Below are 55,145 nucleotides of genomic sequence, written 5' to 3'. Positions count from 1 at the left end.
GCGGCTTCGATCAGTGCCGACACGACGAGCGCGTCGGGGTTCTGCTGCTTCGCGGCCGTGAGCAGGCTGCGGAAGTCGGTGTCCTTCACCGAGAAGGTGATCGTGTCGGCGATCTCGACGCCGTTGTCCTCGAGAGACTGCGCCATGACGTCGTAACCCGACTCGGTGAAGGCGTCGTCGTTCGAATACATGACGACGACCTTCTTCAGATCCTGCTTCTCGGTCGCGGCCTTGATCGTCTGCGGGATCACCTGTGCCTCGGTGAGGGAGTCGCGGAAGATGAAATCGCCCTGCTCCGTGATGCCGGCGGCGGTGTTGGAGATGGCGAGCACCGGCAGTCCCGCGTCCTGCGCGACCGGCTGCGCCTGGAACGCGGTGTTCGACAGGGTCGGGCCGATGACCAGGCTGGTGCCGTCGGAGACGAACTGCTCGAACAGGCCGATCGCCTGCCGGGGGTCGGTGCCGTCGTCCTCGACGGTGAGCTCGTACTTCACGCCGTCCTGCTCGCTCAGCTCTTCGGCGGCCAGCTCGAGGCCCTTCTGCTGCGACTCGCCGTAGCTCGCCGCGGCGCCGGTCAGGCTGAGCGCCGCCGCGACGGGCACCGTGCCCTCGATCGTGCAGGTGTCGCCCGAGCCGCTGCCCTTCAGACCGCCGTCCGCGCCGCTCCCGGAGTCGTCACCGGTGGAGCTGCAGCCGGCGAGAAGGAGAACGGATGCCGAGAGCAGAGCTGCTGTACGGAACGTCTTGCGCATGTGAACCTCCGTGATGTCGAGGCTCGGAATGGGGACCGTCGTGCTGGGGAGACGGATCCGGGGGAGTTCCGGATGCCCGCGTCCGCGTCGGAATCAGCCTCGATGATGAACGGCGCAGCGCGCAGGTGTGTCGATCATACTGATGTGCGGCGACACGGTCGCGTGTCTCCGCGGCTCAGTGCCAGAAGAAGCCGAGCGCCGCGTTCAGCAGCGCGAGCACGCCGACCGCCCAGAACGCGCCGGAGGGAACCGTGCCGCCGCGCTTCTGCCTTGCCATGCCCATGCCGATCAGGCCGCCGATGATGATCAGCACGACGAGCTTCACCGTGATCTTCAGGTAGAAGCTCATGCCGGGCGTCCACTCGATGCCCCACGGGGCGGCGAGCGCGAGTCCGGCGACACCGGCGATCGCCAGGCCGACGTTCATCAGCTGGGTGAACTGCTTCTTGCCGCCGAACGCCTGCGCCGCCCAGGCGCCGAAGAGCACGGCGAACCCCAGAAGGTGGACGAACACGACGACAGCGCGGAGGGTTTCCATGGCTTCAGGCTAGCCGAGCCGGTACCGGTACATCCACGGGTCGTCGAGCGTCCTTCGTCTCGTCGCTGCGCTCCTCGCTCAGGATCCGGGGTCCCCGGGTCCTGAGCGAGCGGAGCGAGACGAAGGATCTCAGCCGCGCAGTTCCGCGATCACCCTCGCGGTGCGGATCGCAGCATCGGCGGCCTCCGCGCCCTTGTCCTCCTTCGATCCCGGCAGGCCCGCGCGGTCGATGCCCTGCTGCTCGTCGTCGAGGGTCAGTACGCCGAAGCCGACCGGCTTGCCGGCATCCAGCGCCACCCGGTTCAGGCCGTCGGTGGTCGCCGCCGAGACGTACTCGAAGTGCGGGGTGCCGCCGCGGATGATCACGCCGAGGGCGACCACGGCGTCGGCGCCGCCGGCGAAGGCGGCCTGGGCGGCGAGCGCCAGCTCGAACGAGCCGGGCACGCGCACCAGCGAGTGCGTCGCACCGGCGGCGTCGAGGGTGCGCTGGGCGCCCGCGATCAGGCCGTCCGTGATGACGTCGTGCCAGGTGCCGGCGACGACGACGACGCGGAGGCCGGTGCCGTCGACGGGGGACTGCGGGGTGGGTGCTCCTGCGCCGCTCATGCGTCGTCCTTTCCCTGCGCGAGGGCGTCGGCCAGTTCGGACTCGCCGATGATGTGGCCCATGCGATCGCGCTTGGTCTCGAGGTACTGGTGGTTGTTGGGGCCGACGCCGACGATCAGCGGGACCTGCTCGATGACGTCGAGGCCGAGCTCGCGCAGCTGCTTCACCTTGTCGGTGTTGTTGGTCAGCAGTCGCACGCGGGAGACGCCGAGGTCGGCGAGGATGCCGCCGGCAGCCGCGTAGTCACGGGCGTCGGCGGGCAGTCCGAGGGCGAGGTTGGCGTCGACGGTGTCGAGCCCCTCCTCCTGCAGGCTGTACGCACGGAGCTTGTTGATCAGGCCGATGCCACGGCCCTCGTGACCGCGCATGTAGATGACCACGCCACCCTCCTGCTCGATCGCGTCGAGCGCCGCCTGCAGCTGCGGCCCGCACTCGCACTTCTGCGAGCCGAACGCCTCACCGGTCAGGCACTCGGAGTGCACCCGCACCAGGGCCGTCTCGCCGAGCTCGCCCGAGACGACCGCGATGTGGTCGGTGCCCGTGATGCGGTCCTTGTAGGCGAGGAAGCGGAAGGTGCCGTGGTCGGTGGGCACGGTCGCGTCGGCGCGGAGGCTCACCCGGCGCTGACGGTTCGTAGCCACGCAGTCGGCCTCGTCGCGCGGGTCGATCTCGTTCAGGTGGCCGATCAGCTGCTCGATGGTGATCACCGGCACGCCGTCGCGTGCGCCCAGCTCGAGCAGGGCGGGGAGGCGCATCATGCTGCCGTCCTCGGCGACGACCTCGGCGATCGCGGCGACCGGCTGCAGCCCGGCGAGACGCATCAGCTCCACGCCGGCCTCGGTGTGCCCGCCGCGCTCGCGCACACCGCCGTCGACGGCGCGCAACGGCAGGATGTGCCCGGGGCGGATGATGCTCTTCGCCGTCGATCCGGGGTCCGCCAGCACGTTCAGCGTGTGCGAGCGGTCGTGTGCGCTGATGCCGGTGGTCACGCCCTCGGCGGCGTCCACGCTCACCGTGTAGGCCGTGGAACGGGCATCCTCGTTCGACTCGACCATCGGCGGCAGGTTCAGCCGATCGGCGAGATCGGCCGGCATCGGCGCGCAGATGAGACCGGAGGTCCAGCGCACCATCCATGCCATGGTCTCGGGGGTCGCGAGTTCGGCCGAGATGATGATGTCGCCCTCGTTCTCGCGGTTCTCGTCGTCCGCGACGATGATCGGCTTTCCAGCGCGCAGGGCGTCGAGGGCTTCGGTGATGGGGGACAGGCTCATCGCGAGCCTCCTTCCGATCGGAACGCGAGCAGCCGCTCGACGTGACGGGCCAGGATGTCGGTCTCGAGGTTGACGCGGTCGCCGACGGCGAGAGCGCCCAGGATCGTGGCGGTCAGGGTCTCGGGGATGAGGGAGACCTCGAACCAGTGCCCCTCGTCGGTCCCTGAGCCTGTCGAAGGGCTCACGGCACTGACGGTCAGCGAGGTGCCGGCGACGGCGATCGACCCCTTGTCGACCACGAGCGGGGCGAGGTCGGCGGGCAGCGAGATGCGCAGCACGCTCCACTGGTCACCGGGGCGCACCTCGAGCACCTCACCGGTGCCGTCGACGTGCCCCTGCACGATGTGTCCGCCCAGCCGGGCGCCCACCGGCATCGCCTTCTCGATGTTGACGCGGGTGCCGACCTCGACGGATGCCAGGGCTGAGACATCCAGCGTCTGCTTCATCACGTCGGTGTCGAAGGTGTCTGCCGTCGAGCCCACCACGGTGAGGCACACACCGCTGACGGCGATCGACTCGCCGTGCACGGCGTCGGAGACGGCCTTCGGCGCGCGGACGGTGAGGCGCCAGCCGTCGCCGGAGGGCGTGATGGCGGTGACCTCGCCGATCTCCTCGATGATTCCTGTGAACATCAGTCGCTCTCCTCCTGGGTCGGGTGGGCGATCGCGAGCAGGTCCGTACCGAGCGGCAGCCATTCGTCGATCGTGAGTCTGCGGGCGTCGGCGATCGTGCCGACGCCGATGTCTGTCAGTGCGAGCCGGTCGCCGCCGAGCAGCACCGGCGCGAGGTAGGCGAGGATCTCGTCGGCGAATCCCTGGGCCAGGAACGCGCTCGCCAGCGTCGGGCCGCCTTCGACGAACACGCGCTGCACCCCGCGCTCGCGCAGGTCCTCGAGCACTCCGGCGAGGTCGCCGTCGTAGAACAGCGGAGCATGCGGATGGCGCCGCACCGCGGCATCCGCCGGGGTCTCGCGCGATCCGATCACGACGGGTACGGGCTGCGACGGGTACAGCGCGTCGCCGTCGCGCGCGGTGAGCGAGGGGTCGTCCGCGAGCACCGTTCCGGTGCCGACGACGATCGCGTCGGATGCTGCGCGGCGCGCGTGCACATCGGCTCGTGCGGCCGGTCCAGTGATCCACTGGCTGGTGCCGTCGGATGCTGCGGCACGGCCGTCCAGGCTCTGCGCCCACTTGACGGTGACGTGCGGGCGGCCGAGGCGCTGCACGGCCAGCCAGTCGCCGATGAGGGCGCGGGCGGCGTCCTGCTGCTCGCCGGACTGCACGTCCACGCCCGCCGCGCGCATCCGCTCGGCGCCGCCGCCGGATTTCTCGCCGGGGTCGTCGAGAGCGTAGACGACGCGGCCGACGCCTGCGTCGATCAGCGCCTGAGCGCAGGGGCCCGTGCGACCCGTGTGGTTGCAGGGCTCGAGCGTGACGATCGCAGTCGCGCCCTGCGCCGCGCCCGGTGCGAGCTTCGAGAGCGCGTCGACTTCGGCGTGCGGAGTGCCGGCGCCGTGGTGCCACCCTTCGGAGAGGATCTCGCCCGACGGAGAGAGGATGACGGCGCCGACCTGCGGGTTCAGTCCGCGGGGACCGTTCGCGGCCAGTGCGAGCGCACGCGACATCGCGTCGCGCTCCGCCTCGGTCACTGTCATCCGCTGTCCTTTCCGGACTCCGGGGGCGCCGAGGCACGCGTGCGCGTGCCGTGCTTCCTCTCATCCGGACTAGCGGGAGTCTCCTCCCGCATCACCGTCGGTTCCGGAATTCCACCGGATCGGCACCCTGACGGGCGTTCGCGGACTGTCACCGCCGGTTCGGATTCTCACCGACCCCGGAGCACGTTGATGCTCTGAGTCTACTCAACGCGGGTGTCGGCGATTCATTCCCCGTGACGCCCTATTTCAGCAGCCGGGACAGCCGGCGGTCGGCGAGCACCTTGCCGTCGGTCTGGCAGGTGGGGCAGTACTCCAGGCTGCGATCGGCGAAGAACACGCTGCGGATGGTGTCGCCGCACACCGGACACGCCTCGCCGCGGCGGGCGTGCACTCGGAAGCCCGACCTCTTCGCATCCTTCAGATCGGCGGGCGGCTTGCCGGACGCCTCGGCCGTGGCATCCCGCAGCGTCGTCTGCATCGCCTCGTAGAGCCGGTCGATCTCGGCCCCGTCGAGATTTGCCGCGGGTGCGTACGGTGACATCTTCGCGGCATGCAGGATCTCGTCGGAGTACGCGTTGCCGATGCCGGCGATCAGCCCCTGATCGCGCAGTAGACCCTTGATCTGCGTGCGCCGCCCCGCCAGCAGCGCGGCGAAGGAGTCCCGGGTGAACGCCGGATCGAACGGATCGGTGCCTAGCCGGGCGATACCGGGGACGTCCCGCGGGTCGCGCACCACGTACACCGCGAGCGACTTCTTCGTGCCCGCCTCTGTGAGGTCGAAGCCGCTGCCGTCATCGAGCGCGACGCGCAGAGCTATCGGACTCCTGCCGGGCTTGATCAGTGTGGTCGGCAGGGCGTCGTACCAGCGCAGCCACCCGGCCTTGGCGAGGTGGAAGACCAGGTGCAGATCGTCGCCGCACGCGATGTCGACGAACTTGCCGTACCGCGCGGTCGAGGTGATCGTCGCACCGTGCAGCGCGGTGTTCGGCGGATCGTAGGTCTTCAGCGCGGCGATCTCGCCCACGCCCGTCCGTGCGATCGCATGACCGACCGCGCGCTCGCCGAGGAACTCGACGAGCCCCTGCACCTCCGGCATCTCGGGCATGGCTTCATCCTGTCACCGGCATGGGACATCGGGCCAGGGGTGCCCTGCGATCGCCTTCAGCCGGCGAGCACGGGCCATTCCACCGGCGTCCGGTCGTCGGATGCCAGCAGGCCCGCGATCCACCCGTCGTCCCGGTGCTCGCCGTGCCGGAACGCCTCACGCATCGTGCCCTCGTAGCGGAAGCCGGCGGAGCGGGCCGTGCGGGCGGAGGCCTCATTGCCCGCGACGGCGCGCCAGCCGATGCGGTGCAGATGCAGCGGCCCCTCGAAGCCCCATTCGACGACGGCGCGCACCGCTTCGGAGACGATCCCCTGGCCGCGGGCGCCCGGCGCCATCCAGTAGCCGATGTCCGCAGCGCCGTCGTCGATCTGTGCCAGTCCGACGGCGCCGGCGAGCATCTCCCCGGACCGGATCACCCAGGTCGCAGCGGAACCGGCCGCCCACCACTCCGGGATCAGCCGCACGAAGTCCTCGGCGTCCTTGCGGGCGTACGGTTTGGGAACCGTCGTGAAGCGCTGGACCGCCGGATCCTGGCATGCCGCGGTGATCGCGTCGATGTCGGCCTCGGCGGGCAGCTCGAGGACGAGACGGGCGGTGCGCAGGGTTACGGGTTCCATCAGCAACACCGTAGCGGCGCGCGGGCGGCCGGGCCGAATCCCGCGGGTCAGTCGGCGAGCACGGGCCAGGCCACCGGCGTGCGGTCGTCGGATACCAGCAGCGCGGCCAACCAGCCGTCATCGCGCCCGCGCGGGCCGGTGAGCCCCTGCCGCAGCATCCCCTCGTAGCGGAAGCCGAGCGTGCGCGCTGTGCGGGCGGACGGGATGTTGCCCACGGTCGCACGCCAGCCGATACGCACGAGGCCGAGCTCTTCGAAGCCCCAGTCGACGACCGCCCGCGCGGCCTCGGTCATGATTCCCCGACCGCGGAAGCGCGCGACGCTCCAGTACCCGAGCTCGGCATAGCCGCCGGTGGCGTGGCCGACGATCTGATGCAGGCCGACCATGCCCGCGAGCACACCGTCGAGTCGCACGGCCCATACGGTCTCCGCGCCCTCGTCCCACCAGCGCGCGACCCTCTCCACGAAGGTCTCGGCGTCGGCGCGCGAGTAGGGACTGGGAATCGGCGTCCAGCGCGGCACCTCGGGGTCCTGGCAGGCCGAGGTGATCGCGTCGACGTCGGCCTCCGTCGGAATGCTGAGGACGAGACGGTCGGTGCGCAGGGCGACGGGCTCCATCCGGCCAGCCTAGTGAGCGTCCGGCCGTCGGATCTGTCCCGGATATCCTGAGAGGGCGGCACGACGTCGCGAAGGACGGAGACGGGCGTGGCGGTGCAGCATTCGTCCGCGCGCGGGGTCCTCGCGTCGATCGCCGCATCGGTGCTGTTCGGCGGCATGTTCCTTCTCGCAGGACTGGTCTCGGTATCCGCAGAGGTGGTCTTCGCCTGGCGGGTGGTGATCGCGTTCGCCTGTTACGGGCTCGCGCTCGCGCATCCCGGTGCGCGCCGGGCACTGCGGATGCTCTGGCGCCGGCTGTGCTCGCGCTGGTGGATGCCGCTGCTGTCGCTGCTGCTGACCGCGATCGTCGGTGTGCAGCTGTGGCTGTTCATGTGGGCCCCGCAGAACGGGCATGCCCTCGACACCTCGCTCGGCTATCTCCTGCTTCCGATCTGCCTGGTGCTCTGCGGCCGGTTCCTGATGAAGCACCCGGTGAGTCCACTGCAATGGGTCGTGGTCGGCCTGGCAGCGGTCGCTGTGACGGTGAAGCTCGTGGCCACGCCGGAGTTGTCCTGGGTGACGCTGGTGATCTGCATCCCGTACGCGGTGTACTTCGTGGTGCGACAGCGGTTCGGACTCGACGGTCCGATCGTGTTCGGCTGGGAGATCGCGCTGATGCTGCCGGTCGCCGCCGCGTTCCTGCTGACCGGCGCAGGGCCCTCGTCAGGGTCCGAGACGGTCGCGATGCTGGCGATCGGGCTCGCGAGCGCCGCCGCGATGACGCTCTACCTCGCGGCGTCGTCGTTGCTCACGATGCCGGTGTTCGGTCTGCTCGGGTATGTCGAACCGGTGCTGCTCGTGGTGGTGGCGATGCTGTTGGGGGAGCGGATGCAGGGCGCTGACGTGTTCGTGTACGGCATTCTCGCCGTCGCACTGACGATGCTCGCCGTCGACGGCTTCCGCGTCGCGCGACGCACGCGCTGACGTCCCCGATGTCGGCGGGCCGGAATACACTTGTGCGGTGACTGTTCCGGGGATTCTGCGCGCCTTGGAAGAGGCGAACCTGTACCGCGATGCTCTCAGCTGGGCATCCACCGACGCCGACATCTCGCTGGTCGACGGGCTCGACGCTCCCGTCGTCGCCGGCCTGCTGCAGAAGCGGGCGGATGCCGGGCATCCGGCCGCTCTGCTCGTCGTGACGCCCACAGGCCGGCGCGCCGAGTCGGTCGCCGCCGCCCTGGGCACCTACCTCGCGGATGCCGAGATCCTCACTTTCCCGGCATGGGAGACCCTGCCGCACGAGCGCCTGAGCCCGAGCCCCGACACCGTCGGGCGCCGGTTGGAGACCCTGCGCAGCATCACCACCTGGGATGGCGCGAAGCCGCTGGTCGTCGTCGCCTCGGTGCGTGCCGCGCTGCAGCCGCTCGCCGCGAACCTCGGCGATGCCGCCCCGCTCGAACTGCGCGTCGGCGCCCGCGGGCTCGAACTCGAGGACGCCGTCGAGCAGCTCGTCGAACGCGCCTACTCGCGCGTCGACATGGTCTCGCGTCGCGGCGAGTTCGCCGTGCGCGGTGGCATCCTCGATGTGTTCCCGCCCACCGCCGAGCATCCGTCCCGCGTGGAGTTCTTCGGAGACGAGGTCGACCAGATCCGGGCGTTCTCCGTCGCAGACCAGCGGTCGCTGCCGGGTGAGGTCACCGCGGTCGAACTGCCGGCCAGCCGCGAACTGCTGCTCACCGCCGAGGTCCGCGAGCGCGCCGGCGAGCTCGTCGGGCGGTATCCGGCGATCGCCGGGATGCTCGAGAAGATGAGTGAGGGCATCCCCGTCGAGGGCATGGAATCGCTGCTGCCGGCCGTCGCCGGCCCGCTCGTCACCCTCGCCGAGTACCTGCCGAAGGGTTCCGCTGCCGCGGTGGTCGACCCCGAGCGCGCCACCGCCCGTGCCCAGAACCTCGGCGAGACGAACCGCGAGTTCCTCGACGCGGCATGGAGTGCCGCGACCTCCGGAGCATCCGCTCCGATCGATCTGGGGGCCGGCGACTTCCGCACCATCGCGCAGCTGCGCGATGTGGTGCGCGACCGCGACGGTGTGTGGTGGCGGCTGAGCGCGTTCGCCACCGACGATGCGGATGCGGCGAACCTCGACTCCTCCGTCATCCCGTCGTTCCACGGCAACGTCGACGGCGCGATCTCCTTCGTCGAGGCCCGGTTGCAGGACGGCTGGCGCGTGGTCGTCATCGCCTCCGGGCAGGGCCTCACCGAGCGCGCCCTCGACGTGCTCGGAGACCGAGGCATCGCCGCCCGCATCATGGAGGACGTCACCGCGGGGCCGGATGCCGGTGTCGCCACGCTCACCACCGGATCGGTCGAGTCCGGATTCCAGGTGCCGGAGGCACGGCTGGCGGTGCTCACCGACAGCGAGTTCTACGGGCGCACCATCGGCGGTGACCAGCGCGTGGTCAAGAAGCTCGCCTCCCGGCGGAAGAACGTCGTCGACCCGCTGCAGCTCAAGCAGGGCGACTACGTCGTGCACAACACGCACGGCATCGCCAAGTTCGTGGAGATGACCAAGCGCGAGGTGTCCAGCGGCGGGCGGAATGCGGTCAAGACCACCCGCGAGTACCTGGTGCTGGAGTACGCGCCGTCCAAGCGCGGCTACCCGGGCGACAAGCTCTTCGTGCCCACCGACCAGCTCGATCTGCTCTCGAAGTACGTCGGCGGCGAGGCGCCGGTGCTGTCGAAGATGGGCGGCAGCGACTGGGCGGCGGCGAAGGGCAAGGCGCGCAGGGCCGTGCGCGACATCGCCGTCGAGCTGGTCAAGCTGTACTCGGCACGGATGAGCGCCAAGGGTCATGCCTTCGGCCCGGACACGCCCTGGCAGCGTGAGCTCGAGGAGGCGTTCCCGTTCGCGGAGACGCACGACCAGCTGCAGACCATCGACGAGATCAAGGCCGACATGGAGCGGCCCATCCCGATGGACCGCCTGCTGTCGGGCGACGTCGGCTTCGGCAAGACCGAGGTGGCCGTGCGCGCCGCGTTCAAGGCGATCCAGGACGGCAAGCAGGTCGCGATGCTCGTGCCGACCACTCTGCTGGTCAAGCAGCACCTCGAGACGTTCACCGAGAGGTTCGCCGGGTTCCCGGTCAAGGTGCGCCCGCTGTCGCGCTTCCAGACCGACAAAGAGGCGCGCCTCACGCTGGCGGGTCTGGTCGACGGCACGGTCGACATGGTCATCGGCACGCACCGCATCCTCACCGATCAGGTGATCTTCAAGGATCTCGGGCTGCTGATCATCGACGAGGAGCAGCGCTTCGGCGTCGAGCACAAGGACGCCCTGAAGAAGCTCAAGACCAACGTCGACATCCTCGCGATGAGCGCGACGCCCATCCCGAGAACGCTCGAGATGGCGGTCACCGGTATCCGCGAGATGTCCACGCTGCAGACGCCGCCCGAGGACCGGCATCCGATCCTCTCGTTCGTCGGCGCGCGCAGCGACAAGCAGATCGCTGCGGCGATCCGCCGCGAGATCCTGCGCGAGGGTCAGGTGTTCTTCGTTCACAACCGGGTGCAGTCCATCCAGCGCGTGGCATCCGAACTCGCCGAGCTCGTGCCCGAGGCGCGGATCGCCGTCGCGCACGGCAAGATGGGCGAGCACCAGCTGGAGCAGGTGGTCGACGACTTCTGGGAGCGCAAGTACGACGTGCTCGTCTCGACGACGATCATCGAGACCGGCCTCGACATCTCGAACGCGAACACGATCATCATCGACCGCGCCGACAAGTACGGTCTCTCGCAGCTGCACCAGCTCCGCGGGCGCGTGGGTCGTGGACGGGAACGCGCGTACGCGTACTTCCTCTACGACGACCTGAAGCCGCTCAGCGAGACCGCCGCCGACCGGCTGCAGACCATCGCCGTCAACAACGACCTCGGCTCGGGCATGCAGGTCGCGCTGAAGGACCTCGAGCTGCGCGGAGCGGGCAACATGCTCGGCGCGGAGCAGGCCGGGCACATCGCCGGCGTCGGCTTCGACCTGTACCTGCGGATGGTGGGCGAGGCCGTGGCGACGTTCCGCGGGGAGGACACGTCCTCCGAGGTCGAGCTGCGTCTGGAACTGCCGGTGGACGCGCGGATCCCGGAGCACTACATCGACAGCGAGCGGCTGCGCCTCGAGGCGTACCAGAAGCTCTCCGCGGCGGCGGGGCCGACCGCCGCCGACGACGCGATCGACCTCGTGGTCGAGGAGCTCACCGACCGGTACGGCGCTCTGCCCGATGAGGTCGGCGGTCTGGTGGCGGTCGCGCGGCTGCGCCGTCGCGCGGCACGGGCCGGTCTGTCGGATGTCGTGGCGATGGGCTCGAACCTGCGGATCGCGCCCGCGAACCTGCCCGACTCGATGAAGGTGCGACTGCAGCGGCTCTACCCGAAGGCGAAGTTCGTCGCCGGGGGAGAGGCGCTGCTGGTGCCGATCCCCGAGGACATCGACCTGATCGAGTGGGTCGGCAACCTGTTCACCGCGCTGTTCCCGGAGCCCGTCAAGACCGAGGCGTCCTGATCCGGCGGGTCTCCTAGGCTCGAGGCATGACGGGCATCCTCCAGCGCGGCACGGCGACCATCCACTACGTCGACGGCGGAGGCTCCGGCCGGCCGGTCGTGTTCACGCACGGGGCGGGGATGGACAGCGAGTCGTTCGCGGCGCAGGCGCGGGCCGTGCAGGATGCCGGGTACCGCGGCATCCGATGGGATCTGCGCGGGCACGGCGCCTCGACGCTCGCCGCAGGCACGCGCTTCTCCGCGGAGGATGCGCTGGCCGACCTCGGCGCGCTCGTCGATGAGCTGCGGCTGCAGCATCCGATCCTGGTGGGGCACTCGCTGGGCGGCAACCTCTCTCAGGCCTACGTGCGCGCGCACCCCGATCGGGCAGGTGGGCTGGTCGCTGTCGGCAGCACCTGGAACGCGGGTCCGCTCAGCGCCGGCGAGCGGCTCGGGCTGCGGCTTGCCGCGCCGATGCTGCGGCTCATCCCGGCATCCCGCCTGCCCGGTCTGATGGCGGATGCCTCGGCGGTGACGCCCGAGGCGATCGATTCGATCCGCGCGACGTTCGCCCGTATGCCGAAAAGGGTGTTCCTCGACGTGTGGCGCGCGACCGCTTCCTTCGTCGCACCCGAAGCGGGGTATCGCACCCCGATTCCGCTGGGACTTGTCGTCGGCGACCGCGACCGTACCGGCAACATCCGCACCGCGATGCCGGCGTGGGCCGACGCCGACGGCGTGCAGCTGCGCGTGATCCCCGGCGCCGGTCACGTCGTGATGGCGGATGCCGCCGATGCGACCTCCGCAGCGATCGTGCACATCATCCGGGGGTGGGACGCCGAAGGCGACGGCTGAGCGTCAGCCCGACTCCGTCCGGAGCATCCTGATCTCGCGCACGCCGTCATCGACCTGGACCGCGCCGTCCGCGCGGAAGCCGTGCCGCCGGTAGAACGCCTGCGCCCGCGGGTTGGGGTCCGCGACCCACAGACCCGCGGCGATCCCGGGCGGAAGGACCGCATCGAGGAGCGCGGCACCGGCCCCGCTGCCCTGCACGGCTGCGAGCAGGTACAGCACGTAGAGCTGCCGCGGCCACGTCGCATCCTCGTCCAGGGGAGGCCCGGACATGGCGACGCCGACGATGGCTCCGTCGAGCTCGGCGACCGCGACGAGGTTGCTCCCGTACCTCGGGTCGGTGAGCGCGGCCGTCCAGAACCGCTCCCGCCAGGCCACCAGTCCGGGATCGTCGAGCACCTCGTCGCGCATCAGTCCGCGATAGGTCTCCCGCCAGGAGGCGACATGCATCTCCGCCATCCCCGCAGCGTCGGCGGGCCGGGCCGGACGGACCTGCGGCATGGACATGGGGCGATCGTAGCGCTGCGGCGCCGTGCTCGGCGCGGAGCTCAGCGCAGTGCGAATCCGCCGTCGGTCGTGAGCACCTGGCCGACCACCCAGGAACCCGCCTCCGTGCACAGCCAGCCGATCAGCCGGGCCGGATCCTCTGGGCGCCCGAAGCGCCCGAACGGCGTGTTCGCGAGGAACTCCGGCAGCCAGCTCAGGTCGCGATCGGTGGTCTCGGGGTCGAGGTAGCCGGTGTCGACCGGGCCCGGATTGACGGTGTTGAGCACGATCCCGAGGTCGAGCAGCTCGGCGGCGACCGTCTTCGTCACGCCGGCAAGCGCGGCCTTGCTCGTCGCGTAGGCGACCTCGCCGCGCATCGGCCCGTCGGCCTGCCCGGACGTCATCCAGATGACGTGCCCCGTCGGCTTCTCGAACGGGCCCGAGTCCACGCGCTCCCCGGGGCGCTGCGCCGCAGCATCCATTCCCGCCTTCCGCCGGGCGAAGCCGGCGGTCAGCAGCATCGTGGCGCGGGCGTTCGTCTGCCAGTGCGCGTCGAGCCGGTCGGCGGTCATATCGAGGATGCCGCCGTCGCCGCCGCTCATCGCCTGGTTGCACACCAGGATGTCGAGCGACCCGGTCAGCCCGGAGGCCGCGTCGAGCAGCGGTTCGATCGATGCGGGGTCGCGCAGATCGGCATGCCGGTCGCCGGAGAGCGCGCCGGGGACCAGCCGTTCGGCGACGCCGGTACGGACGGCCTCGAGGTCGTCACCGCCCCACGGCTGATCGAGGTCGTGCGGGCGGAAGTGGTGCAGGAACACGTTCGCGCCGAGTGCGGCGAGGGTCGTGGCGGTTGCGTAGCCGATGCCGGCGCGGCGGGAGACGCCGGTGACGAGGGCGGTGCGGCCGGAGAGGGGGTGCTGCATGGTGAGTCTTTCCTGTCGAAGGATGCCCGGGCGCGCAGAACGGCGCCCGAAGGCAGGGGATCGGAGGCGACTCACCGGCATTGCATGCCCACGACCCTAGCAGCGGTCAGGCGTCCCTGAGCACCTGCTCGACGTAGGGCTGAAGGTCCAGCGCAGCGACCTCGTCGCGCGTGAACCAGGCGACCTCGAGGATCTCGTCGAGGTCGGGGCGGGGCGCACCGGTCAACTCGCAGGAGTATGCCGTGGTCACGTACGCGACGCGGTCGCCGTTCGGATACTCCACGACGAGTTCCTCGCCGCCGTAGACGCCGACGATCCCAAGGATGCGGATGCCCGCACCGATCTCCTCGCGCACCTCGCGGGCCATCGCGCCGGCGGGGTGCTCGCCGGGTTCGATACTGCCGCCTATCAGGCCCCACATTCCCGAGTCCGAATGCCGGGCAAGCAGGAACCGGTCGCCGTCCCGGATCACCGCGGTCACCGCGGGGATCAGCAGCAGGTCGTGACCGACATGGGCGCGGAGCGAGGCGATGTAGGGCGAGACCGGCATCCGCTCAGTCAATCACGGCCGCGCCCAGCTGCGGATGCCAGCGCGCGCCGCACCGCGGCGTCCGCGGTCCGCACGGCGTGTCTCCCGCGGCGTCCGAAGTTCGGCGCAGCGGGGTGGGCGCGCTCAGCGCCAGAGCCAGCGCAGCGCGTCGGGCAGCAGCACGCCGCCATGGTTCGGGCTGTGCCCGCCGTCGCCGACGACCAGACGCAGATCGTGCCCCGAGCGGGCCAGCGCCGCGGCGGTCTCGAGCGATTCGGCGAACCAGTTTTCCTCGCGGTCGTTCCAGCCGATGTCATGGTGCGCGGCGTGCAGGAGGGTGCGGATGCGGCGCGTCTCGCCGTCGGCGAGCAGCGCGGGATAGGGGTTTCCGCCGGGCATCTGCGCGAAGCTCGGGTTGAACGCGATCACGCGGGCGATCGCGTCGGGGCGGTGCCAGGCGGCCGTGAAGGCGGCGTTGCCGCCGGAACTGCCGCCGCAGATCCCCATCCCTCCGCCGAAGGTGAGTCCCTCGATCGCCCGCGGGAGCACCTCGTCGAGCAGGAACTGCACGTAGCGGGTGTCACCCGGGTCGTACTCGTTGTTGCGGTTCTTGGGCATCACCGAGCCGGGGAACTCGCCGGGGTCGACGAAGATCCCGATCATCGGCGGAATCGCGCGCTGCGCGGCGAGATTGTCCAGCACGATGCCGGCGCGGACGTCGCCCGCGGGATCGAGGTACCACCAGCCGTCGTTGAAGAGGGTCACGGCCGCCGGCGACGACGGGTCGTGTCCGGCCGCGGTGTGCACCCAGACGCGACGGATCGTCCCGGGATAGGCACGGCTGTCATCGATGACGAACTCGCGGACCGTGCCGGCGCGGACGCCAGGCTGTGCCAGCGAGTCGGGACCGTGCTCGTAGGTCACGGCCTCCTGATCGGAGGCGAGGGGAGAGAAGGGCACGACGGGCATGCCTCCATCCTCTCTCCAAACGCGACCACCACTGGTCAGCGGGGGCTCGCCCGGCCTATTGTTTCGCCATGGCCTCTGGGGTGGGCCCGAAGTTCGCCGAGGCGGCCGCCGCCTTCGCGAGCAACTGGGGCAATGCGAGTCTGCGTCGCGCGCAGCTGAGTTTCCTCAGCTGGTGGGCGGCCGAGTGCGCCTTCGCCGTCGCGCTCAGCATCGTCGCGTACGGCGCGGGCGGGACGCTGGCCGTGGGGCTGGTCGGGCTCGTGACCATGCTGCCGGCTGCGCTGCTCACCCCTCTGCTCGCGCCACTGGCCGATCGGGTCCGACGAGAACGGGTGCTGGTCGCGGTGACGCTGCTGCGTGCGGCGTCGATGGCCGCTGCCGCAGCGATCGTCGTGCTCGCGGGCCCGATCGCGCTCGTGTACGCGATCGCGGCGCTGTCGTCCGTCACAGCGTCGCTCTACCGCCCCGCCCACTCTGCGCTGCTGCCCACGCTGTGCCGCACCGGCCGTGAGCTGGCGGGCGCCAACGTCGTGCGCGGGCTGCTCGACTCCTCGGCGAGCCTGATCGGGCCGCTGCTCGCCGCCGTCCTGCTCGCGCTCGCAGGCCCGGCGGCGGTGCTGCTGACCGCCTCGGCAGGGGCGACCGTCGCCGCGCTGCTCGTGCTCCGACTGCACTACGAGGGAGCCCCGACTCCGCCGACGCGGCGTTCTGCGCTGGTCACCGAGGCGGCCGAGGGCCTGCGGGCGGTCGGCCGCAGCCGGCCGCTGCGGCTGATGCTCGCGCTCATCGCCGCGCAGACCTTCACCCGCGGGGCGCTCACAGTGTTCTCGGTCGTCGTTGCGATCGAACTGCTCCGGATGGGAGAGGCCGGGGCAGGCGCCTTGATGGCGGCCCTTGGCGTGGGCGCGGTGCTCGGCTCGCTGGCATCCTCGGTGCTGATCGGCACCTGGCGACTCGGTGCCTGGTTCGCGATCGGCGTCGGCATGTGGGGCCTGCCCATCGCGCTCATCGGCGCCTTCCCGCAGCAGGCGACGGCGCTCGCGCTGCTCGCCGTCGTGGGCATCGCGAACGCGCTCATCGACGCCGCCGGATTCACCCTGATCGGCAGGCTGGCGCCGGATGCGGTGATGGCGAGAGTGTTCGGCGTGCTCGAGGCGATCGTCGCCATCACGATGGGGATCGGCTCACTGGTGGCATCCGCTCTTGCCGAGGCCTTCGGCGTCGAGACCGCGCTCCTCGCGATCGGCGTGCTGTGCCCGGCGCTGGCGATCGCGTCCTGGTGGCGGCTGCGACGCATCGACCGGACGGTCCGCGAGCAGGACGCCGAGATCGCCCTGCTGCGCCAGGTCCCGCTGTTCGGCCCGCTGCCACTGTCGGCGATCGAGTATCTCGCCCGTGGTCTGGAGCCCGTCGAGGTGCCGCAGGGGACCACTGTGTTCGCGCAGGGAGACGTCGGCGACCTGTACTACCTGATCGAGTCCGGCGAGGCGGACGTGCTTGGTGACGGTCGGGTGGTCGCGACCCTCGGACCCGCTGAGGGGTTCGGCGAGATCGCCCTGCTGCGCCGCACGGTGCGCACCGCGACAGTGCGCGCCCGCACCGATCTGCGGCTTCGGGCGCTCACGGCCGAGCGGTTCACGACCGCGGTGCTCGGGTTCTCCGGCGCGGCGTCCGCCGCGGATGAGGGCATGGACGACGAGCTCGCACGGTTCCGTCCTGCGGGGTAGGGGCGTTGCCGCCTCTGATGCATCGACGCTGCGGCGCGCACACCGTCCGAAGTCCGATCGGACCACCCGCGCACGACTAGTCTGACGGCATGATCTACGAGCACCTCGGGGGTCGACCCCGCATCCACGAGACCGCCGTCGTCGCACCCTCGGCCGTGATCTCGGGAGACGTCACGATCGGCGAGAACTGCCAGGTGCTGCACGGCGCCGTGATCACCGCCGAGGGCGGCCCGATCACACTCGGCGAGCACGTGATCGTGATGGAGAACGCGCTGATCCGCGCCACCGCGGCGAACCCCGTGCACATCGCCGATCACGTGCTCGTGGGCCCGATGGCGAGCATCTCGGGTGCGACGATCGCCGAGGAGGTGTTCCTCGCCACTGGTGTGCGCGTCTTCAACGGCGCGGTGATCCGGGAGCGCAGCGAGGTGCGCATCAACGGCGTGGTGCACCTGCGCACCACGCTGCCGCCGGAGACAGTGGTGCCGATCGGGTGGGTCGCGGTCGGAGACCCCGTGCGGATCCTCTCGCCGGATCGGCACGAGGAGATCTGGGATGCTCAGCACGAGCTCGACTTCCCCGGATACGTCTTCGGAGTGGACCGCTCCACGCCCGATCTGATGGTGCAGCTCACAGAGCGCTACGCCCGCTCGCTCGCCCGGCACGTCGACGACCGCGCGGTCTGACCCGGGCATCCGCGCTCACCGATCGCCACTCTTCTGCTCGCGCGGCATCTCTCTGCTCGCGCGGCACCTTTCTGCTTGCGCGGCACGTCCTCCTCGCGCGGCTTTTGTCTGCTCGCGCGGCGCGTATTCGCGTCGCGTGAGCGGAGGACTGTAGCGCGCGCGTGGCGGGATGCCGGGATGTGCAGCGCGGGCAGAGATATGCAGCGCGACCGGCAGGGGTGTTCGGCCGGTGTAGCTCCCGCCTGTTCGCGCGGCATCCTTCGTATCGCGCGGCATGTTCTTGCTCGCGCGGCATCCTTCGTCTCGCGCGGAGCGTATTCGCGTCGCGCGAGCGGAGGACTGTAGCGCGACCGTGGCCGGATGCAGGGACGTGCAGCGCGGGCACGAAATCGTAGCGCGAGCGCGAGCGCGAGCGCGGCCGCGACCGCGAGGCGGCGACTGCTCGCCCGAATCGCCGAGACCCCGCCCGGTGATTCAGACGGGGTCTCGGCGAAGGGCTGCGACGGATGCGTCAGATGACGCCCTGCTCCAGCATCGCGTCGGCGACGCGTTCGAAGCCGGCGATGTTGGCGCCCGCGACGTAGTCGCCGGGGACGCCGTAGCGCTCGGCGGCCTGGAACGAGGCTTCGTGGATGTCGGCCATGATGTCGCGCAGCCGATGCTCGCTGTCGGCGAAGCTCCAGCGCTGACGGGCGGCGTTCTGGCTCATCTCCAGCGCCGAGGTCGCGACGCCGCCGGCGTTCGCGGCCTTGCCGGGGGCGAACAGCACGCCGGCCTGCTGGAACACGCCGACGGCCTCGGGGGTCGAGGGCATGTTCGCGCCCTCGGCGACGGCGCGGATGCCGTTCGCGACGAGCATCCGCGCGGAGTCCTCGTCGAGCTCGTTCTGCGTCGCCGACGGGACGGCGATCTCGACCGGAACCTCCCAGACGTTGCCGCCCTCGACGAAGACGGCGCCCGGACGACGGTTGGCGTACTCGACGATGCGGCCGCGCTCGACCTCCTTGATCTGACGCAGCAGGGCCAGGTCGATGCCGGCCTCGTCGAGCACGTAGCCGGTGGAGTCGGATGCGGTGATCGCCTTCGCGCCGAGCTGCTGGGCCTTCTCGATCGCGTAGATCGCGACGTTGCCCGAGCCCGACACGGCGACCCGCTTGCCCTCGAGGTTCTCGCCGTGCACGGCGAGCATCTCCTGCACGAAGAACACCGCGCCGTAGCCGGTGGCCTCGGTGCGCACCTGCGCACCGCCCCAGCCCAGCCCCTTGCCGGTCAGGATGCCCGACTCGAAGCGGTTCGTGATCTTGCGGTACATCCCGAACATGTAGCCGATCTCACGACCGCCGACGCCGATGTCACCGGCCGGAACGTCGGTGTGCTCGCCGATGTGGCGGAACAGCTCGTTCATGAACGACTGGCAGAAGCGCATGACCTCGGCCTCGCTCTTGCCGTGCGGGTCGAAGTTCGACCCGCCCTTGCCGCCGCCGATGCCCTGGCCGGTGAGCGCGTTCTTGAAGATCTGCTCGAAGCCGAGGAACTTGATGATCGAGATGTTCACCGAGGGGTGGAAGCGCAGACCGCCCTTGTACGGACCGAGCGCGGAGTTGTACTGCACCCGGTAACCGCGGTTGACCTGCAGCTTGCCTGCGTCGTCGATCCACGGCACCCGGAAGATGATCTGACGCTCCGGCTCGACCAGGCGCTCGAGCACGCCCTTGTCGAGGTACTCCGAGCGGCGCTCCAGCACCGGGCCGATCGAGTGCAGGACCTCGTGCACAGCCTGGTGGAACTCCGGCTCGTTGGGGTTGAGCGTGCGCACGGCGTCGAAGACGGGCTGTGCTGCGGTGGAGAGCGGGTGGAATTCGGCTGTGGTCTCGATGGTCACGCGGGTGCTTTCTGAAAGGGGGATGAGGCCATGCGGGCGATCGTGTCGCGTGAGGCTTCGCCGGATCGGGCGGAGTTTTCACTGTACAACGATCACTAGGGTGCCCTCGTTTCTGCGTCAGTGGTGCAGTTCGGCAGGACGAGGGCGCCGGATCACCCGGTGTTCTGCAGGCCGGCGGCCACTCCGCTGACCGACAGCAGCAGCAGCCGCTGCAGGTCGGGCGAGGCCACGGGCTCGGTGGTCGCGGCGGTGCGCAGGGCGCGCAGCGCCCGCAGCTGCAGCAGCGACAGGGCGTCGACGTACGGGCTGCGCAGCTGCACGGCACGCTGCAGCACGGGCTTGTTCGCGAGCAGGCGGTCGCCGCCGGTGAGGCGGATCACCCACTCCCGCGTGAGTTCGAGCTCATCGAGCACCAGCTTCGCCAGGTCGTCGCGGTCGCCGAGGGCGAGGTACTCGCGGGCGATGCGCTCGTCGGTCTTCGCCAGGCTCATCGCCACGTTGTCGACCATCGTGTGCAGCAGCGGCCATTCACGGTACGCCTCTCTCAGCGCGTCCTCGTCGCCGACCGCCTCCAGCGCCGTGCCGAGGCCGAACCAGCCGGCGAGGTTGATGCGCGCCTGCGTCCAGGCGAACACCCACGGGATGGCTCGGAGGTCCTCGAGGGACTCCACGGACAGGCCGCGTCGCGCCGGTCGCGAGCCCAGCGCGAGCAGGCCGATCTCCTCCATCGGGGTGACGGTCGCGAACCAGGGTGCGAAGCCGTCGGCCGCGACCAGCGAGAAGAAGCGCTCGCGTGACGCGGTGTCCATCACCTCCGCGATCCGCGCGAAGCGGGATGCCGCGCTGCTGGTGCGCTCTTCGACGGTGGGCGAGGAGGCCAGCAGCGTCGCCGCGGCCACCTGGTCGATGTGCCGCATCGCGATCGCGGGCTCGCCGTAGCGGGCGAAGATGACCTCGCCCTGCTCGGTGAGCTTGAACCGGCCGTCCACGGAGTGCGGCGGCTGCGCGAGGATCGCGGAGTTCGCCGGGCCGCCGCCGCGGCCGAGCGCGCCGCCGCGGCCGTGGAACAGGGTCAGCTCGATCCCGGCATCCTTCGCCCACAGCGCGATCTCGCGCTGCGCCTCGTAGAGCGCGAGGTTCGCAGCCACCGGGCCGACGTCCTTCGACGAGTCCGAGTAGCCGAGCATGACTTCGAGGCGGTTCCCGGTCTCGGCCAGGCGGGCCTGGAACTCGGGGGTCGTGACGGCCTCGCTCATGATCCCCGGCGCCGCCTTCAGGTCGGCGAAGGTCTCGAACAGCGGGACGACGTCGAGCACCGGAGCATCCGCGCCGAGCGCGTACTTCGCGAGCCGGTGCACGTTGGCGAGGTCCTGCGCCGACTGGGTGAACGACACCACGTAGCGGCCTGCGGCACGCAGGCCGTAGCGCTTCTGGATCTCGGCGACCGCACGGAAGACCTCGAGCACCTCCTCGGTCTGCGTGCCGATCGGGCCACCGGCATCGAGCTCGGCGAGCGCCTGACGGTGCACCTTGGAGTGCTGGCGCACCTCGAGCTCGGTGAGGTGGAAGCCGTAGGTCTCGACCTGCCAGATCAGGTGCTGCACGCCGCCGAACGCGTGGCGTCTGGCCCCGGCATCCACCAGCGAGCGCTGAACAGCGCGCAGATCGGCGAGCAGCTCCTCGGGCGCGCCGTACGCGCCGTCGCTCTCGTGCCTGGTCTCGCGCACGCGGTGCGCGAGCACGAGCAGCACGCGGCGGTGCGGTTCGGCGGGGGAGCGGGTGGCGACCTCTTCTGCCAGCTCGGGGTCGGCCTGGACGAAGGCGTCCCAGATGGCCTGCACCTCAGCGCTGGGCGGGGTGCCCTCGGCATCCAGCGTGAGCGTGCGGCCGATGCGCTCGATGGCGCGCTCCAGTCCGCGCAGCACGTGCTCGGAGGCGATCGCAGACGCCTCGCGGGTGACCTGTGAGGTCACGAAGGGGTTGCCGTCGCGGTCGCCGCCGACCCACGATCCGATCCGCACGAACGGCGGAACGACGGGCGCGGAATCGCCCGACTCGTCGCCGCGCAGGTCGTCGTCGATGCGGCGGTAGATGTGCGGCACGGTCGTGAACAGCGTCTCATCGAAGACGCCCATGACCGTGCGCACCTCGTCTGTGGGTGTCGGCTTCTGCGCGCGCAGCGGCGCGGTGCGCCACAGCGTGTCGATCTCCTCCAGCATCCGGCGCAGTGCACGGCGCTGCTCGGCACCGCCGTCGCTGGTCGCGTCGTGCTGGGTGAGCAGCTCGGACAGGCGGCGGATGCTGCCGGACACGGCCCGCCGGCGCGCCTCGGTCGGATGCGCGGTGAAGACCGGGTGGAAGCGGAGTCCTGCGAGGCGGCGACGCGCCTCTTCCTCGCCCACCTCGGAGCGCAGCTGCGCGAAGGCGGTGGCGACCGTGTCGGCGGCCGCCTCACGGCCAGGCTTGCCGGCGCGCTCGCGCAGGATGCGCACGCGCTGGTGCTCCTCGGCGAGGTTCACCAGGTGGAAGTAGCAGGTGAACGCGCGCGCGACCTCGTCTGCGCGCTCGATCGTGAACTCGTCGGCGATCTCGGCAGCGCGGCGGAACGCGGCATCCGATTCCTCGTCGTATGCCTGGATGGTGGCCAGGCGCAGCCGCTCGACGTCCTCGAACAGTCCGGGCGTACCGGACTCGCGCAGGACCTGGCCGAGCAGGCCGCCCAGCATGCGCACGTCGGCGCGCATCTCGTCCGGAATGCCGCTGGATGCCTCGAATCGGGTGATGACGCGGATGGCCTCGGTGGGAGTGGGCTCAGGGGTCATTCTTCGAGAGTATCCCGGCGCGAACGGAGCTTCCGACCGCGTGACGACCGCTCGGGATGAGAGCATGGACGGGATGCGCATCTCGGTGAAGGCCCTTCGCGGACAGCAGTTCCCCGCCGTGCTCCTGCTGGTCGCGGCGGCACTCGGACTCCTGCTGGCCAACCTGCCCACGCACGATTCGATCGCGGAGGTGCTCGGCTTCCACATCGCGATCCCCGGCACCGACATCGATCATTCGATCTCGGACTGGATCGCCGACGGTCTGCTCGCGATCTTCTTCCTCATGGTCGCCATCGAGCTGCGCCATGAGCTCACGCACGGCGAGCTGGACAGCCTGCACAAGGCCGCCCAGCCCGCGGTCGCCGCTGCCGGTGGCGTGCTGGTGCCGATCGCCGTGTACCTGCTCATCGCGGGCGGCCCCGACACGGCGTCCGGCTGGCCCATCCCGACGGCGACCGACATCGCCTTCGCGCTCGGCGTGCTCGCGATGTTCGGGCGCGGCCTTCCGTCGGGAGTGCGCGTGTTCCTGCTCGCGCTCGCGATCCTCGACGACATCATCGGCATCATCTTCATCGCCGTGCTCTTCGCGCATGACGTGCAATGGGGGCTGTTCCTGCTCGCCGTCGTCGCGGTGGGCGCGTTCGCGATCCTCAGCCGGATGCTGGGACGCAGCGGACACTGGCTGATCGCGGTCCTCATGATCATCGTGGGTGTGGCCACCTGGGTGCTGGTCTCGGAGTCGGGTGTGCACGCCACGATCGCCGGCGTGATGCTGGGCCTCGTGATGTCGCCGGTGCCCGCGGAGCGCACGAGGCATGCGCTCGAGCCCTGGGTGAACGGCATCATCCTGCCGGTGTTCGCCTTCGCCGCGGCGTTCGTCGTGATCCCGCAGCTCGGCGGCGAGGGGCTGTCGCCGGCGTTCTGGGCGATCCTCATCGCACTTCCGGTCGGCAAGGTGATCGGCATCACGCTCTTCGGCTGGATCGCGATGCGGTTCCGCCCGCGCGGCCAGGCGCCGGCGCTGGTGCTGCCCGACCTGGTCGCGGCCGGCGTCCTCGGCGGCATCGGATTCACGGTGTCGCTGCTGCTTGCGAACCTCGCTTTCGCCGGCGAGGCGGACATCCGCGATCAGGCGATCCTCGGAGTGCTGGGCGGATCGCTCATCGCGCTCGTCCTGTCCGCGGTCATCGTCTCGCTGCGCGCGAAGCACTACCGATCGCTCGAGTCATGACCGTCGCAGGCATCCGCGTGTGCTCTCGTCGCGTGGTCGGAAACGTCGCTGCGGACCGCCCGCGGCGCGCATCTTCGACCACGCGGCATGGCGTGCGGCGGGTGCGGGGCGACGAGGGGATGCCCCGATGAGCGACCCGCTGCGGGATGCCGCGGAGGTCATGCGGCGCGTGCGGGCGGAGTGCCCGTGGTCGCAGCGGATCACGCACCGCGACCTGGTGCCGTACCTGATCGAGGAGGCGCACGAGGTCATCGACGCCGTCGAGAGCGGCACTGCGGATGAGCTGCGCGAGGAGCTCGGCGATCTGCTCTGGCAGGTGCTGTTCCACGCCGCGATCGCCGCGGAGGTGTCGGAGTACGACATCGACGACGTCGCGCGGGGTCTCGCCGAGAAGATGGTGCGCCGGCATCCGCACGTGTTCGGTGACGCGGTGGCGACGACGCCCGAAGAGGTGCTCGTGCACTGGAACGCCGCGAAGGCGGCGGAGAAGCGCGAGCGGCGCAGCGTGCTCGACGGCGTGCCGCGCGGCATGCCCGCGCTCGCGCTCGCGCAGAAGTTGCTCGGGCGGGCGATCTCGGTCCTCCCGGATCCTGAGCGCCCTTCAGCCGGCGTTCCGGTCCCTGAGCGAGCGGAGCGAGACGAAGGGCGCTCAGGAACCGCGACGGCTCTGCGCGACGAAGGTCCGGCAACCGAGGCCGAGCTCGGCGACGCCCTGCTCGCGCTCGTCGCGCACGCCCGCGCAAACGGCTGGGATGCCGAGCGCGCGCTGCGCGAGCGGCTCCGCCTGCTCGAGGACGAGGTGCGCGCCGCAGAGTCCGGGGTGTGAGCGGAGGTCAGGGAGCAGTCGGCACCCAGTAGCGGCGTTTGACGCCGCGGGTGTCCTCGTAGACGCCGCCGTGGCGCTCGATCGTCCGCGCCGAGCCGATGTTGTCCTCGTCGCAGGTGATCAGCACGCGATCGAGTCCGAGACCGGCGGCCTCGACGAGCGCGTCGTGCAGCGCTCTGGCGGCGTGCCCCTCGCGGCGGCGGGACGGGCGGATCGAGTAGCCGATGTGCCCGCCGTACTCGAGCAGGAAGGCGTTCAGGGTGCGTCGCAGAGCGAGGAAGCCGACCCAGGCACCCGCGGCGTCGACGACCCAGAAGTACGTGCTGTGCACCCGGTCCGGCAGGAGCGGCACCGTCTCGTCGGCCTCGTCCTCGAGCATCGTCAGCCATTCGGCGTAGCCGGCCTCGGTGAGCACCGGAGTGCTCGGCTCGCGATTGCCGTGGAATCCGGAACCCGCGAGCTCGCGAGAATCCGGACCGCCGTACTCCTGGATGAGCTCCACCCACTCGTCGAAGCGGTCGCGGGACGGCGGGATCAGCGGCATCCGACCACTATCGCAGGATGCGCTCGCCGGCGCGGTCGAACGCGGCGGGGGAGTCCTCCGGCCGCACGGCGAGGAAGTGCCGGCCGATCGCGAAGGTGAAGGCGAGGATGCTGCGCGCCTCGACCTCGTCGGGGTCGTCGACGAACGTGCTGAACTGCTCGCGCAGATAGTCCATGCGGGCTCCGTCGACGCGCAGCAGCCGCTCCCGCACGGCGGCATCCGACCGTGCCCAGTTGCGGACGGCGAGATCGACCGGGAGGAGGTCCTCGGCGAAGGTGAGCCCGCCCGCGACGCGGATGTTCCTCGCGGCATCCGCGTCGAGTGCCTGCACGCGCTCGCGCACATCGTCGACGCTGCGGCGCTCCCAGTCATCGAGCACCGCGTCGAGCAGCTCGTCGCGACCGCTGAAGTGGGTGTAGAACCCGCCCTTCGTCACGCCGAGGGAGGCGGCGACCGACTCGACACGCACGGCGTCGACGCCGCTCTCGCCGAGCATGCGCGCGGCCTCGGCGATCCAGCGCGCGCGGGGGGTTCGCAGTGCGGCCGGCATCCGATCCTCCTCGCCATCGACAGACGGTGATCAATACGGTACCGTATGGATTGATAAATACGGTTGCGTATGAATCGAGGAGGATGCATGAGCACGGCGCTGGCACTGGTGCAGGGTCTGTGGGTGCGTCGCCGGATCGAGGTGCTGCCGCCGGCAGGCGGCCCGAACTCCGGCCGCACCGGCGACGCCGAAGCGGCGCTGCGCATCGGCATCATCGGCGAGTCGACGGCGGCGGGATGCGGTGTCGACGGCCACGAGGACGGCTTCGCGGGCGCCCTCGCACGGCAGCTCGCCGGCCCTGACCGCGTGGCCGAGTGGAGCGTCGTCGGCGAGCACGGCGCGACCGCCCGCCGCATCCGCCACCGCCTGCTCCCGCAGCTGACCGGCGAGTTCGACGTCGTGGTCGTGCTGGCCGGTGCGAACGACGTCATGGCCCGGCGCTCGCCGGAGGAGTGGAGCGAAGACCTGCGCGCGATCGTCGCGGAGCTCAGCGCCAGGACCGGACTCGTGGTCGTCGCGGGCACCCCGCCGTTCATCGCCTTCCCGTCGCTGCCGCGCACGCTCGCACGGTACCTCGCCCATCGGGGTGCGGCACAGGATGCCGCGAGCCGGGCCGTGTGCGCGGAGACCGGGAACGTCAGGTTCGTGCCGTCGCCGCCCGCACTCGTCGATGACTCGTTCTTCTCGCGCGACGGGTTCCACCCGGGTGCGGAGGGCTACCGCCGCTGGGCCGAGCTGATCTCCGACGCGATCGGCGAGGTCTCGCCGCGGTGAGAGTGGACCGATCAGGACGGCCGCACTCGCGAGACCTGGAAAGATGGACACGTGGCAACCGTGAACCCGCCGCGCGGAATGCGCGACTTCCTCCCCGCTGACAAGGCCCGTCGCGAGCGCGTGCTCGCCGTCATCCGCGAGCGCTACCGTGCGCACGGCTTCGACGAGATCGAGACGCCCGTGGTCGAGGAGTACGACCGGCTGCACGCCGGCATCGGCGGGGACAACGAGAAGCTCTCGTACAACATCCTGCGTCGCGGGCTCGACGCCGACGCGATCCGGCAGGGTGCAGACGATCCGGCATCCCTCAGCGACCTCGGCCTGCGCTACGACCTGACCGTGCCGCTGGCCCGTTTCTACGCGACCAACCGCGGCCAGCTGCCGACCGTGTTCCGCTCGATCCAGATCGGTCCGGTGTGGCGCGCGGAGCGCCCGCAGAAGGGTCGCTACCGCCAGTTCGTGCAGTGCGACATCGACATCATGGGCGACGACTCGGCCCGTGCCGAGGCCGAGCTGATGACCGCATCGCTCGACACCATCGACGCGCTCGGTCTCGAGGGCGGCATGGTGCGCGTGAATGACCGGCGCGTACTCGACTGGATGCTCGACTCCTTCGGCTTCACGGTCGAGGAGCGCCCCGGTGTGCTGATCACGATCGACAAGCTCGACAAGGTCGGCACAGACGGCGTGGTGAAGGAGCTGTCCGAGCGGGGCGCGACCGCGGCAGCCGTCGAGGCGTTCCGTGCGTTCATGACCCGTCCGCAGACCATGGAGTACAACCCCTACGGCGAGCGGCAGATCCGCAAGGCGCTGCCGCAGGACGCCCCCGACGGCCTGGTCGCCGAACTCGTCGCCCTCGGCGAGGCCGTGGCCGCGGCGCGACCCGGCGCGGGGGAGATCCCGCTGGTCTTCGACCCGTTCCTCGTGCGTGGAATGGGCTATTACACCGGCACGATCTTCGAGCTGGCGCACCCGTCGGTGGACTACTCGCTGGGCGGCGGCGGCCGTTACGACGGCATGATCGGCCGCTTCCTCGGCCAGCAGGTCCCCGCGGTCGGATTCTCGATCGGCTTCGAGCGGATCGTCGACCTGGTGGCCTCGCTGGAGGCGGATGAGTCGGAGGCGGTCGTTCTCGTGCACGATGCCGACGTTCCGCTTCCCGAACTGCTCGCGCACAAGGCTGCGCTGGTCGCGGACGGCGGCAGGGTGCGCCTGGAACGCCGCACGAAGAACCTCAAGGCGCTGCTCGAGCGGGCATCGGCCGACGGCTACACCGCCTTCGCGACCGTGCGCGCTGGCGACGAGCCCGGCGCGCTCGAGGTCAAGTCGCTGGCCTGATCAGACCCTTTCTTCGCTCCGGTCCCAACGGTTGCGGGTGTTCCTGGGCGAAAACCCGCAACCGCTGAGACCGGAACTGCAGGGAGCGCGTCACTGCGCGCTGTACGACGCCGCCCACTCGGCGACGCGGCGGGCGCTTTCCTCCTCGCTGATGTCCTCGACGCGGGTCATGATCGACCAGCGCACCCCGAACGGGTCGCGGATGCTGGCGAAGCGGTCTCCTGACACGAAGTCGGATGCCGGTTCGCGGACGGTCGCGCCCGCGGCGACGGCCCGCGCGACGACCGCGTCCACTTCGGGAACGTACAGCCCCATCGAGTAGCAGTCGACGTCTCCGTCCGGAGGTGCGACCAGGCTGTACTCGGGGTTCGGCTCGCCGAGCTGCAGCAGTCCTGCGCCGAAGTCGAGCCCTGCGTGGGCGACGACGCCGTCGAACTCGGTCACGTCGGTGATGCGCGCTCCGAACACGTCGCGGTAGAACTCCATCGCGGCGCGGGCGTTCGGGATGGCGAGGAACGGCGTGAGCGAGGTCGCGGTGTTCGGTCGGCCGTTCGTGGTGTGTTCTCCGGTCGCGCCGGTTCTGATGTCGGTATCCATGACGATCACGGTACGGATGCCCGGATGCCGGGCGCTTGAAGATCCGCGACAACCTCGCCGCTACGCTGGGCCGATGGTCGACCCCACCCGCGGTGTGCTCTACCCGGCACGGCTTCCGGAGTTCCACCGGCTTCCCGCCCCGCCGGAGATCGCGGACCTCGCGGAGTGGTTCTGGATCCCGGAGTGGGACATCCAGCCCGGCCGCACGTCGCGACAGGACGTAGTCGCCTACCCGGCGCTGAACCTCGTCGTCGAGCAGGGCGGCGTCTCGCTCGTCGGAGCGACCACGAGGGCGACGCACCGCGATCTCGCAGGCCGGGGCTGGGCCGTCGGGGCCCTGCTGAGGCCGGCAGCCGTCGCGGCGCTCACCCCGTCCCCGGTGTCCGTCGTCGATCAGGACGCCCCGCTCGCGGAGCCCGCGCTGCACGACGCCGTCGCCGCGGCGATGACGACCGGCGACCGCCACCGTGAGCGTGCCGTCGCCGTGTTCTCGCGGTGGCTGCACTCCCGAGTCGGCGCACTGCCGGGTGCCGCACGGCAGGCGAACGCCGCCGCAGACCTGCTCATGGCGAGCGACGTGGGAACCCCGGAGGAGGCGGCGGCGCGCCTGTCGGTGTCGGTGCGGACGCTGCAGCGCCTGATGCACCGGCATGTCGGCCTGCCGCCTGCGGCGATGATCCGCCGTCGGCGCCTGCAGGAGGCGGCGGAACGGGTGCGCACGGATCCTTCGGTCGATCTCGCCACCGTCGCCGCCGAGTTCGGCTATGCCGACCACGCGCACCTGACGACCGACTTCCGGACGGTGCTCGGCTTCACCCCGTCGGCCTATCGCGCGGCCTCCTCACCCGGTCGTTGAGCCGGAACCTGCGCGCAGCCGCAGTGCGACGAACCGGCCGGCGAGACCGACCAGCAGCACGCCGACGCCGATCAGCGACGCGAGCGGCGGCAGCGTGCTGACCAGCGCCACGCATCCGATCACGCCGATCACCTGCAGCACGCGCGGGTACCGCCGTGCGTCGCCGCGCTGCCGCAGGGCCGAGGCGTTCGCGAGCAGGTAGTACAGCAGCACTCCGAAGGACGAGAACCCGATCGCGCCGCGCAGGTCGGCCACGAGCACCACCGCGATCACGACGACGCCGATCGTGATCTCGGCGCGGCGAGGGACGTGCCGGCGCGGATCGACGACGGCGAGGAAGCGCGGCAGATCACCCTCGCGCGCCATCGCCAGCGACGTGCGGCCGATGCCGGTGATCAGCGCCAGCAGTGCACCGAGCGCGGCGGCGGCCGCGGTCACCCGTACCACCGGTGCCAGTGCCGGATGCCCTGTCGCGCGCACCACCTCGGCGAGCGGGGCGGAGGTCGCGGCGGCATCGCCGCCGAGCACGAGCAGCACGACGACGCCGATGAGCGCGTACACGACGACCACGCCGATCAGTGCGATCGTGATCGCACGAGGGATGGTGCGGGCGGGGTCGCGCACCTCCTCGCCCATGGTCGCGATCCGGGCGTAGCCCGCGAAGGCGAAGAACAGCAGGCCGGCCGCCTGCAGCACCCCGTATGCGCTGACGTCGGGCAGGGGAGCGGGAACGGCATCTGCTCCCGTGAAGCCGGTCGCCATCACGACGGCGAGACCGATCAGCGACGCGACGACGAGGATGCGGGTGAGCAGGGCGGTTCGGGTGACGCCGAAACAGTTGACCGTCACCAGAGCGGTCACGGCGATCACGGCCACCGGCACCTGCCAGCCCTCGGGCGCCGCATAGGCGGCGAAGGTCAGTGCCATCGCCGCGCAGCTCGCGGTCTTGCCGATGACGAAGCACCAGCCGGCGGCGAACCCGGACCACGGCCCGATCTCCGCCCTCGCGTAGGCGTAGGTGCCGCCGGAGACCGGATGCACGGCGGCCAGCTGGGCCGACGAGGTGGCGTTGCAGAACGCGACGACGGCGGCGACGCCGAGGGCGAGCAGCAGCCAGGGACCTGCGGCATCGATCGCCGGACCCCAGACCGAGAACACGCCGGCGCCGATCATCGATCCTGCGCCGATGGCGACGGCGTCGGTCAGCGTGAGGCGGCGGGTGAGCGGCATCCGTCCATCGTGGCACTGAGGGGTGAACGGCAGGTGACGCCCTTCCCCGTGTCCGATGTCCTCGCTACCCTCGCGGAATGGACCAGGGACCGACTGTCGAACAGTATCTGCGCGGGAAGCCGCCCGAGGTCGTGGCGCTCTACGACCGCTTCATCGAACTGGCTGAGGAGTGCGGGCCCTTCACCTACTCGGTCAACAGGTCCGCGATCACCATCAAGGGCACGCGTCGCGGCTTCGCGGGAGTGATCCCGGGCGACGACCATCTGCGCGGCTACCTCGATCTGACGCGTGCGATCGAGCCGGACCCCCGCATCCAGCGCTCGGCGGCCTACGAGAGCCGCCTGTTCGTGAACTACTTCCGCGTCACCTCGCTCGACGAGATGGACGACACCTTCGCGCAGTGGCTGGCCGAGTCGTACGCCGTCGGCCGGGGGGATCACCTGAAGGGGCCGAAGCTGAGGTGATCGCGCTCAGCTTCGGGCGTCGGTGACGCGCTTCTTCTCACGCACGTAGACCTCGCGGCGCACGCGCGCCACGACGTCGCCGTCGCGGTCGGTGATCACGGTCTCGAACCACTCCAGGACCTTGGCGCCGCCGCGGGCCCGCTCGCGCAGCTCCTCAGTCTTCTCCTTCGGCACGGAGAACTCCGCGGTGAGCACCCCGCGACCGGGCTTGACGAACTCGATCTCGCCGCGGGTGTCCCAGACGACGTGATCCCGGCCGAGCTGGTGCATGACGAGCATGAAGAAGTACGGGTCCGTCATTGCCGACATCGATCCGCCGAAGGCGGTCTTCACGTAATTGCGGGTGAACAGATTCACATGCAGCTCGACGGTGGCGTGCGTCCAGTCGTCGGAGAAGCGCCGCACCCGGATGCCGCTGAACAGATTCGGGATCCACAGGGACATGCCCACGGCGAGGCGGCGAGGAGTGATGCGCATGGCGTCAGCTTGCCGGTGCCCACCGGGTCGTGACGGATCGTCTGGACCACATCGACAAATATTATTCTAGTTGTAATAGAATAAGTGTGTCGAGGAGGTGTGCATGCTGATCCGGATCGATCCCGAGAGCACCAGGTCGCTGTTCGAGCAGATCGCGGCATCCGTTCGTGCCGAGGTTCTCGCCGGGCGGCTGCGCCCCGGCGATCGCCTGCCCGCCGCGCGCGAGGTCGCCGAGGCGGTCGACGTGAACGTGCACACCGTGCTGCGCGCCTATCAGGAGCTGCGCGCGGAGGGACTCGTCGATCTGCGCCGCGGACGAGGCGCCGTGGTCTCCGCCGCAGCCGAGCCTCTCGCCGAGCTGGCCGATGACATCGCCGATCTCGTGCGCCGCGGTGCGCGCCTCGGCCTCACACCCGCGACCATCGCCGCACTCATCAAGGAGACGACGCCATGACCGAACATCCGCTCGACCGTCAGGTGTCCGCCGTGCCCGAGGGGGATCTGCGTCGCGCTCGGCGCGCGCTTGTGCTCGTGGGGATCGTCGCGCCGGTCGTGATCACCGCGATCGCAGTGGGACTGATCCTCGCCTGGCTTCCCGAACTGCCCGATCCGGCCGCGACGCACTGGGGCGTGGACGGCGTCGACGGATTCGGTGCGCCGGTCATCTACATCTGGCTGGCCGTCGGTATCGGGCTCGGGCTGCCGCTCCTGCTGGTGGTCAGCACGCTCGCGATGGCGCGGGGGCAGTGGGGCGTCGCCGCGCGCCTGCTCGGCGCGATGGCGCTCGGACTCTCCGGCTTCAGCGCCGTGATCACCACGGGCTCGGTGGCGATCCAGCGCGGTCTGGAGGATGCCACGCAGGTCGGTGGCATCGGTGGCATCCTCATCCTCGGCGTCGTGGTGCTGCTCGCACTCGGGGCGGCGGGCTGGTTTCTGCAGCCGCACGTGCATCCGACACCCGCCGCTGCGCTGAAGCCGGTGCACCTGGCATCGATCTCGACGGGTGAGCGCGTGGTCTGGATGGCGACGGCGACCATGTCGCGGGGCGCGATGATCATCATCGGCTGCGCCGTGGTCCTCCTCGTCGCCGTCACTGCGGTGATGGTCGTCCAGGCGCCGGAGAGCGCCTGGGTGCCGGCGCTGACACTGCTCATCATCGGTCTCGCGTTCGCCGCGACCGCGTCGTTCCGCGTGAAGGCGGGCCCCGACGGTCTTTCAGTCCGTTCTCAGATCGGGGTGCCCCGTGCGGTCGTCCCGCTCGACGAGGTCGTCTCGGTGCGTGCTGTCGAATGCCATCCGTTCGGAGAGTTCGGTGGTTTCGGGTGGCGTCTCGGTGTGGACGGGCGCACCGGCATCGTGCTGCGCACGGGGCCGGCCATCGAGGTCGAGCGACGCGGCAGGGGACGGCTGATCGTCACGGTCGACGGCGCCGAGGTGGGCGCGGCCGTGCTGCAGGCGTACCTCGACCGTGCCGGTGCCCCGTCCTCCCGCGACGCCACGGTCGAAGGAGGAGACGCATGAGCGCACATGCTCGCCGCGTCGACGGAAGGGATGCTGCACTGCGGATCGGGCTCGGAGCGATCATCGCCTACGTCGTGCTCGCCTGCGGTCTGGCGTGGCTGGTCGCGCTGCCGCTCTGGCTCGGTGAGGGTCTCGCCGCACCGTTCGCTCCCGTGCTGCTGCCGGTGATGATGTACACCCCGGCGGTCGCCGTGCTGATCGTGATGCTGGTGATGCGTCCGGTGCCGCGCGGACAGCGACTGCGGTTTCTGGGGATGTGGCCGCTGCGTCCCGCGTCGCGCGTGATCTGGATGAGCGTGATCTCGCTGTTCGGCACGGTCGCTGTCGTCGTTCTCGCGATGCTGATCGCGATCGCGTTCGGATGGATGAAGGCGGACTTCATCGGTCTGTCGGGCTTCGAGGAGACGCTGAGGGGCGCCGTACCGCCGGGCACGGAACTGCCGCCGGCTTTCGTGCTCGTGGCCGCGCAGCTGGCATCGCTCCCGGTAGCGGCGGCGACCGTCAACGCGCTCGCCGCCTTCGGTGAGGAGCTCGGCTGGCGCGGGTTCCTGGTGCCGGCGCTGCGCCGGTACGGCACCTGGACCGCGCTGCTGGTCAGCGGAGCCATCTGGGGGCTGTGGCATGCGCCTGTGATCCTGCTCGGCTACAACTTCGGTCGCACCGACATCCTCGGCGTGCTGCTGATGGTCGGAGGGTGCGTCGCGGTGGGCGTGCTGTTCGGTTGGACCCGCCTGCGCTCCGGGTCGGTGTGGCCCGCGGTCTTCGCACACGGCGCGCTGAACGCCGCGGCGGGTCTGCCGATGGTCTTCCGCGCGGCGGGCACCCCGCTCGATCCGGCGTTCTCGATCGTGCTCGGCATCTCCGGCTGGATCGCCTGCGCGATCGTCATCGTGATCCTGCTGCTGACCGGGCAGTTCCGGGAGCAGCCCGCGCTCGCGCGCCGGGGTCCGGGGTCGGCGCCGCAGGCGCCGCTGCCACCCGCATCCTGATGCCGACCGGTTGACCCGCCGCGGCGCGCAGGGTTGGCTGAGGTCATGGAACCCACGTACGAGAACTGGCGCGCCGCCGACGGCTATCTGTCCGAGACGCTCGTGGGGCACGATCCCGCGTTGGAGGCCGCGCTCGCCGCGCAGCAGGATGCCGGGATGCCGGCGATCGAGGTCGCACCGGTCTCGGGCAAGCTGCTGAACCTGCTGGTGCGGATGAGCGGCGCGCGGCGCGTGCTCGAGATCGGCACTCTCGGCGGGTACTCGACGATCTGGATGGCGCGCGGCGTGGGGGAGGGAGGGCGCGTCGTCACCGTCGAGGCGGAGTCGGCGAACGCCGCCGTCGCTCGCAAGAGCATCGATGCCGCGGGCGTGGGTGAGCGGGTCGACATCCGCATCGGCCGGGCGGCTGATGTGCTGCCGACGCTGGTCGGCGACTTCGACCTGGTCTTCATCGACGCCGACAAGGAGTCCAACACGATCTACCTGGACTGGGCGGCGAGGCTGGGCCGCCCCGGCACCGTCGTCGTGCTGGACAACATCGGCCGCGAGGGCGAGATCGCGAATGCGCACAGCGCCGACTCGATGGTCGTGGGCACACAGCACGCGCTGCGGATGCTGGGGGAGGACCCGCGCTTCGACGCCACCGCGCTGCAGACCGTCGGCCTGAAGGGCTGGGACGGCATCGCGATCGCCCTCCTCGTCTGATGCTTCGACAGGCTCAGCAACCCATGGTCCCTGAGCTCAGCAACACATGGGTCCCTGAGCGTGTCGAAGGGCACGGCTAGACTGGGCCGCGGATCGACGTCGCTCCACCAATCCCCCTTTCGAACAAGGAGATCACCCGTGGCATTGATCGAGGCTGTAGGCGCTCGCGAGATCCTGGACTCGCGTGGAAACCCGACCGTCGAGGTGGAGGTGCTCCTCGATGACGGCATCGTGCAGCGCGCCGCCGTCCCCTCCGGGGCATCCACCGGCGCCTTCGAGGCGTACGAGCTGCGCGACGGCGACAAGAGCCGGTACGGCGGCAAGGGCGTGCTGAAGGCCGTCGAGGCCGTCATCGACGAGCTCGGCCCCGCCATCGAGGGCGTCGAGGCGAGCGAGCAGCGCGTCATCGACGAGATCCTCATCGAGGTCGACGGCACCGACAACAAGAGCCGCGTCGGCGCGAACGCCATCCTCGGCGTCAGCCTCGCGGTGGCGAAGGCCGCCGCCGACTCGGCGGACCTGCCGCTGTTCCGCTACCTGGGCGGTCCGAACGCGCACCTGCTGCCCGTCCCGCTGTTCAACGTCATCAACGGTGGCTCGCACGCCGACAACGGCATCGACATGCAGGAGTTCTTCCTGGCCCCGATCGGAGCAGACACCTTCTCCGAGGCGCTGCGCTGGGGCACCGAGGTCTACCACGTCCTCAAGGGCGAGCTGAAGGCCGCAGGCTTCGCGACCGGTCTCGGCGACGAGGGCGGCTTCGCCCCCGACCTGCCCAGCAACCGCGAGGGCCTCGAGTTCCTGATCAAGGCGATCGAGAAGGCCGGCTTCACCCCCGGTACCGACATCGCGCTCGGCCTGGACGCCGCCGCCACCGAGTTCTTCAACGAGGGCGTCTACCGCCTCGACAACAAGGACTGGGACGCCGCCGCGCTCACCGACTATTACGTCGGCCTCGTGAACGACTTCCCGATCGTGACGATCGAGGACGCGCTCGCCGAGGACGACTGGGACGGCTGGAAGGCCCTCACCGAGAAGCTCGGCTCGCAGATCCAGCTCGTCGGCGACGACCTGTTCGTCACCAATCCCGAGCGCCTGCAGAAGGGCATCGACCTCGGCACCGCGAACTCGCTGCTGGTGAAGGTGAACCAGATCGGCACGCTGTCCGAGACCCTCGACGCGATCAACCTCGCGCACCGCTCGGGCTACACCACGATGCTCTCGCACCGCTCCGGCGAGACCGAGGACACCACGATCGCCGACCTCGTCGTCGCCGTGAACTCGGGCCAGATCAAGAGCGGCGCGCCCGCACGCAGCGAGCGGGTCGCGAAGTACAATCAGCTTCTGCGCATCGAGGAGGAGCTGGGCGACGCCGCGGTCTTCGCCGGCCGCTCCGCCTTCCCGCGTTTCAAGGGCTGACCAGCTGATTCCATTCCGCTGAACGACGAAAGGGGAGCCGTGGCCAGACGACCGGCTCCCCTTTCGCCGTCTCCGAAGCCGTCCGCCGGGTCCGCTTCGAAGGCGGGCGCCGCGAAGCCGGCGGCATCCGCTCGGTCAGCGCGCGAACCGCGCGCCCGCCGCCGCGTCGACGTGGGGGAGTGGACCAGCGGCATCCGGCTGTCCGCCTTCTCCGCCATCATGCTGTCGCTCGTGGTCCTGGGCGCCTGGGTGCTCGTGCCGAGCCTCGGCACGTACCTCGACCAGAGGCAGAAGATCGCCGCCGTCGAGGCATCGGTGCAGGTCACCGAGGAGGAGATCGCCGCGCTCGAGCTGGAGCGCGAGCGCTGGAACGACCCGGCCTACATCAGCACGCAGGCGCGCGAGCGCCTGTACTACGTCAAGCCGGGCGAGGTGCCCTACCTCGTGGACAACGATCTCGACCCGGCGGCGCTGCCCAAGGAGCAGGTGCCGGTGAGCGACGAACTCGTCGAACGCAAGGCCGACTGGATGCCGCAGCTGCTGCGCAGCATCGCCGGCTCGGGCCTGGCCAAGAACGCGGTCGAGGCGCCGCTGCGCTGAGCGCGCCCCTCGGGTTTCGCCCAGCCGGCCTCCTCTACGCTGGTCGAGTGACGACTCCGCCCTTCGCCGCCCCCACGCCCGCCGAGATCGCGGTGGTGTCCGCGCAGCTGGGCCGTACGGCACGCGGCGTCGTGGGCATCGCCGCGCGATGCGTGTGCGGCAACCCGACCGTGGTCGCCACCTCGCCGCGACTGGACGACGGCTCCCCGTTCCCGACGTTCTACTACCTCACGCACCCCGCGGCCACCGCGGCGATGTCGACCCTCGAGGCCGAGCACGTCATGCCGGAACTGGCCGCGATGCTCGAGGACGAGGACGTCGCCGCGCAGTACCTGCGCGCGCACGAGGCGTTCCTCGCCGATCGCGCGCAGTTCGGCGACGTTCCCGAGATCGCGGGCGTCTCGTCCGGAGGGATGCCGACGCGCGTGAAGTGCCTGCACGCCCTGGCCGGGCACGCCCTCGCCGCGGGCCCGGGCGTGAACCCGATCGGCGATGCGGCGCTGGCGCGCTCGAGCTGGTCGCCCGAGCGCTGCGCCTGCGTCTCACCCGGGGCCGCGCACGGAGACGCCGCCGGATGAGGCCGATGAGGCTGCTGCGCGGCATCGTCGCGACCGCGACGGTGGCGGCATCCCTCGCCCTCCTCGCCGCAGCCCCGGCATCCGCCGCGACGCCGGAGCCCGCTCCCGTCGCGACCCCGGATGCCACTCCGCCGCCGGTCGCCGACGACCCGAAGGACCCCATCCGGGCGTCCGAGTACTGGCTCGACGGGGCCCGCATCCGCGAGGCCTGGCGCACGACGCGCGGCAAGGGCTCGACGATCGCGATCATCGACACCGGCATCGGACGTCCGCCCGGTGCTTTCGACGGCGCGGTCGCCGACGGCACCGACGTCTCGGGCAGCGGCACGCCGGACGGACGTACACCGCTGGGTACGAAGGACAAGAACCACGGCACCTGGGTGGCGTCCCTGGCCGGAGCCCGCGGCGCGGCCGACGGCACGGGCATGATCGGCGTCGCGCCGGAGGCGAAGCTGCTCTCGATCTCGATCGGCTTCGAGGCCGCGGCGGTCGTGCCGTTCACGGAGCAGATCGCGAAGGCGATGCGCTGGGCGGTCGACCACGGCGCAGACGTCATCAACCTGTCGCTGACGACGAACACGCTGGACTGGGACGAGAGCTGGGACGACGCGTTCCTCTACGCGTTCGAGCACGACGTCGTCGTGGTCGTCGCGGCGGGCAACCGGGGCAGCGGCACGTCGATCGTCGGCGCACCGGCAACGATCCCGGGCGTGCTCACCGTGGGCGGCGTGGACCAGCACGGCGACGCGAGTGTCGAGGCGTCGACGCAGGGCATCACGATCGGCATCTCGGCGCCCAGCGAGGGCCTGCTCGGCGTTTCGGCGGACGGCACCGTCGTCACCTGGGACGGCACCAGCGGCGCTGCGCCGATCGTGGCGGGGGTGGCGGCCCTGGTGCGCTCCGCGCATCCCGATCTGGACGCCGCGAACGTCATCAACCGCATCATCCGCACGGCCACGGCGGTTCCGGGGGTGAAGAGGGTGCCGGATCCGCTCTACGGCTACGGCCTCCTGAACGCCGCCGCGGCGGTCACAGCCGATGTGCCGAAGGTGTCGGCGAACCCGATGGGCGATCTCGAGGAGTGGATCCGGCTGTACCGTCGTGCCGAGAGCGACCCCGCGCCGGAGCCCACGGTGACGCCGATCGCCGTGCCGCCGCTGCCTGCCGCTGACGCGCCGACGAAGCCCGGTTCGCCGCTGCTTCCGAGCGCGGAATCGCTTCGGTACGGTACCCTGCCGCTTCTCGCGCTCACGGTACCTGGTATTCTGGTGGCGCTTGGCGTCACCGCAGCTGCCCGGCGCATCCGTTCGGCGCGCGATCGACGCACGCCTTCCCCATGACGACGAGGAGTTGTCCCTCTGTGCCTGAGAATCGCACTGTCCCCAAGATTCTGATCGTCGGTGGTGGTTACGCGGGCTTCTACACCGCGTGGAAGCTCGAGAAGCACCTCCGCAAGGGCGAAGCGGACGTGACCATGGTCGACCCGCTGCCGTACATGACCTATCAGCCGTTCCTGCCCGAGGTCGCGGCGGGCTCGATCGAGGCGCGTCACGCGGTGGTCGCACACCGTCGTCACCTGAAGCGCACCAACGTCATCACGGCGAAGATCACCGGCATCGACCACGCGAACAAGGTCGCCACGATCACGCCGCCGGTGGGTGACTCGTACGAGTTCGCCTACGACCAGATCGTCGTCACCGCCGGTGCCGTCTCGCGCACCTTCCCGATCCCCGGCATCGCCGACAACGCGATCGGCCTGAAGACGATCGAAGAGGCCGTCGCCGTTCGCGACAAGCTGATGTCGAACTTCGACAAGGCCGCTTCCCTGCCTGCCGGTCCCGAACGCGACCGCCTGCTGACCACGGTCGTCGTGGGTGGCGGCTTCGCGGGCATCGAGGTGTTCGCCGAGCTGCGCTCGCTGGCATCCGCCCTCATCGCGAAGTACCCGCAGCTGTCGTTCGAGGACACGCACTTCCACCTCATCGAGGCGATGGGCCGCATCATGCCCGAGGTCTCGCTGAAGACCAGCGAGTGGGTGCTGAAGGACCTCGCCAAGCGCGGTGCCAACGTGCACCTCGACACTCAGGTCACCGGCGCGGTCGACGGCAACGTCGAGCTCTCCACCGGCGAGGTCATCCCGACCGACCTGATCATCTGGACCGCCGGCGTCATGGCGAACCCGACCGTCGTGCGCGGCGGCGACCTGCCCGTCGAGGAGCGCGGTCGCATCCAGACCCGCGCCGACCTCCGCGTCGGTACGGCCGAAGAGCCCGTCGAGGGTGCCTGGGCCGCCGGTGACGTCTCGGCCGTGCCCGACCTGACCGGCGGCGGCGTCGGCGGCTACTGCGTGCCGAACGCGCAGCACGCCGTGCGCCAGGCCAAGCTGCTCGCGAAGAACCTCGTCGCTGTGCTGCGCGGCGAGGGCACGAAGGACTACTTCCACAAGAACCTCGGCGCCGTGGCCGGTCTCGGCCTCTACAACGGCGTCTTCCAGTCCGGCAAGATCGCGCTGAAGGGCTTCATCGCCTGGGTCGCGCACCGCGGCTACCACGGCCTGGCCATGCCGTCGTGGGAGCGCAAGTGGCGCGTGCTGTGGGGCTGGTGGCACAACCTGTGGCTCGGTCGCGACATCGTGAACCTCGAGACGGTGCAGAACCCGCGCTACGTCTTCGAGGAGTTCGCGGCCCGTCCGCGTCCGGCGGCGGATGCCCCGGCACCGACGCCCGCTCCGGCCAAGGCACCGGAGAAGCCGGCCGCCGAGAAGCCGGCCGCAGAGGCTCCGGCAGCGGAGAAGGCCGAGGCGAAGGCTCCTGCCGCGAAGAAGGCCCCGGCCCGCAAGCCTGCGGCCAGGAAGCCCGCCGCTCCGAAGGTGTCGGCCGAGGCAGGTGCCGCCGACGACGCCACGGTGAAGGCACCGGCCAGGAAGCCGGCGGCACGCAAGCCTGCCGTGAAGAAGGAGACTTCCGCAGCGAAGTGAACTGATCGCACGAACGCCCCGATCCGCACGGATCGGGGCGTTCGGCGTTTCCGGGATCCGTCGGCGGTCGGTGCCCCCAGTCGGATTCGAACCGACACTGAAGCGTGTTTAAGACGCCTGCCTCTGCCGTTGGGCTATGGGGGCCCGCAGCCAGCCTAGCCACGGCCGGCGAGCGTGCGACGGGGTGCCGTGCGAGGTGAATCGCGGTCCGAACTCATCGTAAGGTGGGGGAGTGCTCGACCTCATCGACGAACAGGGCCCCGGCCGCGCGACCTGGCAGGAACCCGCGCGGTTCTGGCGCGAGCTGACGGAGGCGACCGCGCACCTGCCCGCCCCCGTCGGAGTCATCGAGCGCGAAGCGCTCCGGCACAACGCTCTGGACCTTCTGGTGCGCGCGGGCGGCATCCCGATCCGCGTCGCCTCGAAGTCGGTGCGCGTGCGCGGGGTGCTGGACGCCGTCCTCCGCATCCCCGGGTTCCGCGGCATCCTCGCCTTCACGCTCGCCGAGGCGCTCTGGCTGGCAGAGACGCACGAGGACATCGTCGTCGGCTATCCCAGCGTCGACCGCGCGAGTCTGGAGCGGCTGCTGCGCGATGAGCAGCTCGCCTCACGGGTGGCGCTGATGGTCGACTCGGCCGAGCATCTCGATCTGATCGACAGCATCGCTGCACCGGGTGCGCGTGCCGAGGTCCGCGTCGTCATCGACGTGGATGCGTCGTACAAGGCCCCCGCGCTGGGGCACCTCGGCGTGCGGCGCTCGCCGCTCTTCACAGCGACGGATGTCGCGGGGTTCGCCGCCGAGGTCGTGAAGCGCCCCGGATTCCGGCTGATCGGTCTGCAGATGTACGAGGCGCAGATCGCCGGCCAGCCCGACGACGCCGGCGCGGACGCTCCGGTGATCCGGCTCGTGCAGGCGCGATCCCGAGAGGAGCTGCGGGCACGGCGCGCGGCGATCTCCTCGGCGGTGCTCGACATCGCCCCGCTGGAGTTCATCAACGGCGGCGGCACGGGCTCACTGGAGTTCACCGGCAGCGACGAGGCGGTCACCGAGGCCACCGCAGGCAGCGGCCTGCTCGCCGGACACCTGTTCGACGGGTACCGCTCCTTCCAGCCGGCGCCGGCGACCGCCTTCGCCTTCGACGTGGTGCGCAAGCCGACCCCCGACCTCGCCACCGTGCTCGGCGGCGGCTGGATCGCGTCGGGACCGCCTGTGGCATCCCGCCAGCCGGTCCCGGCGTGGCCCGCAGGGCTGCGCACCCTCCCGCGGGAAGCCGCGGGCGAAGTGCAGACGCCCCTGCAGGGGCCGGAGGCCCGCGCGCTGCACGTCGGTGACCGGGTGTGGTTCCGGCACTCGAAGAGCGGCGAGCCCGCTGAGCGCATCGCCTCGTACCACGTCGTCTCAGGCGGCGCCGTGATCGACGAGATCCCCACCTATCGAGGCGAAGGAAAGGCCTTCCTGTGACAAGACCGGGCGGAACCTGGCAGAACTGGGGGCGGTCGGCGTCGATCCGTCCTGTCCGCGTGGAGCGTCCCCGCACACCCGAGGGCGTCCAGCGCGCGGTCAAGGCCGCGGCGAAGCAGGGCCTCACGGTCAAGGCCGTCGGCGCCGGACACAGCTTCACCGGCATCGCCATGGCCCCCGGCGTTCTGCTCGAACTCGACGACATGCAGGGACTGGTCTCCGCCGACCGGCAGACCGGCCTGGTGACGCTGCTCGCGGGCACCCGGCTGCATCGTGTCCCGGGCCTCCTCGCTCCCTACGGACTCGCGATGGAGAACCTCGGCGACATCGACCGGCAGTCGATCTCGGGCGCGATCTCCACGGGCACGCACGGTACGGGGGCGCAGTTCGGCGGCATCGCCACGCAGGTGCGCGGTCTCACCCTGATCACCGCCGACGGCGAGTTCCTGCGCATCGACGGCGAACAGAACAGTGAGCTGCTGGCCGGCGCGGTCGTCGGGCTCGGCGCGCTCGGTGTGGTGGTGGAGGTGACGCTGCAGTGCGTGCCCGCGTTCGTGCTGCAGGCCGTGGACGCCCCGCAGCCGCTGGACGAGACCCTCGACACGATCCACGAGCGGGTCGCTGCATCCGACCACGTCGAGTTCTACTGGCACCCGCACACCGACGTCGCCCTCACCAAGACGCAGACCCGGCTGCCGGAGTCGGCGCGGCGCGAGTCCCTTCCCGCATTCGGGCACTGGCTGGACGAGACGGTGCTGACGAACGGGGTGTTCCGGATGTTCTGCGCGACCAGCCGGATCCTGCCGGGCATCATCCCGCCGTTCAACCGTCTCGCGGTCCAGCTCACCGGCGACGCGACCTACTCCGATCAGTCGCACAGGGTGCTCATCCACAAGCGCAACGTGCGATTCCGCGAGATGGAGTACGCGATTCCGGTGGAGCACGTCGTGCCCGCCTTCCGCGAGGTGCAGCAGCTCATCGCGGATCGGGGCTGGAAGATCGAGTTCCCGGTCGAGGTGCGCTTCGCCAAGGCCGATGATCTCTGGCTCTCCACGGCGTCCGGGCGCGACAGCGCCTACATCGCCGTGCACCGCTACTGGCGCGCCGATCCGCGCGAGTACTTCGACGCCGTCGAGCAGATCATGGCCGGCTACGGCGGACGCCCGCACTGGGGCAAGCTGCACTCGCTGACCGCGGATCAGCTGCGCGAGCGGTACCCGCGCTTCGACGACTTCGTCGCCCTGCGCGACCGCCTCGATCCGGCCCGGATGTTCGGCAACAGGCATCTGGAGCGCATCCTCGGCGCCTGAACGGCTTCTCGAACAGCGGATGCCGCGCCGCTGCGCGGCATCCAGCGGTCGCGCAGTCGGTCGCGCTTAGGATTGACAGCACACGTGTGGAAAGGTCTGTCCCATGGAATGGCTCGTACCGGTACTGATCGTCGTCGGAGTGCTCGTGCTCGTCGGCATCTATCTGTGGTCGACCTACAACTCTCTCGTACAGGCGAACGTCCGTGTCGATGAGGCATGGAGCGACATCACCGTGCAGCTCAAGCGGCGGGCCGACCTGATCCCGAACCTCATCGAGACGGTGAAGGGCTACGCCGCGCACGAGAAGGCGGTGTTCGAGAGCGTCACGCGCGCCAGGGCCGAGACGCTGTCGGCGACGGCGCCCGGGGCAGCCGGAATCGCCGAGGGGCACATGCAGCAGGCGCTGCGCGGTCTGTTCGCGGTCGCAGAGGCGTACCCGCAGCTGCAGGCCAGCCAGAACTACCTGCAGCTGCAGTCCTCACTGGTCGACACCGAGGACAAGATCCAGGCGTCGCGCCGCTTCTACAACGGCGGAGTGCGCGAGCTGAACACCAAGATCAAGGTGTTCCCGAACAACCTCTTCGTGCGCGGTCTCGGTTTCACCGAGCGCGAGTTCTTCGAGGTCACCGACGGCAGCGCGATCTCCGAGCCGCCGCGCGTGCAGTTCTGACCCCAGCCGCTACTCCCGCGGATGCCGGTGGCGCTCCACGTCCACCACGCCGCCGTGCAGCGCCTGCGCGATCGGCTCGGCGGCATCGCCCCACCCCGACACGCTGATGCGCTCCAGCCCTTGCCAGGAGGCCGCACGGAGCAGCTCACCGGCGATCTGAACGGCGTCGGACGCCCGTGACTGCGGCTCCCACCACGCGGACTGCACGAGAAGGGCCGACGCCGCACGATCGGCTTTGAGGTCGACGCGGGCCACGATCCGGTCGCCCACCAGCACCGGCAGCGAGTAATACCCGTAGCGGCGCTTCTCGGCGGGCACGTAGATCTCGATCCGGTAGTCCAGGTCGAACACCCGCAGAGCGCGGTCCCGGAACCAGACAACGGGATCGAACGGAGTCAGCAGTGCGGCGCCGTCGATACGGCGGGGGAGGGCCGCTGCGGTGTGCATCCACGCCGGGACCTGCTTGCCGCCGCGTTCCCACCCGCGCACGACGACGGGGGCGAGCTCGCCGGCATCGGTGAGGTCTTCGATCGCGCGACGCACGGCGGCCCGGTCACGGATGCGGTGGTAGTCGGCGATGTCGGCCTCCGCAGCCACGCCGTAGGCGCGTGCGGCTCGCAGGACGAGCTCACGGATCGCGGCATCCCTCGTGACCTCGCGCGCCAGCGCTTCTGCGGGGATGACGTGCTCGGCGAGCGCGTAACTGCGCTCGAATCCGCGCCGCCCCGCCACGGCGACGTCGCCGAGGCGCCACAGGTGCTCGAGCGCCATCTTGACCTCGTCCCAGTCCCACCAGCCGCCGCGCTCGCGCGGCGCGTCGTCGCGCAGATCCGCGGGGCGCAGCGGACCGCGCTCGCGCAGCTCGTCGAGCACCCAGGCGAGGGTGCGTCCGTTCGCGTTCAGCCAGGAGCCCGCGTCGCCCTCCCACTTGCGGCGGAAGTCGTCCATCCGGAACCGCCACAGTGCCCAGTCCCCGGCGGGGACGAACGCGGCCTCGTGCGCGAGGTACTCGACGTAGCGACTCGAGGATGAGAAGAAGGCCCGGTCGAACTGCGCGCCGTCGTACTCGCCGAGGCGGGCGAAGACCGGCAGGTAGTGCGACCGGGCGAAGACGTTCACCGAGTCGATCTGCAGCACGCCCATGCGCTCCATCGCGCGGTGCAGGTGCCTGGACGACACCGTGCCGGGCCGGCGCCGGGAGAATCCCTGGGCGCCGAGAGTCATGCGGCGCGCTTCCGCGGCGCTCAGGGTGGCGGTCATGCGGCCAGCGTATCGGCGGCATCCGACACCGGAATCCCGTGCCCCGTAAACTGAGGCGATGAGCGACGAGCGCAGGCCGCGATTCCGCAATCCGTTCCGTGCCGAGCCGCCCTCGACGGAGCGCACCGTCTCCACGCCGGCCGATGAGTACGTGCCGATGCCGCTGCGGGTGACGGCCGGCTATGCGTGGCGCATCCTCGTCATCGTCGCGGTCATCGCCGTGTTCATCTTCCTGGTCATGGAGCTCAAGCTCCTCGTCGTGCCGCTCATGGTGGGCATCCTGGTCACGGCGCTGCTGTGGCCGGCGTTCGACTGGATGCTGCGGCACCGCTGGCCCCGCTGGCTGGCCGTCACGACCTCCCTGATCGGCGTGGCCGCGATCGTCGGCGGACTGATGACGCTGGTGGTCTGGCAGATCCGGCAGCAGCTGCCGGATGTGCAGGCCAAGACCGCGGCTGCGATCGAGGAGTTCAAGCAGTTCCTGCTCGACGGTCCGCTGAACCTGTCCGAGAAGCAGATCCAGGACCTGATCGACCGCGGCCTCGAGCTCATCAACGATCAGGCATCGCTGCTGTGGTCGGGAGCCTGGGGCGTCGCGACCACCACCGCGCATGTGCTGACCGGTGCGGTGCTCGCGCTCTTCATCCTGATCTGCCTGCTGGCCGACGGCGCCGGGATCTGGCGCTGGACGGTCAAGCTCTTCCCGAAGGCCGCTCGGCCCGCCGCCGACGCCTCGGCCAGGGCCGGCTGGGCGACCGTCATCAACTACGCCCGCACCCAGCTGCTCGTCGCCGCGATCGACGCGACCGGCATCGGCATCGGCGCGGCGCTGCTGGGCGTGCCGATGGCGCTCCCGGTCGCCGTGCTGGTCTTCCTCGGCTCGTTCGTGCCGATCGTCGGAGCCGTGGTCACCGGTGCGATCGCCGTGTTCCTGGCGCTCGTCTACAACGGCCTGTGGATCGCGATCGTCATGCTCGCCGTCGTGCTCGGCGTGCAGCAGTTCGAGGGTCACATCCTGCAGCCGCTGCTGATGGGATCCGCCGTGAAGGTGCACCCGCTCGCGGTGGTGCTGGTCGTCGCGGGCGGCGCCATGATCGCCGGCATCCCGGGTGCCCTCTTCGCCGTGCCGCTCGCCGCGTTCGTCAACGTCGTCGCGGTCACTCTCGGCTCGGGGTCGTGGAAGACTGGGAAGACACCCGACGCAGACCTTATCTGGAGTACAGTGCCGCGCGAGCGGCGACGGAGGAATCGATGAGCGCAGTCCCCACGCCGGCGGAGTTCGAAGAAGCGGCTCGAAGCCTGGCGGGGGTGATCTCGCACACGCCCACGGAGCTGTCCCGCGCCCTCAGCGACATCGTCGGGGCACCCGTGCTGCTCAAGCTCGAGAACCTGCAGCGCACGGGCTCGTTCAAGATCCGCGGTGCGAGCTACCGGCTCGCGCAGCTCACCGCCGAGGAGCGCGCCCGCGGCGTCGTCGCGGCGTCCGCCGGAAACCACGCTCAGGGCGTGGCGCTCGCGGCACAGTCGCTCGGTATCCCCGCGACGATCTTCATGCCCCTGGGCGTGCCGGTTCCGAAGCTGCTCGCCACACGCGGCTACGGCGCCGAGGTCGTGCTCGAGGGCGAGACCGTCGCCACCTCGCTGCGGCTGGCGGCCGAGTTCGCCGAGCGCACCGGTGCCGTGCTCATCCCGCCGTTCGACCACAGAGACGTCGTGATCGGTCAGGGCACGCTGGGCCTGGAGATCTTCGAGGACGTGCCGGACGTCGACACGGTCATCCTCGGCATCGGCGGCGGCGGGCTCATCGCCGGCGTCGCCGCCGCCGTCAAGCAGGCCGCTGCCGCCGCCGGCCGCACCGTGCGTGTCATCGGCGTGCAGGCCGAGAACGCGGCCGCCATGCCGCCGTCGCTCGAAGCGGGGCATCCGGTCGAGATCACCACCCATCCGACGATCGCCGACGGCATCCTGGTGGCGAAGCCGGGGGAGATCCCGTTCCAGATCATCCGCGAACTGGTCGACGAGGTCGTCACCGTCACCGAGGACGACATCGCCCGTGCGCTCCTGGTGCTGCTCGAGCACGCGAAGGTCGTCGTCGAGCCGGCCGGCGCCGTGGGCGTCGCCGCGATCCTCGCCGGCAAGGTGCGCGGCACGGGCAAGACCGTCTCGGTGCTCTCCGGCGGCAACATCGACCCGATGCTGCTGCAGCGGGTGGTCTCGCACGGCCTGGCGGCATCCGGGCGGTACGCCACCGTCCGCATCCCGCTGCCCGACCGACCGGGTCAGCTCGCCCGGGTCTCCGAGATCCTCGCGCAGGTCGGCGCCAACGTCATGGAGGTGCTGCACACCCGGCACGGCCAGGGCCTGCAGATCGACGAGATGATCCTGCAGCTCTCGATCGAGACCCGGGGCCCCGAGCACACCCAGCTCACCCTCGATTCCCTGCGCGCGGCCGGTTACGAACCGCAGGTGATGCCGGACTGACCCGCAGCCCCATCCGTACGGGGCCGACAGACGCGAACGGCGGGATGCGCCTCGAAGGAGCATCCCGCCGTCCGCGTGTTCCGGACCTCAGCCGGTGAAGGTCTCCACACCGGTGACCTCGACCGAGATCGCGCGGCCGTTGGGCGCCTCGTAGCTGGTCTTGTCGCCGACCTTGAGTCCGATGATGGCCTTGCCGAGCGGGCTGGCCTCGCTGTAGACATCGAGGTCGGTGCCGCCGGCGATCTCGCGGCTGCCGAGCAGGAAGGTCTCCTCGCCGCCCGCCACGACGGCGGTGACGACGGTTCCGGGCTCGACGATGCCGCGGCTCGCGGGTGCCTCGCCGACCTTGGCGGTCTTCAGCAGCTGCTCGAGCGTGCGGATGCGGGCCTCCTGCTTGCCCTGCTCGTCCTTGGCGGCGTGGTAGCCGCCGTTCTCCTTGAGGTCGCCCTCTTCGCGTGCCGCTTCGATGCGCTTCGCGATCTCGTCACGGCCGGTGGTGGAGAGGTGCTCGAGCTCGGCGACGAGCCGGTCGTAGGCCTCCTGGGTCAGGAACGGCACCTGGGTGTCTGCGGACACAGCGTGCTCCTTCGTTCGGGCCCCTTGCGGGGGCATGGTGCGGCCCGATGGGGCCGGGGGATATGCCAAGACGCCCCGGCACGGGCCGGGGCGTCGGTTGTCTGGCACCGAGTCTAGGCGACCCTGCAGGAGTTCACCAAACCGGTCGTGGCCTGCGCGACGGTGGGGACGACGGTCGTGATCGCCTCCGAGTGCTTCTCGATCGCCGGGATCTCGACGACCTTCCAGCCCACGATTCCGAACTCCTCGTCGAGAGCCTCGACCACGCAGATCACGTCCTGACCGCGCGGCGGGGTGATCTGGTAGTGCACCGTGACGGTGTGCTCGTCGGTGAGCTCGAAGCCCAGATCGTCGGCCCCGACCGTGTTCATCTCGTTCGCCACGATCATCCAGCCGAACGCGCCGACCAGCAGCACGGCGACGGCTCCGGCGATGATCCACGGCAGCCGGCGCTTCCGGGTTCGGCCGTAGCGCTCGTCGAGTTCCTGGGCGGTGGTCACGGCTCTCCTGCGGCGTCGTTAGGCTGGTACCTACAGGCTATTCGACCTGCCTATGAAAGGCGCACACATGCTCCCGTTCGCGGATCAGACCCCGATGCCGACGCCCACGTCGACGGTCGACCCCAACCTGGTGACCCCGGGTTTCGTGGGCTTCGCGATCGTGGTGGTGCTGGTGGTGGCCGTGATCCTGCTGATCTGGGACATGAACCGCCGCATCCGCCGCGTCCGCTACCGCGAAGAGGTCCGTGAGGAGCTCGATGCCGAAGAGGCCGCGCTCCGCGAGAAGGACGACGAGAAGGACGCCTGACTCAGACCCCGACGCGCTCGAACGCGTCCAGGCTGATTCCCGCATCCAGGATGGCCTTCGACCACTCCCTGGCGCTGTGCAGGCTGTGGTCGCGGTAGTTCCCGCACTCCACGGCCGAGACCCCGGGCACGTCGGCCCACTCCGCCTGCTCGGCGATGAACCGCAGGCTCTCCCGGATGCCGGCGACGACGTCCACGACCGCCGGCTCGCCCCAGACGATCAGATGGAACCCGGTGCGGCATCCGAACGGTGAGATGTCGATCACTCCGTCGAGGTGGTCGCGGAGCTGCGCGGCGATCAGGTGCTCGATCGTGTGCAGGCCGGCGGTGGGGATCTCGCCCTCGTTCGGCTGCACGAAGCGCACGTCGAAGTTCGAGATCGCGTCGCCGCGCGGACCGCGCTCGACCGAGATCAGCCGTACGTAGGGCGCCTTGACGGCGGTGTGGTCCAGCGTGAAGCTCTCGACTTCGGCCATGGGTGTGCTCCTTCGGCTCGGGCTTCCGATCGTACCGAGTCAGGCGGGCAGGCCGAGCGACGGAGAGTACGGCTGCAGCGAGATGAGCAGGCAGGCCGTCCAGTGGCACAGGAACGCCAGCACGGTGCAGACATGGAAGATCTCGTGGAACCCGAAGTGGCCGGGCCACGGGTTCGGCTTCTTCATGGCGTAGACGACGGCGCCCGCCGTGTACAGCAGGCCCCCGACGCAGACCAGCACCATCATCGCGACATTCGCCTGCACCAGGTCGACCATGTACATCACCGCGGCCCAGCCCAGCAGCAGGTACAGCGCGACGTACAGCCAGCGCGGCGCGTTGATCCAGAACACCCGGAACAGGATGCCGAGGATCGCGCCGCCCCAGACGAGGAAGAGCAGCAGGGTGCCCTTCTGCGGCGGGAGCGCCAGTACGGCGAGCGGGGTGTAGGTGCCGGCGATCAGCAGCAGGATGTTGGCGTGGTCGATGCGCTTGAGCACCATCTTGGTCTTCGGGCCCCAGTTGAACCGGTGGTACAGCGCGGAGTTGCCGAACAGCAGCATCGACGTCGCCATGAACACCGCGGCGGCCCACTTCGCGGGTGCGCCCTGGGCGAGCACGATCAGCACGATCCCGGCCGCGATCGTGATGGGGAACGTCGCGGCGTGGATCCAGCCGCGCCAGGTCGGCTTGATCTCGACGGCGGCGTCCTGTTCGGCCTCGGCCAGCAGAGGAAGCTGCGGGACGTCGCCGTGCTCAGAGGATCGGGTGCTCACGTGCTCACTCTAGGCTCCGCCGTATGCCGTGCGCGGTACATGATCGGAGCTCACAGCCGACGGCGGTAGCGTTGAGCCGTGAACGCACGCACGAGTGATGGTCGGGGACCCCTCTACCGGCTGTACGGCAACCGGCTGCGCAGGCAGCTGGATGCGGCATCCGTTCCGCACCACGTCGCCATGATGATCGACGGCAACCGACGGTGGGCCCGGCAGCTGGGCTACGGCTCCGTCGCCCACGGGCATCGTGCCGGCGCCGCGAAGATGCGCGAGTTCCTCGGCTGGTGCGACGAGCTCGGCATCAAGGTCGTCTCGCTCTACCTGCTCTCCAGCGACAACCTGATCAAGCGCGACTCCCAGGAGATCGACGACCTCATCGAGATCATCGCCGAGTTGGCGGACTCGCTCTCGCGCGAGAAGGACTGGCGGGTGCAGCACGTCGGCCGCGCCGACATCCTGCCCCCGGAACTGGCGCGCGTGCTCGCCGAGGCGCAGGAGCGCACCAAGGACAACAAGGGTCTGCACGTCAACCTCGCCGTCGGCTACGGCGGGCGCAACGAGATCGTCGACGCGGTGCGCAGCATCATCTCCCAGCACGAGGCATCCGGCGGCACCCTCGAGGACCTCGCCGAGCAGCTCACGCCCGAGATGATCGGCGAGCACCTGTACACCGGCGGCCAGCCGGACCCGGATCTCGTGATCCGCACCAGCGGTGAGCAGCGGCTCAGCGACTTCCTGCTCTGGCAGAGTGCGCACAGCGAGTTCTACTTCGTCGAGGCGCTCGGCCCCGACCTGCGCCGCGTCGACTTCCTGCGGGCGATCCGCGACTTCGCGGATCGGGATCGTCGCTTCGGGCGCTGACCTCCGCGCGCGTCGGGCGCCCTTCGTCTCGCTGCGCTCGCTCAGGACCCGGAGGCATGCCCGACGCGGTCCGCGATCCTCTCGGACCCTGAGCGAGGAGCGCAGCGACGGCTCCCGGACCCTGAGCGAGGAGCGCAGCGACGAGACGAAGGGCGTGCGTCGGGTGCCAGACTGAGACGATGAGCGCTTTCGACGAGTACGTGGCATCCTTCGACGGCGAACCCGGATACCTGAACTGGGCGGCGTTCGGACCGATCTCCCCGGTGGTGCGGGCCGAGAGCGTGTGGGCGCTGGATCAGCTCGCGCAGGCGGATCCCGCCGCGCACGCGCCGGTGTTCGCGCGCGCCGCGCGCGCCGCGGAGATCATCGCGGATCTGCTCGGTGCGGCATCCGACGAGGTCGTGCTGCAGGAGTCCTCCACGCACGGACTCGCCCAGGCGCTGTACGGCATGTCCGGCACGGTGATCGCATCGACGGCGGAGTTCCCCAGCGTGAGCCTCACCGCCGAGCGTGCGGTGCAGGCCTCGCACGGCGCGCTGACCCCGCGCTGGATCACCCCTCCCGGCGGGCTCGTCACGACGGATGCCGTCGCCGAGGCGCTCAGCGACGACGTGACCGCCGTCGCCGTGAGTCATGTGGACTTCCGCACCGGATACCGCGCCGACCTCGCCGCGCTGCGGGAGCTGATCGGACCCGACCGGCTGCTGATCGTCGACGCCGTGCAGTCCTTCGGCGTCGTCGACGTCGACTGGTCGGTCGCGGACGTCATCGCAGGGCATGGTTACAAGTGGCTGCGCGCCGGCCGGGGCACCGGCTTCGCGCGCTACTCGGAGCGGGCGCGTGCCCGCATCCGTCCGGTGCTCAGCGGCATCGCGGGCACGACCTCGAACGGTCTCTTCGTCGACGAGCTGCCCGCCCCCGCGGCATCCGCGCGTGCGTTCACGGTGAGCCAGCCCGACCACCTCGCCGCCGTGCGCCTCGCGGCCGGCGCGGAGGAGACCCGCGACGCGGGAGTCCCCGCGATCGAGACGCGCATCGCGGAGCACACAGACCGGATCATCTCCCTCGCCGACGAGCACGGGATCCCCGTCGCGTCGCCGCGCGAGCGCGGGCGGCGCGCCGGAATCGTGTCGCTGGCCCCGGACGACGCCGACGGCCTGTCGAAGGCGCTGACGGATGCCGGGGTCGCGGCGACCGCACGCGGGGGCGCGGTGCGGGTCGCCGCGCACGCGGGCACCGACGCGGCGACGATAGAGCTGTTCGGCGAGGCGATCGCCGCGTTCGCCTCCCGTTAAGCTCCGCGTCGCGATCCGATCGCGTGTCGTGCACCGGAGCGACACGGCGCGAGACGTACGGTACTGCCATCGGGCACCTCGTCCGATCGGGTCGGCCACAAGGTCAGCGACTCGTGGCCCCTGGTCGACTCGCAGCAGAGCCGGGTTCAGCCCGGAACGGGGGATCGATCGTGACCACACGTACCGCGCCGCAGCAGTCCACCCGCCGGGCCACAGCCCGCACGCAGGACGAGCACACCGCCCTCCGCACCTACGTGCTCGACACTTCGGTGCTGCTCAGCGACCCGCAGGCGCTGTTCCGCTTCGCGGAGCACTCGATCGTTCTGCCGGTCGTCGTCATCACCGAGCTCGAGGCCAAGAGGCACGATCCGGAGCTGGGCTACTTCGCCCGCCGCGCCCTGCGACACCTCGACGAGCTGCGCGTCGAGCACGGCCGCCTGGACTTCCCCGTGGAGGTCGGCGACGGCGGCACACTGCGGGTCGAGCTCGGCCACGCCGACCTCTCGGTGCTGCCCGCCGGCATCCGGCTCACCGACAACGACAGCCGGATCCTCGCCATCGCCGCACAGCTCGCGCAGGACGGCCAGGACGTCACGATCGTGTCGAAGGATCTTCCGATGCGGGTGAAGGCGGCGTCGCTCGGACTGAGCGCCGAGGAGTACCTCGCCGAGCAGGCCGTCGACTCCGGGTGGACCGGTATCGCGAACGTCGACCTCTCCGGAGACGAGATGAGCGACCTCTACGAGAGCGAGATCGGTCTCAGCGAGGACGTCCGCGGAGTTCCGGTGAACACCGGGCTGATCATCCACTCCGAGCGCGGATCGGCGCTCGGGCGCGTGACCGGCGACGGCGAGTACCGGCTGGTGCGCGGCGACCGCGAGATCTTCGGGATGCACGGCCGCTCCGCCGAGCAGCGCATCGCGATCGACCTGCTGCTCGACCCCGAGGTCGGCATCGTCTCGCTCGGCGGTCGAGCCGGCACCGGCAAGTCCGCGCTCGCCCTGTGCGCGGGCCTCGAAGCGGTGCTGGAGCGGCAGCAGCAGAAGAAGATCATCGTCTTCCGGCCGCTGTTCGCGGTCGGCGGGCAGGAGCTCGGCTACCTCCCGGGCGATCGCGAGGAGAAGATGAACCCCTGGGGCCAGGCGGTCTTCGACACCCTCGGCTCCGTCGTCTCGGGCAACGTCATCGACGAGGTGATCGAGCGGGGGATGCTCGAGGTGCTGCCTCTCACGCACATCCGCGGGCGCTCGCTGCACGACGCCTTCGTGATCGTCGACGAGGCGCAGTCGCTGGAGCGCAACGTGCTGCTGACCGTGCTCAGCCGGATGGGGCAGAACTCCCGTGTCGTGCTGACGCATGATGTCGGCCAGCGCGACAACCTGCGGGTCGGCCGGCACGACGGCATCGCCTCGGTGATCGAGACGCTGAAGGGGCACGAACTGTTCGGACACGTGACGCTGACCCGCTCGGAACGATCGGCGATCGCGGCGCTCGTGACCGACCTGCTCGAGGGCGGAGAGCTCAGCTGACCTTTCGCTCGACCGAGGTCATCGACGACGAGGAGCCTGCGGTGCCGTCGAAGCGCTAGGCGCCGGCCGGCCTGTTCGCCTCGCGGGAGGAGAAGGCGCTCGAGAAGGAGTGGGACGAGCTGCCCGCCGACCTGAAGCCCGTCCAGGGGCACTGACATGCTGCGTCGCGCGTGGCGGAGACTGGCCTGGTACGTCAACGGACTGACCGAGCGGTCGAAGTGCACCTGCTACCTGGAGCATGAGCGATCGGTGCATCCGGATCGCGAGCCGATGTCCGAGCGCGAGTTCCGGCGCACGCACTACGCCGATCAGGACGCGAATCCGGGCGCCCGCCGCTGCTGAGCCGGGCGCTGTCGAATACACTCCGAGGCCGACACGCCAGATGTCGGACGGATCGTGGGAATCGGTCCGACATCTGGCGTGTCGGCCCCCGATCTGTCACGTGGGGATGCGCGCGAGCGCCGCGAGGACCGCCGGCTGCACGGTCTCCCAGCGGTGAATGACCTGGGAGTAGTCGAACCGAAGGCTTTCGTAGCCGCGAGCGGATGCCGCGGCATCACGCGTCAGGTCCTTGTGGCGCTTCGTCGGGCCGTCGTGGTTCTCCTTGCCGTCGACCTCGATGATGAGGCGTCCGCCGATGACGAAGTCGACCTTGCCGACGCCGTCGATGACGACCTGGCATTCCAGGCTGATGCCGAGGAGGTGCAGCCTGAGACGGAGCAGCGACTCCAACCCGCTGTCCGCATCGGTGCGCGCGAAGTCCACGAGCCAGCGGGCGTAGGCGGGAGGGGCGGTGCGGATGCGTCGTCGTTCGGCTGCGCCGACGAGTCGCAGCCGCATCGCGGACTCCAGCGACGCGAAGAATGACTCATCGCCCTCGCATCGATGCAGATGCAGCAGGGCGGTGACGACATCGACGACGCCGAAAGCGGATGCGCCCCGGAAGTAATGAGTGACGCACTGGCATCCGGTGTGGGGGTGCACGCGGCCCCGGTGCCCGACCCAGACATGGGCCGGGCCGTCCCCGGACACCACCCAGACGCCCTGCCGTCGCAGCGCCGACGCGCAGGTCAGCGACCCCCGTGGCGGGCGGCGTCGCGTTCGGCGCGTGGAGCGGTCGCCGTGGCGTACACACCGGCACGCAGCCGCTCTATGCGCCCCTGGCGTACGGCCTGGCTCAGGCGCATCCGGCTGACGCCGAACTCCTGCAGTCGCGTTCCCTGTGCGACGCCGCCGAGCCGTGTGATGAGTGTCTGCGGATCCAGCATGTCGCCCAGCATCCGGCATCCGATGCCCGCCGCAGACCGCCGAACCCGCGAACAGTGGACAACCCGCCCGACCGGGTCCCTGGGGAGGAATACAGAACGGGGGCCGACACGCCAGATGTCGGACGGATCTTGGTGATCTGTCCGACATCTGGCGTG

General features: G+C 70.4%; 57 protein-coding genes, 1 tRNA gene and 1 riboswitch (1 of these 59 running past the window's edge). Of the genes, 30 read left to right on the top strand and 28 right to left on the bottom strand.

The window, feature by feature from the left end; all coding sequences use genetic code 11:
• From DY023_RS01555 to DY023_RS01515, 9 genes are all read right to left on the bottom strand, one after another.
• A protein-coding gene (locus DY023_RS01555) for an ABC transporter substrate-binding protein (protein ID WP_116240587.1) crosses the window boundary here: on the bottom strand, positions 1–752 show its 5' portion. Its footprint begins 424 nt before the window's first position; 752 of the gene's 1,176 nt are visible here — the first part of the coding sequence; the start codon lies at positions 750–752; its stop codon lies off the left edge, out of view.
• A gap of 175 nt (positions 753–927) precedes the next feature.
• Positions 928–1,290 carry a Fe-S protein gene (locus DY023_RS01550; RefSeq protein WP_116240586.1) on the bottom strand — a complete coding sequence of 121 codons (363 nt, stop codon included), beginning with the start codon at positions 1,288–1,290 and terminating at the stop codon, positions 928–930.
• A 129-nt stretch (positions 1,291–1,419) separates the two neighbouring features.
• The gene (gene ribH / locus DY023_RS01545; RefSeq protein ID WP_116240585.1) at positions 1,420–1,896 is read right to left on the bottom strand and encodes a 6,7-dimethyl-8-ribityllumazine synthase; all 477 of its coding nucleotides are present in this window, start codon (positions 1,894–1,896) and stop codon (positions 1,420–1,422) included.
• Positions 1,893–3,167 (bottom strand): GTP cyclohydrolase II, encoded by a 1,275-nt coding sequence (gene ribA / locus DY023_RS01540; RefSeq protein WP_116240584.1) that lies wholly within the window; start codon positions 3,165–3,167, stop codon positions 1,893–1,895. Before ribA ends, ribH begins: the two co-directional genes overlap by 4 nt.
• Entirely contained in the window at positions 3,164–3,799 is a 636-nt protein-coding gene (locus tag DY023_RS01535) for a riboflavin synthase (RefSeq protein ID WP_116240583.1), read from the bottom strand. Before DY023_RS01535 ends, ribA begins: the two co-directional genes overlap by 4 nt.
• Positions 3,799–4,821: a bifunctional diaminohydroxyphosphoribosylaminopyrimidine deaminase/5-amino-6-(5-phosphoribosylamino)uracil reductase RibD gene (gene ribD, locus DY023_RS01530; protein WP_116240582.1), complete on the bottom strand. Its 1,023-nt coding sequence runs from the start codon at positions 4,819–4,821 to the stop codon at positions 3,799–3,801. Before ribD ends, DY023_RS01535 begins: the two co-directional genes overlap by 1 nt.
• Before the next feature lie 47 nt (positions 4,822–4,868).
• Positions 4,869–5,009, bottom strand: a riboswitch (FMN riboswitch).
• Between the two features lie 53 nt (positions 5,010–5,062).
• Positions 5,063–5,926 carry an Fpg/Nei family DNA glycosylase gene (locus tag DY023_RS01525; RefSeq protein WP_116240581.1) on the bottom strand — a complete coding sequence of 288 codons (864 nt, stop codon included), beginning with the start codon at positions 5,924–5,926 and terminating at the stop codon, positions 5,063–5,065.
• A 56-nt stretch (positions 5,927–5,982) separates the two neighbouring features.
• Positions 5,983–6,543: a GNAT family N-acetyltransferase gene (locus DY023_RS01520; protein WP_116240580.1), complete on the bottom strand. Its 561-nt coding sequence runs from the start codon at positions 6,541–6,543 to the stop codon at positions 5,983–5,985.
• 47 nt (positions 6,544–6,590) lie between these two features.
• Positions 6,591–7,160 (bottom strand): GNAT family N-acetyltransferase, encoded by a 570-nt coding sequence (locus DY023_RS01515; protein WP_116240579.1) that lies wholly within the window; start codon positions 7,158–7,160, stop codon positions 6,591–6,593.
• 87 nt (positions 7,161–7,247) lie between these two features.
• On the opposite strand from DY023_RS01515, the gene rarD reads away from it, so the two are divergent.
• The 3 genes from rarD to DY023_RS01500 are packed head-to-tail and all read left to right on the top strand — an operon-like array spanning position 7,248 to position 12,524.
• Positions 7,248–8,123, top strand: a complete 876-nt coding sequence (gene rarD / locus DY023_RS01510) for an EamA family transporter RarD (RefSeq protein WP_220347215.1) — start codon at positions 7,248–7,250, stop codon at positions 8,121–8,123.
• 37 nt (positions 8,124–8,160) lie between these two features.
• On the top strand, positions 8,161–11,691 hold the full coding sequence (gene mfd / locus DY023_RS01505; protein ID WP_116240578.1) for a transcription-repair coupling factor: 3,531 nt from the start codon (positions 8,161–8,163) through the stop codon (positions 11,689–11,691).
• 26 nt (positions 11,692–11,717) lie between these two features.
• Entirely contained in the window at positions 11,718–12,524 is an 807-nt protein-coding gene (locus tag DY023_RS01500; protein WP_116240577.1) for an alpha/beta fold hydrolase, read from the top strand.
• Between the two features lie 3 nt (positions 12,525–12,527).
• Here the strand turns inward: DY023_RS01500 and DY023_RS01495 are convergent, their stop codons facing one another.
• The 4 genes from DY023_RS01495 to DY023_RS01480 all read right to left on the bottom strand — a co-directional run bounded on the left by DY023_RS01495 (position 12,528) and on the right by DY023_RS01480 (position 15,428).
• Positions 12,528–13,028 (bottom strand): GNAT family N-acetyltransferase, encoded by a 501-nt coding sequence (locus DY023_RS01495; protein WP_116240576.1) that lies wholly within the window; start codon positions 13,026–13,028, stop codon positions 12,528–12,530.
• A 41-nt stretch (positions 13,029–13,069) separates the two neighbouring features.
• Positions 13,070–13,930 (bottom strand): SDR family oxidoreductase, encoded by an 861-nt coding sequence (locus tag DY023_RS01490; protein ID WP_116240575.1) that lies wholly within the window; start codon positions 13,928–13,930, stop codon positions 13,070–13,072.
• 106 nt (positions 13,931–14,036) lie between these two features.
• Positions 14,037–14,480, bottom strand: coding sequence for an NUDIX domain-containing protein (locus DY023_RS01485; RefSeq protein ID WP_116240574.1), 444 nt, complete (start codon positions 14,478–14,480; stop codon positions 14,037–14,039).
• Positions 14,481–14,603: 123 nt separating this feature from the next.
• Positions 14,604–15,428 carry an alpha/beta hydrolase gene (locus tag DY023_RS01480; protein ID WP_116240573.1) on the bottom strand — a complete coding sequence of 275 codons (825 nt, stop codon included), beginning with the start codon at positions 15,426–15,428 and terminating at the stop codon, positions 14,604–14,606.
• Positions 15,429–15,496: 68 nt separating this feature from the next.
• Between DY023_RS01480 and DY023_RS01475 the strand changes: the two genes are divergently transcribed.
• On the top strand, positions 15,497–17,155 hold the full coding sequence (locus tag DY023_RS01475) for an MFS transporter (RefSeq protein ID WP_116240572.1): 1,659 nt from the start codon (positions 15,497–15,499) through the stop codon (positions 17,153–17,155).
• Between the two features lie 89 nt (positions 17,156–17,244).
• Positions 17,245–17,841: a gamma carbonic anhydrase family protein gene (locus DY023_RS01470; RefSeq protein WP_116240571.1), complete on the top strand. Its 597-nt coding sequence runs from the start codon at positions 17,245–17,247 to the stop codon at positions 17,839–17,841.
• Positions 17,842–18,352: 511 nt separating this feature from the next.
• Here the strand turns inward: DY023_RS01470 and gdhA are convergent.
• Together gdhA and DY023_RS01460 are read right to left on the bottom strand one after the other, a co-directional pair.
• Entirely contained in the window at positions 18,353–19,717 is a 1,365-nt protein-coding gene (gene gdhA / locus DY023_RS01465; protein WP_425453399.1) for an NADP-specific glutamate dehydrogenase, read from the bottom strand.
• A 158-nt stretch (positions 19,718–19,875) separates the two neighbouring features.
• The gene (locus tag DY023_RS01460; protein ID WP_116240569.1) at positions 19,876–22,545 is read right to left on the bottom strand and encodes a phosphoenolpyruvate carboxylase; all 2,670 of its coding nucleotides are present in this window, start codon (positions 22,543–22,545) and stop codon (positions 19,876–19,878) included.
• Positions 22,546–22,609: 64 nt separating this feature from the next.
• Here DY023_RS01460 and nhaA point away from each other — a divergent pair, with 64 nt between their 5' ends.
• Positions 22,610–23,776 carry a Na+/H+ antiporter NhaA gene (gene nhaA, locus DY023_RS01455; RefSeq protein WP_342770973.1) on the top strand — a complete coding sequence of 389 codons (1,167 nt, stop codon included), beginning with the start codon at positions 22,610–22,612 and terminating at the stop codon, positions 23,774–23,776.
• Positions 23,777–23,903: 127 nt separating this feature from the next.
• Positions 23,904–24,602 carry a nucleoside triphosphate pyrophosphohydrolase gene (locus DY023_RS01450; protein WP_116240568.1) on the top strand — a complete coding sequence of 233 codons (699 nt, stop codon included), beginning with the start codon at positions 23,904–23,906 and terminating at the stop codon, positions 24,600–24,602.
• A gap of 7 nt (positions 24,603–24,609) precedes the next feature.
• Here DY023_RS01450 and DY023_RS01445 read toward each other — a convergent pair whose 3' ends face one another.
• Both DY023_RS01445 and DY023_RS01440 read right to left on the bottom strand, forming a co-directional pair.
• Entirely contained in the window at positions 24,610–25,146 is a 537-nt protein-coding gene (locus DY023_RS01445; protein ID WP_116240567.1) for a GNAT family N-acetyltransferase, read from the bottom strand.
• A gap of 7 nt (positions 25,147–25,153) precedes the next feature.
• Complete coding sequence (locus DY023_RS01440) at positions 25,154–25,696, bottom strand: TetR/AcrR family transcriptional regulator (protein WP_116240566.1); 543 nt, start codon at positions 25,694–25,696, stop codon at positions 25,154–25,156.
• A gap of 87 nt (positions 25,697–25,783) precedes the next feature.
• Here DY023_RS01440 and DY023_RS01435 point away from each other — a divergent pair, with 87 nt between their 5' ends.
• Complete coding sequence (locus DY023_RS01435; protein WP_116240565.1) at positions 25,784–26,470, top strand: SGNH/GDSL hydrolase family protein; 687 nt, start codon at positions 25,784–25,786, stop codon at positions 26,468–26,470.
• A gap of 78 nt (positions 26,471–26,548) precedes the next feature.
• Entirely contained in the window at positions 26,549–27,808 is a 1,260-nt protein-coding gene (gene hisS / locus DY023_RS01430; protein WP_220347216.1) for a histidine--tRNA ligase, read from the top strand.
• 90 nt (positions 27,809–27,898) lie between these two features.
• On the opposite strand, the gene DY023_RS01425 is transcribed toward hisS, so the two are convergent.
• Positions 27,899–28,405, bottom strand: coding sequence for a VOC family protein (locus DY023_RS01425; RefSeq protein WP_116240610.1), 507 nt, complete (start codon positions 28,403–28,405; stop codon positions 27,899–27,901).
• 73 nt (positions 28,406–28,478) lie between these two features.
• Between DY023_RS01425 and DY023_RS01420 the strand changes: the two genes are divergently transcribed.
• Complete coding sequence (locus DY023_RS01420) at positions 28,479–29,261, top strand: AraC family transcriptional regulator (RefSeq protein WP_116240563.1); 783 nt, start codon at positions 28,479–28,481, stop codon at positions 29,259–29,261.
• On the opposite strand, the gene DY023_RS01415 is transcribed toward DY023_RS01420, so the two are convergent.
• Complete coding sequence (locus DY023_RS01415) at positions 29,247–30,491, bottom strand: APC family permease (RefSeq protein WP_116240562.1); 1,245 nt, start codon at positions 30,489–30,491, stop codon at positions 29,247–29,249. The genes DY023_RS01420 and DY023_RS01415 overlap by 15 nt on opposite strands.
• A gap of 77 nt (positions 30,492–30,568) precedes the next feature.
• Here DY023_RS01415 and DY023_RS01410 point away from each other — a divergent pair, with 77 nt between their 5' ends.
• Positions 30,569–30,955 carry a DUF5655 domain-containing protein gene (locus DY023_RS01410; RefSeq protein WP_116240561.1) on the top strand — a complete coding sequence of 129 codons (387 nt, stop codon included), beginning with the start codon at positions 30,569–30,571 and terminating at the stop codon, positions 30,953–30,955.
• A 6-nt stretch (positions 30,956–30,961) separates the two neighbouring features.
• Here DY023_RS01410 and DY023_RS01405 read toward each other — a convergent pair whose 3' ends face one another.
• Positions 30,962–31,432, bottom strand: coding sequence for a DUF4442 domain-containing protein (locus tag DY023_RS01405; RefSeq protein ID WP_116240560.1), 471 nt, complete (start codon positions 31,430–31,432; stop codon positions 30,962–30,964).
• Positions 31,433–31,535: 103 nt separating this feature from the next.
• Between DY023_RS01405 and DY023_RS01400 the strand changes: the two genes are divergently transcribed.
• The 9 genes from DY023_RS01400 (at position 31,536) to DY023_RS01360 (ending at position 40,221) form a co-directional block, all read left to right on the top strand.
• On the top strand, positions 31,536–31,886 hold the full coding sequence (locus DY023_RS01400; RefSeq protein WP_116240559.1) for a GntR family transcriptional regulator: 351 nt from the start codon (positions 31,536–31,538) through the stop codon (positions 31,884–31,886).
• Positions 31,883–32,953, top strand: coding sequence for a DUF1648 domain-containing protein (locus DY023_RS01395; protein WP_116240558.1), 1,071 nt, complete (start codon positions 31,883–31,885; stop codon positions 32,951–32,953). The genes DY023_RS01400 and DY023_RS01395 overlap by 4 nt, the downstream gene beginning before the upstream one ends.
• Complete coding sequence (locus tag DY023_RS01390; protein ID WP_116240557.1) at positions 32,950–33,942, top strand: CPBP family intramembrane glutamic endopeptidase; 993 nt, start codon at positions 32,950–32,952, stop codon at positions 33,940–33,942. Before DY023_RS01395 ends, DY023_RS01390 begins: the two co-directional genes overlap by 4 nt.
• A gap of 45 nt (positions 33,943–33,987) precedes the next feature.
• A complete protein-coding gene (locus DY023_RS01385; RefSeq protein ID WP_116240556.1) occupies positions 33,988–34,647 on the top strand; it encodes an O-methyltransferase in 660 nt (219 codons plus the stop codon).
• 138 nt (positions 34,648–34,785) lie between these two features.
• The gene (gene eno / locus DY023_RS01380; protein WP_116240555.1) at positions 34,786–36,066 is read left to right on the top strand and encodes a phosphopyruvate hydratase; all 1,281 of its coding nucleotides are present in this window, start codon (positions 34,786–34,788) and stop codon (positions 36,064–36,066) included.
• A gap of 39 nt (positions 36,067–36,105) precedes the next feature.
• The gene (locus tag DY023_RS01375; protein WP_181905674.1) at positions 36,106–36,666 is read left to right on the top strand and encodes an FtsB family cell division protein; all 561 of its coding nucleotides are present in this window, start codon (positions 36,106–36,108) and stop codon (positions 36,664–36,666) included.
• A gap of 47 nt (positions 36,667–36,713) precedes the next feature.
• Positions 36,714–37,244: a DUF501 domain-containing protein gene (locus DY023_RS01370; protein ID WP_181905673.1), complete on the top strand. Its 531-nt coding sequence runs from the start codon at positions 36,714–36,716 to the stop codon at positions 37,242–37,244.
• Complete coding sequence (locus DY023_RS01365; protein WP_425453396.1) at positions 37,241–38,584, top strand: S8 family serine peptidase; 1,344 nt, start codon at positions 37,241–37,243, stop codon at positions 38,582–38,584. The genes DY023_RS01370 and DY023_RS01365 overlap by 4 nt, the downstream gene beginning before the upstream one ends.
• Before the next feature lie 20 nt (positions 38,585–38,604).
• On the top strand, positions 38,605–40,221 hold the full coding sequence (locus DY023_RS01360) for an NAD(P)/FAD-dependent oxidoreductase (RefSeq protein ID WP_245958534.1): 1,617 nt from the start codon (positions 38,605–38,607) through the stop codon (positions 40,219–40,221).
• Positions 40,222–40,292: 71 nt separating this feature from the next.
• On the opposite strand, the gene DY023_RS01355 is transcribed toward DY023_RS01360, so the two are convergent.
• Positions 40,293–40,365: transfer RNA gene (locus DY023_RS01355), tRNA-Leu, on the bottom strand.
• Between the two features lie 88 nt (positions 40,366–40,453).
• Between DY023_RS01355 and DY023_RS01350 the strand changes: the two genes are divergently transcribed.
• From DY023_RS01350 to DY023_RS01340, 3 genes are all read left to right on the top strand, one after another.
• The gene (locus tag DY023_RS01350; protein ID WP_116240553.1) at positions 40,454–41,683 is read left to right on the top strand and encodes a type III PLP-dependent enzyme domain-containing protein; all 1,230 of its coding nucleotides are present in this window, start codon (positions 40,454–40,456) and stop codon (positions 41,681–41,683) included.
• Positions 41,680–42,993 carry a D-arabinono-1,4-lactone oxidase gene (locus tag DY023_RS01345; protein WP_116240552.1) on the top strand — a complete coding sequence of 438 codons (1,314 nt, stop codon included), beginning with the start codon at positions 41,680–41,682 and terminating at the stop codon, positions 42,991–42,993. The genes DY023_RS01350 and DY023_RS01345 overlap by 4 nt, the downstream gene beginning before the upstream one ends.
• 103 nt (positions 42,994–43,096) lie before the next feature.
• A complete protein-coding gene (locus DY023_RS01340; protein WP_116240551.1) occupies positions 43,097–43,663 on the top strand; it encodes a LemA family protein in 567 nt (188 codons plus the stop codon).
• Positions 43,664–43,672: 9 nt separating this feature from the next.
• On the opposite strand, the gene DY023_RS01335 is transcribed toward DY023_RS01340, so the two are convergent.
• On the bottom strand, positions 43,673–44,923 hold the full coding sequence (locus tag DY023_RS01335) for a winged helix-turn-helix domain-containing protein (RefSeq protein WP_116240550.1): 1,251 nt from the start codon (positions 44,921–44,923) through the stop codon (positions 43,673–43,675).
• Between the two features lie 58 nt (positions 44,924–44,981).
• Between DY023_RS01335 and DY023_RS01330 the strand changes: the two genes are divergently transcribed.
• Positions 44,982–46,178, top strand: coding sequence for an AI-2E family transporter (locus tag DY023_RS01330; RefSeq protein WP_116240549.1), 1,197 nt, complete (start codon positions 44,982–44,984; stop codon positions 46,176–46,178).
• Positions 46,175–47,404 carry a threonine ammonia-lyase gene (ilvA, locus tag DY023_RS01325; protein ID WP_116240548.1) on the top strand — a complete coding sequence of 410 codons (1,230 nt, stop codon included), beginning with the start codon at positions 46,175–46,177 and terminating at the stop codon, positions 47,402–47,404. The genes DY023_RS01330 and ilvA overlap by 4 nt, the downstream gene beginning before the upstream one ends.
• Before the next feature lie 87 nt (positions 47,405–47,491).
• Here ilvA and greA read toward each other — a convergent pair whose 3' ends face one another.
• Together greA and DY023_RS01315 are read right to left on the bottom strand one after the other, a co-directional pair.
• Complete coding sequence (gene greA, locus DY023_RS01320; RefSeq protein WP_116240547.1) at positions 47,492–47,980, bottom strand: transcription elongation factor GreA; 489 nt, start codon at positions 47,978–47,980, stop codon at positions 47,492–47,494.
• A gap of 113 nt (positions 47,981–48,093) precedes the next feature.
• A complete protein-coding gene (locus DY023_RS01315) occupies positions 48,094–48,480 on the bottom strand; it encodes a DUF4307 domain-containing protein (RefSeq protein WP_116240546.1) in 387 nt (128 codons plus the stop codon).
• A 67-nt stretch (positions 48,481–48,547) separates the two neighbouring features.
• Between DY023_RS01315 and DY023_RS01310 the strand changes: the two genes are divergently transcribed.
• Positions 48,548–48,787 (top strand): hypothetical protein, encoded by a 240-nt coding sequence (locus tag DY023_RS01310; protein WP_116240545.1) that lies wholly within the window; start codon positions 48,548–48,550, stop codon positions 48,785–48,787.
• 1 nt (position 48,788) lies between these two features.
• Here the strand turns inward: DY023_RS01310 and DY023_RS01305 are convergent, their stop codons facing one another.
• The gene (locus tag DY023_RS01305) at positions 48,789–49,262 is read right to left on the bottom strand and encodes an S-ribosylhomocysteine lyase (RefSeq protein ID WP_116240544.1); all 474 of its coding nucleotides are present in this window, start codon (positions 49,260–49,262) and stop codon (positions 48,789–48,791) included.
• A gap of 39 nt (positions 49,263–49,301) precedes the next feature.
• On the bottom strand, positions 49,302–50,036 hold the full coding sequence (gene trhA / locus DY023_RS01300; protein ID WP_116240543.1) for a PAQR family membrane homeostasis protein TrhA: 735 nt from the start codon (positions 50,034–50,036) through the stop codon (positions 49,302–49,304).
• A 78-nt stretch (positions 50,037–50,114) separates the two neighbouring features.
• Between trhA and DY023_RS01295 the strand changes: the two genes are divergently transcribed.
• The 4 genes from DY023_RS01295 (at position 50,115) to DY023_RS01280 (ending at position 54,063) form a co-directional block, all read left to right on the top strand.
• Complete coding sequence (locus tag DY023_RS01295) at positions 50,115–50,897, top strand: isoprenyl transferase (protein ID WP_116240542.1); 783 nt, start codon at positions 50,115–50,117, stop codon at positions 50,895–50,897.
• A 179-nt stretch (positions 50,898–51,076) separates the two neighbouring features.
• Positions 51,077–52,192, top strand: a complete 1,116-nt coding sequence (locus tag DY023_RS01290; protein ID WP_116240541.1) for an aminotransferase class V-fold PLP-dependent enzyme — start codon at positions 51,077–51,079, stop codon at positions 52,190–52,192.
• Between the two features lie 170 nt (positions 52,193–52,362).
• Positions 52,363–53,721 carry an RNA 5'-3' helicase PhoH2 gene (phoH2, locus tag DY023_RS01285; RefSeq protein ID WP_116240540.1) on the top strand — a complete coding sequence of 453 codons (1,359 nt, stop codon included), beginning with the start codon at positions 52,363–52,365 and terminating at the stop codon, positions 53,719–53,721.
• Between the two features lie 156 nt (positions 53,722–53,877).
• Positions 53,878–54,063 carry a CstA-like transporter-associated (seleno)protein gene (locus DY023_RS01280; RefSeq protein WP_116240539.1) on the top strand — a complete coding sequence of 62 codons (186 nt, stop codon included), beginning with the start codon at positions 53,878–53,880 and terminating at the stop codon, positions 54,061–54,063.
• A 96-nt stretch (positions 54,064–54,159) separates the two neighbouring features.
• Here DY023_RS01280 and DY023_RS01275 read toward each other — a convergent pair whose 3' ends face one another.
• Together DY023_RS01275 and DY023_RS18165 are read right to left on the bottom strand one after the other, a co-directional pair.
• Positions 54,160–54,705 carry an endonuclease domain-containing protein gene (locus tag DY023_RS01275; protein WP_245958533.1) on the bottom strand — a complete coding sequence of 182 codons (546 nt, stop codon included), beginning with the start codon at positions 54,703–54,705 and terminating at the stop codon, positions 54,160–54,162.
• An 86-nt stretch (positions 54,706–54,791) separates the two neighbouring features.
• The gene (locus tag DY023_RS18165) at positions 54,792–55,001 is read right to left on the bottom strand and encodes a type IV toxin-antitoxin system AbiEi family antitoxin domain-containing protein (RefSeq protein WP_245958532.1); all 210 of its coding nucleotides are present in this window, start codon (positions 54,999–55,001) and stop codon (positions 54,792–54,794) included.
• Positions 55,002–55,145 lie beyond the last annotated feature (144 nt).

It is taken from the genome of Microbacterium bovistercoris (assembly GCF_003387575.1).
In the GTDB taxonomy this organism is placed as follows: Bacteria; Actinomycetota; Actinomycetes; order Actinomycetales; family Microbacteriaceae; genus Microbacterium; species Microbacterium bovistercoris.
Note: the sequence above shows the minus strand (reverse complement) of the source record. Positions and strands in the feature narration are given on the sequence as shown.

What these genes read in the sequence shown, in the direction of transcription:
- DY023_RS01550 (WP_116240586.1), bottom strand. Translation starts at nt 1,290, where the DNA reads ATGGAAACCCTCCGCGCTGTCGTCGTGTTCGTCCACCTTCTGGGGTTC.
- ribH (WP_116240585.1), bottom strand. Translation starts at nt 1,896, where the DNA reads ATGAGCGGCGCAGGAGCACCCACCCCGCAGTCCCCCGTCGACGGCACC.
- ribA (WP_116240584.1), bottom strand. Translation starts at nt 3,167, where the DNA reads ATGAGCCTGTCCCCCATCACCGAAGCCCTCGACGCCCTGCGCGCTGGA.
- DY023_RS01535 (WP_116240583.1), bottom strand. Translation starts at nt 3,799, where the DNA reads ATGTTCACAGGAATCATCGAGGAGATCGGCGAGGTCACCGCCATCACG.
- ribD (WP_116240582.1), bottom strand. Translation starts at nt 4,821, where the DNA reads ATGACAGTGACCGAGGCGGAGCGCGACGCGATGTCGCGTGCGCTCGCA.
- DY023_RS01525 (WP_116240581.1), bottom strand. Translation starts at nt 5,926, where the DNA reads ATGCCCGAGATGCCGGAGGTGCAGGGGCTCGTCGAGTTCCTCGGCGAG.
- DY023_RS01520 (WP_116240580.1), bottom strand. Translation starts at nt 6,543, where the DNA reads ATGGAACCCGTAACCCTGCGCACCGCCCGTCTCGTCCTCGAGCTGCCC.
- DY023_RS01515 (WP_116240579.1), bottom strand. Translation starts at nt 7,160, where the DNA reads ATGGAGCCCGTCGCCCTGCGCACCGACCGTCTCGTCCTCAGCATTCCG.
- DY023_RS01500 (WP_116240577.1), top strand. Translation starts at nt 11,718, where the DNA reads ATGACGGGCATCCTCCAGCGCGGCACGGCGACCATCCACTACGTCGAC.
- DY023_RS01495 (WP_116240576.1), bottom strand. Translation starts at nt 13,028, where the DNA reads ATGTCCATGCCGCAGGTCCGTCCGGCCCGGCCCGCCGACGCTGCGGGG.
- DY023_RS01490 (WP_116240575.1), bottom strand. Translation starts at nt 13,930, where the DNA reads ATGCAGCACCCCCTCTCCGGCCGCACCGCCCTCGTCACCGGCGTCTCC.
- DY023_RS01485 (WP_116240574.1), bottom strand. Translation starts at nt 14,480, where the DNA reads ATGCCGGTCTCGCCCTACATCGCCTCGCTCCGCGCCCATGTCGGTCAC.
- DY023_RS01480 (WP_116240573.1), bottom strand. Translation starts at nt 15,428, where the DNA reads ATGCCCGTCGTGCCCTTCTCTCCCCTCGCCTCCGATCAGGAGGCCGTG.
- DY023_RS01475 (WP_116240572.1), top strand. Translation starts at nt 15,497, where the DNA reads ATGGCCTCTGGGGTGGGCCCGAAGTTCGCCGAGGCGGCCGCCGCCTTC.
- DY023_RS01470 (WP_116240571.1), top strand. Translation starts at nt 17,245, where the DNA reads ATGATCTACGAGCACCTCGGGGGTCGACCCCGCATCCACGAGACCGCC.
- DY023_RS01460 (WP_116240569.1), bottom strand. Translation starts at nt 22,545, where the DNA reads ATGACCCCTGAGCCCACTCCCACCGAGGCCATCCGCGTCATCACCCGA.
- nhaA (WP_342770973.1), top strand. Translation starts at nt 22,610, where the DNA reads ATGGACGGGATGCGCATCTCGGTGAAGGCCCTTCGCGGACAGCAGTTC.
- DY023_RS01450 (WP_116240568.1), top strand. Translation starts at nt 23,904, where the DNA reads ATGAGCGACCCGCTGCGGGATGCCGCGGAGGTCATGCGGCGCGTGCGG.
- DY023_RS01445 (WP_116240567.1), bottom strand. Translation starts at nt 25,146, where the DNA reads ATGCCGCTGATCCCGCCGTCCCGCGACCGCTTCGACGAGTGGGTGGAG.
- DY023_RS01440 (WP_116240566.1), bottom strand. Translation starts at nt 25,696, where the DNA reads ATGCCGGCCGCACTGCGAACCCCCCGCGCGCGCTGGATCGCCGAGGCC.
- DY023_RS01435 (WP_116240565.1), top strand. Translation starts at nt 25,784, where the DNA reads ATGAGCACGGCGCTGGCACTGGTGCAGGGTCTGTGGGTGCGTCGCCGG.
- hisS (WP_220347216.1), top strand. Translation starts at nt 26,549, where the DNA reads ATGCGCGACTTCCTCCCCGCTGACAAGGCCCGTCGCGAGCGCGTGCTC.
- DY023_RS01425 (WP_116240610.1), bottom strand. Translation starts at nt 28,405, where the DNA reads ATGGATACCGACATCAGAACCGGCGCGACCGGAGAACACACCACGAAC.
- DY023_RS01420 (WP_116240563.1), top strand. Translation starts at nt 28,479, where the DNA reads ATGGTCGACCCCACCCGCGGTGTGCTCTACCCGGCACGGCTTCCGGAG.
- DY023_RS01415 (WP_116240562.1), bottom strand. Translation starts at nt 30,491, where the DNA reads ATGCCGCTCACCCGCCGCCTCACGCTGACCGACGCCGTCGCCATCGGC.
- DY023_RS01410 (WP_116240561.1), top strand. Translation starts at nt 30,569, where the DNA reads ATGGACCAGGGACCGACTGTCGAACAGTATCTGCGCGGGAAGCCGCCC.
- DY023_RS01405 (WP_116240560.1), bottom strand. Translation starts at nt 31,432, where the DNA reads ATGCGCATCACTCCTCGCCGCCTCGCCGTGGGCATGTCCCTGTGGATC.
- DY023_RS01400 (WP_116240559.1), top strand. Translation starts at nt 31,536, where the DNA reads ATGCTGATCCGGATCGATCCCGAGAGCACCAGGTCGCTGTTCGAGCAG.
- DY023_RS01395 (WP_116240558.1), top strand. Translation starts at nt 31,883, where the DNA reads ATGACCGAACATCCGCTCGACCGTCAGGTGTCCGCCGTGCCCGAGGGG.
- DY023_RS01390 (WP_116240557.1), top strand. Translation starts at nt 32,950, where the DNA reads ATGAGCGCACATGCTCGCCGCGTCGACGGAAGGGATGCTGCACTGCGG.
- DY023_RS01385 (WP_116240556.1), top strand. Translation starts at nt 33,988, where the DNA reads ATGGAACCCACGTACGAGAACTGGCGCGCCGCCGACGGCTATCTGTCC.
- DY023_RS01365 (WP_425453396.1), top strand. Translation starts at nt 37,241, where the DNA reads ATGAGGCCGATGAGGCTGCTGCGCGGCATCGTCGCGACCGCGACGGTG.
- DY023_RS01340 (WP_116240551.1), top strand. Translation starts at nt 43,097, where the DNA reads ATGGAATGGCTCGTACCGGTACTGATCGTCGTCGGAGTGCTCGTGCTC.
- DY023_RS01335 (WP_116240550.1), bottom strand. Translation starts at nt 44,923, where the DNA reads ATGACCGCCACCCTGAGCGCCGCGGAAGCGCGCCGCATGACTCTCGGC.
- DY023_RS01330 (WP_116240549.1), top strand. Translation starts at nt 44,982, where the DNA reads ATGAGCGACGAGCGCAGGCCGCGATTCCGCAATCCGTTCCGTGCCGAG.
- ilvA (WP_116240548.1), top strand. Translation starts at nt 46,175, where the DNA reads ATGAGCGCAGTCCCCACGCCGGCGGAGTTCGAAGAAGCGGCTCGAAGC.
- DY023_RS01310 (WP_116240545.1), top strand. Translation starts at nt 48,548, where the DNA reads ATGCTCCCGTTCGCGGATCAGACCCCGATGCCGACGCCCACGTCGACG.
- DY023_RS01305 (WP_116240544.1), bottom strand. Translation starts at nt 49,262, where the DNA reads ATGGCCGAAGTCGAGAGCTTCACGCTGGACCACACCGCCGTCAAGGCG.
- DY023_RS01290 (WP_116240541.1), top strand. Translation starts at nt 51,077, where the DNA reads ATGAGCGCTTTCGACGAGTACGTGGCATCCTTCGACGGCGAACCCGGA.
- DY023_RS01280 (WP_116240539.1), top strand. Translation starts at nt 53,878, where the DNA reads ATGCTGCGTCGCGCGTGGCGGAGACTGGCCTGGTACGTCAACGGACTG.
- DY023_RS18165 (WP_245958532.1), bottom strand. Translation starts at nt 55,001, where the DNA reads ATGCTGGGCGACATGCTGGATCCGCAGACACTCATCACACGGCTCGGC.